The organism is Streptomyces rimosus subsp. rimosus, assembly GCF_000720725.1.
Lineage (GTDB): Bacteria > Actinomycetota > Actinomycetes > Streptomycetales > Streptomycetaceae > Streptomyces > Streptomyces rimosus_A.
Map to the genome: position 1 here is coordinate 1 of NZ_JOCQ01000030.1, position 57,671 is coordinate 57,671.

The following is a 57,671-nucleotide window of genomic DNA, read 5'->3' on the forward strand; positions in this document are numbered from 1 at the left end:
GTCCGCCGCGCTGCGCGCCCTCGCCGCCCGCGGCCACCACCGGCCCGCGCTCGCCTCCTGTTTCACCGCGCCCGGCCGCTTCGCCGCCCAGTGCGCCGCCGCGGCCCCCGGGCCCGCCGCCGCGCCGCTCGGCGACCACCCCGCGCTGGCCCGGCTGGTGCTGCACCGTTACGACCAGGCGCTCGCTGCGCGCAGCGCATACGACCACGACCCCACCAGGGCGGCTACCGTCACCGTATGACGGGCACACGAACGACGGCCGGCCGCGAAGCGGGTCACAACGGCACGGGCTACGGACCGGCCGACACCGAACGCTGGGTCCCCGAGCCCGACAAACGCCCGGGACGCACCGCCTTCCAGCGGGACCGTGCCCGGGTGCTGCACTCCGCCGCGCTGCGCCGGCTCGCGGGCAAGACCCAGGTGGTCACGCCCGGCACCACCGAACACCTGTGGGACGCCAGCCCCCGCACCCGCCTCACCCACTCCCTGGAGTGCGCCCAGGTCGGCCGGGAACTCGGCGCGGCCCTCGGCTGCGACCCCGACCTGGTCGAGACCGCGTGCCTCGCCCACGACCTGGGCCACCCGCCGTTCGGGCACAACGGCGAGCAGGCGCTGAACGAGGTCGCCGCGCCCTGCGGCGGCTTCGAGGGCAACGCGCAGTCGCTGCGCCTGCTCGCCCGCCTGGAACCAAAACGGTTCGTCCCCGACGCGGACGGTACGGCCGTCAGCGTCGGCCTCAACCTCACCCGGGCCGCCCTGGACGCCGCGACCAAGTACCCCTGGCCGCGCGGCGGCCACCCGACCGACCCCGGTTCGCCCAAGTTCGGGGTCTACGAGGACGACCTGCCGGTCTTCACCTGGTTCCGGCAGGGTGCTCCCGAGGCGGCGCGCAGCTTCGAGGCGCAGGTCATGGACTGGGCCGACGACGTGGCGTACTCGGTGCACGACGTCGAGGACGGGCTGCACGCCGGATACCTGGACCCCAACTGCCTGCTCGCCGAGCCCGAACGTGCCGAAGTGTTCGCGATCGCCGTGGAACGTTACGCGCCCGGCGCGGACCCCGCGGAACTGGGCGCCGCCCTCGACCGGCTGCTCGACCAGGAGTGGTGGCCGCACGGCTACGACGGCACGGCCGTCGCCCAGGCCCGTCTGAAGGACGCCACCAGCCAGCTCATCGGCCGCTTCTGCCTCGCGGCGGAGACCGCCACCCGGGCCGCGTACGGGGGCGGCCGGCTCACCCGGCACCGCGCGCGGCTCGTCGTACCGGCCGGAACCCGGCTGGAATGCGCCGTGTTGAAGGCCGTGGCGGAACGGTACGTCATGCGCCGCCCCGACCAGGAGGCGCTCCGCGCCGACCAGCGCGTGGTCATCGCCGAACTCGCCGAGGCGCTCATCGCCCGCGCCCCGGACGGCCTCGACCCGCAGTTCCGCGCCCTGTACGACCAGGCCGAAGCGGCCGGGGACGACACCGCGCGGATGCGGGCCCTGATCGACCAGATCGCCGCCCTGACCGACGCCACGGCACGCTCCCTGCACGCCCGGCTCACCCGGCCGCCGGGCACCCGCTGACCGGCCGCACCGGCGCCGCAGGGGCACCATGGGGGAGGCCCGTGCGACTCCCGGGTAACCGGACCCCTTCCCGCGGCACGCCCGGTGCGGGACGCTCTGGCTTGAGTGTTTCGAACCAGGGAAACAAAACAGGGGCACAACGGGGTGACCGGCCGTGGAACGCGGTATGTCCCCCAGTGCCCGGACGGCCTGGGAGGTGCACCGCCCGGCGTCGTACGACCGGGCGGGGGACACGCGGGCGGCAGCACGCCGCCCGGGCACTGCGGGGGTAGAACGGGGACACCGATCGGGGGGCGTTCACGGACGCGGACGCACCGCGCCGCAGCGAGGAGGAAGCAAGTGGTCGACGCACACCAGACGTTCGTCATCGTCGGGGGTGGCCTGGCCGGGGCAAAGGCCGCCGAGACCCTTCGTGCGGAAGGCTTCACCGGCAGGGTGATACTGATCTGTGACGAGCGCGACCACCCGTACGAGCGCCCCCCGCTCTCCAAGGGGTACCTGCTCGGCAAGGAGGAACGCGACAGCGTCTTCGTCCACGAGCCCGCCTGGTACGCCGGCGCGGACATCGAACTGCACCTCGGCCAGCCCGCCGTCCACCTCGACCGGGCGGCCCGCACCGTACGGCTCGGCGACGGCACCCTGATCGCGTACGACAAGCTGCTGCTGGCCACCGGTGCCGAGCCGCGCCGCCTGGAGATCCCCGGCACGAACCTGGTCGGCGTCCACCACCTGCGCCGCATCGCGCACGCCGAGCGGCTGCGCGGCGTCCTGCACTCCCTCGGCCGGGACAACGGCCACCTCGTGATCGCCGGCGCCGGCTGGATCGGCCTGGAGGTCGCCGCCGCCGCGCGCTCGTACGGCGCCGAGGTGACCGTCGTCGAGCCCGAGCCGACCCCGCTGCACAGCGTCGTCGGCCCCGAACTGGGCAGCCTCTTCACCGACCTGCACCGTGAGCACGGCGTCCGCTTCCACTTCGGCGCCCGCCTCACCGAGATCGCCGGACAGGACGGCGTGGTGCTCGCCGCGCGCACCGACGACGGCGAGGAGCACCCGGCCCACGACGTGCTCGCCGCGATCGGCGCGGCCCCGCGCACCGCCCTCGCCGAACAGGCCGGGCTGACCCTGGTCGACCCGGCGCACGGCGGCGGCGTCGCGGTGGACGCCGCGCTGCGCACCTCCGACCCGAACATCTTCGCGGCCGGTGACGTGGCCGCCTTCCCGTACTCCCTGCTGCCCTCGGAGGACGGCGAGCCGGCCGTCCTGCGCGTCGAGCACTGGGCCAACGCCCTGAACGGCGGGCCCGCCGCCGCCCGCGCCATGCTCGGCCAGGAGGTCGCCTACGACCGCATCCCGTACTTCTTCTCCGACCAGTACGACGTCGGGCTGGAGTACTCCGGCTACGCGCCCCCGGGCTCGTACGACCAGGTCGTGTGCCGCGGCGACGTCGGCAAGCGCGAGTTCATCGCCTTCTGGCTGTCCGAGGGGCGGCTGCTGGCGGGCATGAACGTCAACGTGTGGGACGTCACCGACCCGATCCAGAAGCTCATCCGCTCGGGACAGGTCCTCGACCCGGACACGCTGGCCGATCCGGAGGTGGCGCTGGAGTCGCTGCTCTGAGACCCGGGCGCCCGGTACGCCCGTCCGGCGGGCGGGGTGGCCGTGCCCGCCCGCCGGACGGGGTACCCGTACCGCAGCCGACGCCCAGGGAGAGAACAGCCATGCCCGCAGCCACCGTCACACCGGACGACGTCCAGGAAGCCGCCGCCCGCCTCAAGGGCGTCGTCCACCGCACCCCCGTGCTGCGTTCCCGCACCCTCGACCGCCTGGTCGGCGCCGAGGTGCACCTCAAGTGCGAGAACTTCCAGCGCGTCGGCGCGTTCAAGTTCCGCGGCGCCTATAACGCCGTCTCCCGGCTGGCGCCGGAGCAGCTGGCGCGGGGCGTCGCGGCGTTCTCCTCCGGCAACCACGCCCAGGCGGTCGCGCTGGCCGCCCGGGAGCTGGGCAGCAGCGCCGTCATCCTCATGCCCGAGGACTCGCCGCGCTCCAAGCGGGACGCGACCGAGGGGTACGGCGCGGAGATCGTCACGTACGACCGCTACACCGGCGACCGGGCCGCGCTCGGCACCCAGCTCGCCGCCGACCGCGGCCTGGCCCTGATCCCGCCGTACGACCATCCGCACGTCATCGCCGGGCAGGGCACCGCGGCGCTGGAGCTGATCGAGGACACCGGCCCGCTGGACGCCCTGCTCACACCGGTCGGCGGGGGCGGGCTGATGGCGGGCTCGGCGCTCGCCGCCACCGCGCTGTCGCCCGGCATCCGCATGATCGGCGTCGAGCCGGAGGCCGGGGACGACACCCGGCGCTCGCTGGCGGCCGGCGAGCGGGTCCGCATCCCCGTACCGCGCACCATCGCCGACGGGCAGGCGCTGCCCGAGCCCGGCGAGCTGACCTTCGCGATCAACCGGCGGCTGCTGGACTCGGTGGTGCTGGTCAGCGATGACGAGATCCGCGCCGCGATGCGGCTGGCCTTCGAACGGCTGAAGATCGTCACCGAGCCGAGCGGGGCCAGTGCGCTGGCCGCCCTGCTGGCCGGGGCCGTCGAGCCGCTGCCGCGCCGTATCGGGGTGGTGATCTCCGGCGGGAACATCGGGCTGGACCGGTTCCTGGAGCTGATGGGGTGAGCGGAGCCGACGGGCCGGGGTTGGCCCGGCGGCACCGCCCGGCCCCGCCCGCCGCACGGGTCCGGGCGGGACTGTCGTACCCCACCCGTAGAATTCAGGCGTGGCAGGCAGGATCAACGATGACGACGTGAAGGCGGTGCGGGACGCGGTCCCGATCGACGCCGTCGTGTCCGAGTACCTCCAGTTGCGCAACGCGGGTGGCGGCAACCTCAAGGGCCTGTGCCCCTTCCACGACGAGAAGTCCCCGTCCTTCCACGTCAGCCCGGCCAAGGGGCTCTACCACTGCTTCGGCTGCCAGGAGGGCGGCGACGTCGTCGACTTCATCATGAAGCTCGACCACCTCTCCTTCGCCGAGACCATCGAACGCCTCGCCTCCCAGGCCGGCATCACCCTGCGCTACGAGGAGGGCGGCTACGCCCCCGGCCGCCAGCAGGGCGAGCGCACCCGCCTGGTCGAGGCCCACAAGGCCGCCGCCCAGTTCTACGCGGAACAGCTCGACAGCCCCGAGGCCGAGATCGGCCGCAGGTTCCTCGCCGACCGCGGCTTCGACCAGGCCGCCGCCCAGCACTTCGGTGTCGGCTACAGCCCGGCCGGCTGGGACCACCTCACCCGCTTCCTGCGCGGCCGCGGCTTCAGCGACAAGGAACTGATCCTCTCCGGCCTCTCCCAGGACGGCCGCCGCGGCCCCATCGACCGCTTCCGCGGCCGCCTGATGTGGCCGATCCGCGACATCGCCGGCGAGGTCGTCGGCTTCGGCGCCCGCAAGCTGCGCGACGACGACAACGGCCCCAAGTACCTGAACACCCCCGAGACCCCCCTCTACCGCAAGTCCCAGGTTTTGTACGGCATCGACCTCGCCAAGAAGGAGATCGCCAAGACCAACCGGGCGGTCGTCGTCGAGGGCTACACCGACGTCATGGCCTGCCACCTCGCCGGCATCACCACCGCCATCGCCACCTGCGGCACCAGCTTCGGCGAGGGCCACATCAAGATCCTGCGCCGGCTGCTGATGGACAACTCCGGCTCCGAGGTCGTCTTCACCTTCGACGGCGACGCGGCCGGCCAGAAGGCCGCGCTGCGCGCCTTCGAGGACGACCAGAAGTTCGCCGCCCAGACCTCCATCGCCATCACCCCCGGCGGCATGGACCCGTGCGACCTGCGCCTGGCCAAGGGCGACGCGGCCGTCGCGGACCTGGTGGAGTCCCGTACGCCGCTGTTCGAGTTCGCGCTGCGGCAGGTCGTCGCCCGGCACAACCTGGACACCACCGTGGGCCGCGCCGCCGCCCTCGACGAGGCGGCGCCCATCGTCGCCAACATCAAGAACAGCTCCATCCAGCACGAGTCCGCCGTGCAGCTGGCCGGCATGCTCGGCATCCTCGACACCCAGTTCGTGGTCCGCCGGGTCGGCCAGCTCGCCCGCTGGGCGCGGGAGCGCGGCCGGGACGGCCAGGACCCGTCCCGTACGGGCCGCCGCGCCGCCCAGCAGGCTCCGGAAACCACCCAGCCGCCGCCCGGCCCGCGCGGCCCCGCGCTGAACCTCCGCAGCCCCGCCCACCGCGTCGAGCGCGAACTGCTCAAGCTCGCCCTCCAGCGCCCCGACCTGGTCTCGCCCGCCTTCGACGCGTACGGCGCCGACGAATTCACCGCGCCCCCGTACGCCACCGTCCGCCGGTGCATCGAGGACGCCGGCGGCGCGCTGTCGGCCGCGGGCGACAACACCTACCTCGCCCGGGTCCGCGAGGCCGCCCCCGACGACACGGTCCGCGCCATGGTCACCGAGCTGGCCGTGGAGCCCCTGCACACCCGCCGCGACCCCGACGAGGCGTACGCGGGCGTCCAGTTGGTCGCCGTCCGGCTGGCCGCCGTCAACAGCCGCGTCACGGAGATCCGCGGTGCCCTCCAGCGCCTCGGCGCGAACGCCGACCCCCAGCACCTGGCCGCCGTCCAGAACGAGCTGTGGGTCCTCCAGCAGTACGGGCAGTCGCTGCGCGAGCGGGGATACGCGGCGCTGTAGGAGCGCCGTGCGCCGCGTCGCGGCCGGTTGCCGTACGGGCCCGCCGCAACCGCGGCCGTGCCGGCCCGTCGGCTCCGCTCCGCCCGCCGCGGCCGTCCTTACCCCGCCGTAGCCGCGCGGTCACCGTGCGGACCCAAAAAGTGCCCGCACGCCCCTCGTGGCGGGCGTGTGTCGTACTCCACACTGAGGAGCGGTGCCTGAGTCCTCGGAGCGCGGCGGGTCCGGGTGTACCGAACCGGAAACCCCCGCGGAACCGCTCTTGATGTACGGGACGGACAGCGGCTCGGCCGCAGACGCTCCCGGCCTTTCCGCCGCCTCAGCAGCGTTCACACTGGAGGTCGCCCCCGTGCAGACCCGGACCCTCGCCGACGCGCCGGCCGCGCAGACGGCCACCGTGCCGCAGCAGGCCGAGCCGCCCGCGCCCGAAATCCTCGTGGAGGAGATCGCCCCGGAGCCGCCGCCGCGTCCCGAGGCGGGCGGCCCCTCCTCCGACCTGTTCCGCCAGTACCTGCGGGAGATCGGCCGGATACCGCTGCTGACCGCCGTGGAGGAGGTCGAGCTGGCCCGCCGCGTCGAGGCCGGCCTGTTCGCCGAGGAGAAGCTGCGGCTCGCCCCCGACCTGGACTCCCAGCTGGCCCTCGACCTGGACAAGCTGGTCGTCCTCGGCCGGATGGCCAAGCGCCGCCTCATCGAGGCCAACCTGCGCCTGGTCGTCTCCGTCGCCAAACGCTACGTCGGCCGCGGCCTGACCATGCTCGACCTCGTCCAGGAGGGCAACCTCGGGCTGATCCGCGCCGTGGAGAAGTTCGACTACGCCCGCGGCTACAAGTTCTCCACGTACGCCACGTGGTGGATCCGCCAGGCCATGTCCCGCGCACTGGCCGACCAGGCCCGTACGATCCGCGTCCCGGTGCACGTGGTGGAGCTGATCAACCGCGTGGTGCGGGTACAGCGCCGGATGCTCCAGGAGCGCGGCTACGAGCCCGCTCCCGAGGAGGTGGCCACCCAGCTCGACCTGCCCGCGGAACGCGTCAGCGAGGTGCTGCGGCTCGCCCAGGAGCCGGTCTCCCTGCACGCCCCCGTGGGCGAGGAGGACGATGTCGCGCTCGGCGACCTCATCGAGGACGGCGACGCCGCGTCCCCCGTCGAATCGGCCGCCTTCCTCCTGCTGCGCGAACACCTCGAAGCGGTGCTCTCCACCCTCGGCGAGCGCGAACGCAAGGTCGTCCAGCTGCGGTACGGCCTGGTCGACGGCCGCCCGCGCACGCTGGAGGAGATCGGCCGGATCTTCGGCGTCACCCGCGAGCGGATCCGCCAGATCGAGTCCAAGACGCTGAACAAGCTGCGGGACCACGCCTTCGCGGACCAACTCCGCGGATATCTGGACTAGTCGGCCGGTGCGGGAAGGCCGGCACCCCTTGTCATTTTGTCATTGACTCGACAAGAACGCCCCGGCGTAGCTCTCCTCCCGCACCGCGATGTACTGCTGGCGCACCGCCTGCCCGACCGGCAGGTCCTCGCCGGGCTCGAAGACCTGGCTGGCCGCCGCGGGCCAGCGCGGCGGCTCGTGCGGCGGCAGGGTGCCGTGCGCCGCGCCCAGCGCCCACGCCGCCTGCCGGGCCGCGCCCAGCGCCGCGTAGTCCGCCGGCTGCGGCACCACGACCTGCGCCCCGAACAGCCCCGGCGCCGCCGCCTGCACGGCGCCCAGCTCGGCCGCCGCGCCCAGCAGGAACACCCGGCGCACCTCGACACCGCGCCCGCGCAGCACGTCCAGCGCGTCCGCGAGGCCGCACAGCATGCCCTCGAAGGCCGCCCGCGCCAGGTGCTCCGGCTTCATGCTCTCGCGGCGCAGACCGTGCAGCGATCCGGCCGTGTGCGGCAGGTGCGGTGTCCGCTCGCCCTCCAGATACGGCAGCAGTACCAGTCCGTACGAGCCGGGCGTCGACTTCAGGGCCAGCTCGGACAGCCCCGTCAGATCGGTGCCCAGCATCTCGGCCGTGCCGCGCAGCACCCGTACGGCGTTGCTCGTGTGCACCACCGGCAGGTGCATGCCCGTCGCGTCGGCGAACGAGGTGATCGTGCCGTTGGAGTCCGCCAGTGCCTCGTGGTGGATGCCGAAGACCGAGCCGGAGGCGCCCAGCGACACCACCGCGTCGCCCGCGCCGACCCCCAGCCCGAAGGCGGCGGCCATCGTCTCGCCCGTACCGGCGGAGATCAGCAGCCCCTCCGGCGTGAACCCGGCGGTGCCGGACGGGCCCAGCACCTCCGGCAGCCGCACCTGGTGCCCGAGCGCCAGCTCCACCAGATCGGGCCGGTACGCGCCGGTGGCCGCCGACCAGTAGCCGGTCCCTGAGGCGCCGCCCCGGTCGGTCGTACGGCGCGCCGGCCGCCCCAGCAGCTGCCACACCAGCCAGTCGTGCGGCTGCAGGACCTCCGCGACGCGCGCCGCGTTCGCCGGCTCGTTACGGGCCAGCCAGCGCAGCTTGGTCAGCGGCTGGGCGGCGTGCGGGACGGCCCCGACGGCCTGGGTCCAGGCGACCCGTCCGCCGAGCGCGTCGGTCAGATCGGCCGCCGCGCTCTGCGCCCGCTTGTCGTTGCCGACCAGCGCGGCCCGTACGAGGGCACCGTCGGCGTCCAGCGGCAGCAGCCCGTGCTGCTGCGCGGACACCCCGATCGCCTGTACGCCCTCCAGGAGCCCGTTGCCCGCGGCCTCGCCGAGTGACATCAGCCACGCCTGCGGATCGATCTCGTTTCCCTTTTCGGCGGGGTGCGGCGCGTACCCCTGCCTGATCACGGCACCCGTGTCCGCGTCGCAGACCACGATCCGTGTGCTCTCGGACGAACTGTCCAGCCCGGCGACTATCCCCATGCCCCCAGATGATGCCCCATGTGCGGGACGGGACGGCTGTCAGGTTCACACGGCCGTGGGCGGGGGAGGCGGGCTCCGCGGGACGGGCGGCGGGCGCGGACGGCCGCTTCCCGGGGGCGGGAACCCGACGGCCGCCCGCCCCCGGTGCTCACGTACTGCCCGCGCCCCTGGTCAGGTGTTGCTCGTACCCCAGTCGTCCGCATCGCCGCCGCGCTGCTCGCGCAGCGACCGGATGCGCGCGGCCACCGGCCCCGGCATCCGGTCCCCGACCTTCTCGGACACCTTGTCGAACGCCTTCGTGGCCACCTCGCGGCCGCCGAGGGCGGCGGACTCGGCGGTGTTCCGGACGGCCGGGTTCTGCGTGATCCGCCGGGCGCTCTTGCGGAGCTGCTCGTAGCGCTCCCGGCCGGCTTTGGTGCCGAGCACGTACCCGATGGCCAGTCCCGTCATGAACGTGAGCCGGTAGCGCATCGTCGCTCCACCTTCCCTCTCGTCGGTCTCGCTCGCGCGCGCTGTGCGGTCGGTCCGCCGGTCTGTACTGCTCTGTACTGCACTGCTCTGTACTGCGCGCCTCCCGGCGGCTCCGCCGGGCCGTACGGCGCCTCTCCCCGCCGGTCCGCCGGGCTGTGCTGCCCGCCTACCCGCGGACCGGAAGATCATCCGGGACCACCCGTGGCCATACCGATTGGCGGAGCACCCCCCTGCTTGCGCTAATGTATGTGCAGCAGCGAGCGCACGCCGTCCGGAGCCCCGGATCGGAGTGCATTCGAGGCACACAGAGCAATCCCCTGTAGCTCAATTGGCAGAGCAGCCGGCTGTTAACCGGCAGGTTACTGGTTCGAGTCCAGTCGGGGGAGCTCGGTCCCCTGTAGCTCAATTGGCAGAGCATTCGGCTGTTAACCGGAGGGTTACTGGTTCGAGTCCAGTCGGGGGAGCAGGACGGAAGAGGCCCCCTCGGGGGCCTTTTTCCTGTGCGGACGGAACCGAACGCCCGGTGATCCAAGTCTTCTTGGACGAGCATGGCGGCCCAACGAGGACCCACCCGCGCAGCAGATCGTATGAGCGGCTATGCTGCGGCAGACGGCGCGCACAAATGTGCGCGGCGCGCCGTTTCGGGGCGGTAGCTCAGCCGGTTAGAGCAGCGGACTCATAATCCGTCGGCCGTGGGTTCGAGTCCCACCCGCCCCACCAGAAAAATCGATCTGACCTGCGGGAACGCGAAGATCGTGGACTGTCGTGGCTGCGATTCGCCTGCGGGCCCCGCAGCCCGAGTCCGCGGCCGGAGTCCCGCTCGCCGGGTCGCTGCTCAAGGCAGCACCGCAGGCACGACTCCCTGGATCTCTCGAACCCCGGGGCGGTGCTGTCGCCGTTGGCCTCGGATCGCCACCGGAAACGCCCTGCGCGAGATCTCGTGGTGTGCGTGGCGGGGACTCGTGCGGTGGGCCAGGATGTTCCCCCGGACCACTGCCGGGTTTGTGGCTCGCGCGAGCGTCCCGGACCGGCCTGCCCGGTCGGCGTGAGCCGGGTCGGTGGAGCCTCCCGGCCTTCACATGCCCGCCGCCGTTGCCGTCACCGCTCCAGGATCCCGGACCGGCCCATGCAGCCCCTGGCCCCCCGGAGCGCTCTTGACGCCGATCACTTTGCGGGATGCGGGCTGTGGCGGGCCCGGTTGTCGGGGCGGTGCGGACACGACGCCGGTCCCGACCGTTCGGCATGAGCGGTCGGGACCGGCTGGATGTGTCACCGCGTGTGCCGTCGTGGCGCGGTCGGCGATCCGGAGGTGCCGCTCCTCAGCGGAAGGATGCGCTAGGGAGCCTTCTTGAGGACGAACTTCTCCTCGGTGTCCGCGGACACCGAGAGGTACAGGCCTTTCTTGGCTCCTTGGCCGTAGGCGCCCACTTCGAGAGTGGTCTTCTCCGCGGGGCCTGTGCGGAGCGTAACTTTGATCATTTGGTTCGCGAGAGAGGTGTGCCTCTTGCCCATGGACCATGTGCCACTGCCGCTGGCGGTGCCGGTCACAGCACTGGCAGACCCGTCGAAACTTGAAGGCACCTTTTCTCCGGTCACCGACCCGTCCTCGCGCACGGTCAGCCGTGCTCCGCCGGGACCGGCCCAGGACCCGACGAAGTCACCGCGCTCCGCCTTGAACGGCTCCGAGTCACGGATGAGGAAGAACATCAGGACCCCGCCGACGACCAGCGCCAGCACCGAGGCCGCAATCGCCAGCTGAGTTATTTTCTTCATTTGATGATCATATCCTCTTCCCAGTGCACTTCCTGCTTCAGTGTCTTTCCTGGGAGATTGAAGTAGTCCGCGCCCCTGGTGAGCGGATCGAGAATGTAATCCTCGATCTTTTCTCTCATCATCGGCGGGTGCAGGAAAGAGGTGATGTCGGTGGAGTTTTTGAGTGTGATCGAAATCCTGGTCTTCCCGCTCTTCGCGTCTCGCGAGATGACCTTGTAGTCGTAATTGTACGAGCCGACGAAGGTCGCGGAGGAAGTGCCGAACTTTCCGTCGGTCAGTGCGACCTTCACGTTGCCACTGAGGCCGAGCGTCAGAACGTCCGAGAAGTCGCTTCCCAGGCGCATCCACCCCTCCCCCTTCTGGCCCATGAGACTGTACCCGCCGTTCTTCCCTTCATACTTCCCGCTCTGCACTTGAGCGCCGATCGCGACGCGGACATAGTCCATCGAGTGGTCATTGCGGAGCTGCTCGGTGAACTCGTCCCCGGCCTGGAAATACTCTGTCTCCCGGCCGATGCCGAGAAGCCACTGAAGCCCCAGGTTCAAGGCGGTCGGCTTCCCGTTCTTGTCATGGAGTGAGCTGGCGGAAAAAAGCTGACGCCAGAGCTGGAGAGCTGAGACCTCCTGTTCCGACAACCGTTTTTCAGCCACCCGGCACTGTTCTTCTTCTTGCCGGCGGCGCGCCTCTTCCTCCCGGATTTTGGCATCGAGGGTTGTGATGGTCCTGGTGTAGGCCTTCTCGGCGGCGGTGGCGTCCTGACCCGCGGCTATGGCCGAGGCGCGAGCCTGGCGCGCCGAGGCGTAGGCGGAGTCGGCGTCGGCATTGGCCCGCATCGCGAACGTGGAAGCCCGGGACGCTTCGTACTCGGCCTTGGCGGCGTCACGTTCGGCCTGGGCGGCCGCGGCGTCGGCCACGCTCGCCGACTTGGCTGCGGCCTTTGCCGATTCTTCGGCCTCCGTGGCGGATCTATCGGCATCCGCGGCGTACTTCTGAGCCAGCTTCTGCGAGGCGTCGGCGTTGTCCGCCGCCTCCTGGGCTTCGGTCGCCCGCCTATTGGCATTCGCCGCGATGACGGCGGCCTCGGCCGCGTTCTTCTGTGCGTTGGCGGCAGCGACGGCGGCTTCGGCGAGGAACTGCTGGATCACGGCGTTGTGGGCGGCGGTGAGCTGGTCGCTGCGGGCCATGGAGTACTGCTTGTTCTGGATGAATGCGTGCAGGGCTTCCGAGGTGCCCTCCAAGGCGACCCTGGCAGCAGCCTTTGTCTCGGCGCCGCCACTGCCCGCCAGCTTCGTGGCGGTGATGCGTTCGTCGTCCTCCTGGGCGGCGTACTGCCCTTCGCTCAGAAATGCGCGGATCTTGGCGATCGAGCCGTCCTTCAGCGCTGCCTGAGCCGCGGCCTTGAGCTGCGGCCCGCCGCTGGTCGCGAGCTGGGTGACGCGGATGCTGTAACCGGTGCGGGCTGCCTCGTCCGCGCCGGTGCGCAGGAATTCGCTGATCTGCTTCGCGTCTCCCTTGAGCGCTTCGTCCGCGGCCTTCCGGACATCTTCGTAGTTGCTGTTGACCGCGAGATTCTGCACGCGTACGCGTTCGTCCCGTTCGGCAGCCTGCTGCCAGCCGGTGCGCAGATATTCGGCGACGGCTTCGTCCGAGCCCGTCAGCGCTGCCATGGCGGCGGACCGGCTCCACGGGCTACCGGTTTTCATCGTGAGGACGGCGATCTTACGGCCCTTGGCCGCGAGTTCCGCGCCCTTGTCCCCGGGGTTCTCGGCCTCGGAGAGCAGGCGCTTGACTTCTTCCTCGACGCCGCGTGCGGTCTCGGACTGCTTGGCCTGTTCCTTCTTCGCCAGCGCCTCGTCCTGCTTCTCGACCCTGGCCTTCTGAATCGCGGTGTCCGTCCGGGCCTTCAGCTCCTCGGCTTCGAGCTTGGCCGCGATGTCGTGCACGTCCTTGGCCTTGGCGACGGCCGCGGTCGCGGTGTCCGCGGCTTCCTTGGCCGCCGCGGAGTGCGCGTCGGCTTCCTTGGCGGCCGTGGCGGCTTCGCCGGCGTGTTCCGCCGCCTTCCTGGCGGCGGCCGCGGCGTTCCTGGCGTGCCGCGCCGCCGAGCCGGCCAGCTGACGTGCCTGCCCGGCCGCGTTGGCGGCTTCGTAAGCGAGGTCCCGGGCCGCGAGGGCGGCACGGCGCGACCTCTGGGCATGGCCGCGTGCGGTCGCGGCCCACTGCTTCGCCCTGGCGGCCTGGGCATTCGCCGTACCGGCGTAACTGCCGGCCTCGTCTGCCGCACCGGCGGCGGCGTCGGCGTTCTCGCTGGCCCGGTAGGCCGCGTCCGCGGCCGCGCCGGCCGCCTTTGCGGCCACTTCCACCTGCCGGGCCGCTTCCTGGGACGTCTCCGCCGCGGCTGCCGCGGTGTCGGCGTCCTCGGCTGCCCGGCGTGCGACCGAGGCCGTGCCGGCGTTGATCGCTGCGTTGCCGGCGGCGTCACGGGCCCGTGCTGCCGCCGCCGCGGCGGCGGATGCGGCGGATGCGGCCTTCGCGGCGGCGTCCGCCGCCATGCGGGCGGCGTAATTGGCGGCCTGAGCCGCGCTGATGGCCTCCTGAGCCGCGGATGCGGCCTGCTGCGCCGCGTCCGCCGCTCGCCCCGCCCAGCCCGCAGCCAGTTTGGCGTCCTGGCCGGCCGCCTTGGTCTCCTCACGTGCCTCGTCAGCTGCCTTTTTGGCCAGCTTGGAGGCCTCCTCCGCCCGGTCGCCGGCCTCCTTGGCCGCGGCGGTCTGCTGCTCGGCGACCTTGCCGGCTTCCTTGGCCTGCTGGGCCAGCTGCGACACGGTCGCCCGTTCGTGGTCGCGGTTGCGCGCGATGGTCTGTCCCACGGCGAGGAATTCGCGGACATCGTTCATCGAGCCCCGCAGCGCGGTCTTGGCGGCTTCCTTGGTCGCCGGTCCGCCGGCATTCATGATCTGCGTGACGCGCATCCGGTCGTCCGTGTCCCTGGCCGGGTACTGCTCCTGCTCCAGGAACTTGCGGACGTCGTCGGTCGAGCCGCGCAGCGCTGCAAGTCCGGCCTCTTTGACCGTCGGACCACCTGTCGTGGTGATCTTCGTGGCGCGCATGCGGAGATCGGACTCGGCCGGGTCCTTCCAGCCGTCCTTGAGGAACTTGACGACCTCTTCCTTGGATCCGGACTGCAGCGCGGTGAGGGCTGCCGCACGGACCATCACGCCGCCCGACTGGAACATCTGAGTAGCAGTGATGTTAAGATCAGTCAGTTCGGCGAAGGAAAACCCGGTGTCGAGGAATGCGCGGACGTCTTCGTCGGAGCCGAGCAGCGCCGCTTCAGCCGCAGCCTTGACGTTCGGGCCACCGGCCGACCATAACTCCACCACGCGGGCCCGGGAAGCATTGGGTGCCTCGGCGGCAATGGCAGGAGTTGTTCCGAGCAGGCCCGCGAGAAGCGCTGAGGGCAGCAGGTTCAAGCTCAGCAATCGTATTCCGAATCTATATCTCTTTTTTGTCCGCGCCGGGCGGCGCAGGCTTTTCTTCATTTGTTGATCCTTGAATTTAGGGTGCGTTTCGGCACGGTGATCATAGCCACGTCCGGCGTCGAGACGACGAGAGAAGAGGGCTGGACGCCGTACGGGGTTGCGTCGAGAAGGTCACGGAAGTATCTCGCTGTGCGCAAGGTTGTACTGCGGCGGATCACGAAATCGTCACGCGACTCAACCATGGGTGCCGTCCCGACTCGGCGCCCCGGCGGGCCCCGGAGAATACTTCGGCAAGTCGGCGATCGGGCGCGAAATGGGGTGGTACTCTCCGGCGATCTCCCTTATCTCGCTATTACGCTCGGCTATCTGCCGGGACATGATTGCTGGAAGGAATCCTCTGGTGATACCTCGCGTGCGTGGAAAGCTGCTTTCCGCCGGTGCTGTCACAGCGGCCGTACTCGCCACGGGCCTGACGGCCTTGACGGGCGGGTACGCGGTGGCCGCGCCCGCGACGGGTGACGACGACCTTCCCCCGTACGCCGTCGAGACGTTCGACTACCCGAACGCTGCGAAAATTCTGAAGGAACAGGGCATCACCCTCCGCAAGGGCGACGGCCACATCGTCCTCGCCGACTGCCTCGACCCCGCGGGCAAGGACATCCAGGTCTCCACCTCTCTCAGGCACCCGGGACAGACGGTGCCGGGCCGCTACTGCTTCAAGGTCACCGGGACGGGAAAGACCGGTTACCTCGCACTGGAGGTCCCCCGGGTCTACAACGTCATGACGGGCGACGTCGCAGTCCAGGCCAGCCTCACCGCCGACAAGAAGACCGAGTCGGTGAACGTGGGCAAGAACGACATGAAGGGCTTCGACTCGACTGACGGCAAGCCCGACGGTTACCCGGTCCTGGTCGAGCTCCGCGTCACCGGCTGACCGCCCCTTGTCACGCCCGACCTCCGGCTACGGGCACTGCCGTGGCCCGCACTTGAACTTAGACAGGAACATGCACATGTCTGCCAGACATCCGCGCGCAGCTCTCGTCGCGGGGCTCCTCACTCTCACCGCTGCGGGCAGCCTGTTGACCGCTGCCCCGGCGGGCGCCGTAGTCGGCACCGTCACCAAGGACGGCTCCTACCCCTTCACGGCCAAGCTGGACATCGGCGGCTCCCGTAGCTGCTCCGCCGCGCTGGTCGATGAGCAGTGGCTGGTCACCGCCGCCAGCTGCTTCGCCGAGAACCCGGCCCAGAGCCTGGACGTGCCGGCCGGCGCCCCGAAGATGAAGACCACCGCCACGGTGGGCCGTACGGACCTGACCCGCACGGACGGCTTCGTCCGGGACGTGGAACGGCTCGTGCCGCGCGGTGACCGTGACCTGGTCATGGCCAAGCTCGCCAAGCCCGTCACCGGCATCGGCCCTGCCGAGATCACCAACAAGGCCCCGCTGCCGGGCGAGGACGTCTTCGTCAGCGGCTACGGCCGCACCAAGGACGAATGGGTCCCCGACCGCCTGCACTACGGACGCTTCTCCGTAGGCGCGGCGAAGGAGACCACGGTCGGCATCAAGGGCAAGGACAACGGCGCCGCCGTCTGCGAAGGCGACACCGGAGCTCCCGTATGGCGTGACATCAGTGGCCGCTACGAACTGGTCGGCATCAGCAGCCGGTCGTGGCAGGGCGGCTGCATCGGTCACGATGACCAGATCCGCACGGATGCCATCGCGTCCCGCGCGGACGACATCGCCGGCTGGATCCAGACGGTGCGGCTGTCGACGAAGTTCCAGAACGTCAGTGACGTGCTCACCTCCGCCGACTTCAACGGTGACGGCCGTACCGACGTCGCCGCTGTCATGAACGACGGCAACCTGCACGCCTTCTATGCCAAGCCGGACGGCACTCTGCAGTACGGCCGCGAGCTGTGGACCCACGACGGCACCTGGGGCGGCTACAAGCAGATCATCGGCGGTGACTTCAACGGTGATGGCCTGGGCGACATCATCGCGCGCCACGAGGACGGCCAGATGTTCCTCTACACCGGAACCGCCGGTGGCAACCTGAACCCGCGCACCCAGGCCTGGTACGACACGTCCTGGAAGACGATGCGCCAGGTCGTGCGCTTCCGTGTCGACTACAGCTCCCAACGCGACGGCCTGGCCGCCGTGTGGAGCGACGGCTCGCTGCACGCTTACACCACCAAGGCCGACGGCACGCTCAGCGGGACCCAGCGTGACCTCTGGCACGACAAGACGTGGGACGGCATGCGCCTCCTGTCCAGCGGCGACTTCAACGGCGACGGCAAGGAGGACATCACCGCCATCGCTCCCGACGGCGGCCTCCGCCTCTACACCCGTAATGTTCTGGGCAGCGTCACCCGTGCTCCCGACCTCTGGTACGACAAGTCCTGGGGTGCCGCGCTCGCCCTGCTCCCCGGCGACTTCAACGGCGACGGCAAGGCCGACATCGCCGCCCGCTGGCCCGACCGCAGCCTGCACCTCTACACCGGCAACGGTAAGGGCTCCCTCGCTGCCGGGCCCACCATGTGGCCCACTGCCCCCTGACCGACCAGCGTGTCCGCACGACTGCTGAGCGCGCCGCCTCCGCGCCGTTCTCAGCGCGTCACCGCTGACTGACCCATCAGCGGGCACAGTCACACCGCCGCTTACGCGCCCGGCTGCACATCCGGTCATGTACGCGGAGACATGCCCGCAGCCGTCTTTCCGGTGGGGCCGGCCATGCCGGTCCCACCAGAGCCTTGCAGTACGAGGAATTCCCCCATGTTCCTGATTTCCGCACCTCGCCGCAGCCTGCCCGAGCACGGCTTCTGCGCCGGCCTGCCGACCACCTGCTCGACCACGACGTCCATGGCCATATCGACCATGCCCCCGCGCCCGGTCCCGGCCCTTTCCGGAGCGAGTACAGCATGAACATTCCGCAGAGTGCGGCAGATGCCCTGGTCGATTCCGGCGCGCAGCGTGCGGTACGCGTCCGAGGGCGCATCCGGCTCACCTCGCCGGTGGAGGTCAAGAGCGGTCGTCCGCAGCGGATCGCGGCCCTGGACGGGCTGCGTCTGCTGGCCGCCTTGATGGTGGTGGCCTATCACTACATAGCCATCAGCCGGTCGTGGTCCGCCGACGGCAGCAACAGCTTCCCCAAGCTCTTCCCGTTCGCCGCCTACGGATGGCTCGGCGTCCAGCTGTTCTTCCTGATCAGCGGATTCGTGATCTGCATGAGTTGCTGGGGCCGGCCGCTGGGTGATTTCTTCGTCTCCCGCGTCATCCGTGTCTTCCCCGCCTACTGGCTCGCGATCATCGTCACCACGCTCGTGGTCGCGCTGGTCCCCGGCGGGCTTGAGCCGCGCAAATGGCACGATGTCCTGGCCAACTTGACCATGCTGCAGGAGCCCCTGCACGTCCCGCACGTCGATGGTGTCTACTGGACGCTCTTCGCCGAACTGCGCTTCTACCTGCTGCTCGCGGCCATGGCCTGGTGGGGCCTGACCTACCGTCGGCTGCTGGCCCTGTGCTGCGTGTGGATCGTGGCCAGCGCCCTGGGCGCCCGGTCCGAGAGCGTGATCCTGCGGTTGCTGATCATGCCTGACTACAGCTGGTTCTTCATCGCCGGCATCGCCTTCTACCTCATGTACCGCTTCCGGCCCAACATCCTGCTGGCCGGCATCGTCCTGGTGTGTTTCTGCGCCGCCCAGCCCTCCGTCAACCAAATCTGGCGCTCCTCGCTGAGCAACATGGACCGCACCGTTCCCTACTGGCCGACCCTGCTGGTCCTGGCCGTGTGCTTCGCCCTGATGGCCCTGATCGCCACCGGAAAGCTCTCCTGGTGCTCTTGGCGCTGGCTGCCGGTGGCAGGGGCACTGACCTACCCGCTCTACTTGCTCCATGAGTACGTCGGCTGGGAAATCATCCGGTACTTCAGCACCCGCGTCCCCCACCATGCCCTGCTCGTCGGCCTGGTCACAGCGATGCTCCTGGCCGCTCACCTCGTGCACCGATGCGTCGAACGCCCCGTCTCCCGCTGGCTCAAACCCCGCATCAAAACAGCCCTGCGCCAGGTCGACCCCTCACGGCCCGGTCCCGGCACAACATCCACCACCAAAACGTAGCCGTCCGCCGGGTGTCGAGTGGCACCGCGGCCCGCCTCTCGCCCCCTCAGCAGTCGTCGCCCGGCCGGTCACCGGGCAGCAGGGCCAAGACGCGGGCCGGGAATGCGGTGCTTCGTCGGGCGTTGCCGACGCCGATCACGATGTGTGCTCCGGTGGGCGGGAGGGTGTGCAGGTTGGTGAGTATTTCGACCTGGTAGCGGTCGTGGTCGAGGACGTACGCCTCGCAGGCGTGCAGCCGCCGTGCGCTGTCCGGCCCGGTTCCGCTGTCCGGGGGGTCGGCCGTGGTCCACATACCGGGGTCGGTGTTGATCGTCTCGTGGCCGATCGCGGTGACCGACCGGCCGACGAGGAGGTGGTGCAGCGCCTCCAGGGTCCAGCCGGGGGTGTGGGAGACGCCGTGGGCGTCATGGTTGTGCATGGCCGTGGCGTCGGGCCAGCGGCGTGACCAGTCGGTGCGCAGTGCGGCGAAGCAGCCCGCGGGGACGCGGCCGTGCCGTTGTTCCCAGGCGAGGACGTCCGAGAGGGTGAGGCAGCGGTCGGGGTCGGCGGCGACGTCCGCGGAAATGTCGAAGACGATGAGTGGTAATACGAGGTCTCCGGCCGGGATGGCGTCGATGGTACGGCCGCCGGCCACCATTTCCGCCGGGGCGTCCACATGAGTTCCCCACGCGCCCGCGATGCGGTGGTAGGCCGTGTCGAAACCATCTTGTTCGATGGTCATTCCGCAGTACCGCTGTTCGTCGTCGAATTGCGGACCGTGCGGCTGTCCGGGGGCGAAGGCATGGGTCAAGTCCACTACGTGAGACCAGGTCATGCCGGTCATCATGCCGTTCCGGGACCGTGAATCGGGTCAGCGACAATCAGGCCGGCGACAAGCAGAGCAGATCGGCGACAATCAGGCCGGCGGCAATCAGGGCTTCAGGGGGAGACCGCGGAGTTCCAGTACGCAGCATTTCACTCCGCCGCCGCCCTTGGTCAGTTCGCTCACATTCACGCCGACCGGCTGGAATCCCCGGTCCCGCAGCGTCGGGAAGAGGCCGTGGGCGGTGTGCGGCAGCAGGACGTGCAGGCCGTCGGAGACGGCATTCAGGCCGAGGGCCGCGGCGTCGGCCGCGGTCGCGTGGAGCGCGTCGGGGAAGAGCCGCCGCAGTGTCGCCCGGCTGTCCGGGGAGAAGGCGCCGGGATAGTAGATGATCTGGTCCGTGGCGGGGTCCAGGACCGTCAGGGCCGTGTCGAGATGGTAGTAACGGGGCTCGACGAGTTCGAGGCCGAGTACGGGGCGGCCGAAGAATTCCCGCGCCTCGGCATGTGCCGCCGGGGTGGTGCGGAATCCGTATCCGGCCAGCAGGTGGGACGCGGTAACCGCGTAATCGCCCTCGCCCTCGTTCGCGTGTTGCGGATCGTGGAAGGCGATTCCGTGCGAACGGAACCATGCGCGGTGGGCGTCCGTTTCCGGCGCGCGGTTGCGGTACGAGAAGCGTGCCCCCAGCACGCGGCCGTCGATCACGGTGGCGCCGTTGGCGGCGAAGACCATATCCGGTAGTCCGGGCTGAGCCGGTAGTTCCTCGACGGTATGACCGAGTGCGCGCAGGCTGTCCCGCAGATGTTCCCACTGCGAAACGGCCTGTGCGGTGTCCACCGGTTCATCGGGGTCCATCCACGGCGTTTCCGAGTCCGTGACATCGAAATGGGTCGGCCGGCACATCAGGTAGCAGCGGTGGGTGGCGCGGTGCGACACAACCTCTCCTTGCCGGCCGGGGAACTCGTGCTCTTCCATCATGGTTCGTGCGGCGGCTGCCGAAACGGCATGCGGGTGGGTGTTCCCCCATCAGGGCAGCGGGGCGGCAGGTCAGCTGGCATCAGGGCAGCAGCGGCCGGGCGTCGCGCGCGCACCCTTACGCGCGACGCTCGCCCCCCGCACGCCGTACGCCGTTCTCAGGGCCGCGGCCCACGGCATCGGCGTCGACGAGGCTGCCGAGCCCGCGTACGCGGAAGGACGTCCGGGAGCGTGCTTCTCCGAGGGATTCGACGGCCGCGCACCAGACGTCCAGATCGGAGTTCTTGGTCAGTTCGTCGGAGCGGGCCCTGGCGCGGGCGGAGGCGCGTTCCCAGTTGGCGGGGTCGCGCAGGGACATCAGGGCGTGGGTCCAGGCGTTGAGATCGTCGCGGTAGGCGAAGCTGCCCGCCTCGCCCAGGGACTCGACCAGGCCGGGGGTGGGGTGGGCGATCACCGGGATACCGGCGGCGAAGGCCTCGACCGCGCCGCGGCCCCAGGACTCGTACAGGCTGGGCATGAGCATGACGCGGGAGCGGCCGTGGACGCGGGTGCGCATCTCCTTGCCGGTGACGCCGTCGAGGACCTCGCAGTTGGGCAGGCGGGGCGGGGGCATGACCTGCGGGCCGTAGGCGCCGCGGACGCCCAGGAAGTGCCATTCGGGGGTCCAGGCGGCGAGCTGCCGGAAGAGTTCGCCGCCCTTGTCGGGGTTGAGGTTGACCAGGGTCGCGCAGCCGCCGGGTTCGGTGCGGTACTCCTCGGCGAGCACGGGCGGGCGGACGACGATGGCCTGCCGCGGCAGGAATTCGGCCGGGTAACGGGCGTAGTGGATCTCGCCGTCGCGGCGGATCCATTCGCTGTTGTAGACGACGAGGTCGGCGCCTGCCGCGTTGTGGAAGCTGGTGGTGAAGTTGTCGTGACAGATGACAACTACGGGAATCTGTCGGGTCCTGGCGCAGGCCGGTGATGAGGGGGACGTTCTCGAAGTGGGACAGCAGGACGTCCGCCCGCCGGGCCTCGGCGGCGAAGTCGGCGCCTTCCTGGAAGGGGACCATCCGTACGCCGTCGATGTCGTAGGACGTGTCGATGGCACCGGGATGGGAGAGCCAGACGGCGACATGGTGGCCGCGTTCGGCCAGGGGGCGGAGCATCGAGTGGAGCATCCACTCGGAGCCCGCGCTGTGGGCCGGTGGGTATCCGTAGACCCGGGCCGTGATCGACATGCCCCGTGACGTACGGGGTGCGGCCGGCCTGAGCGGACGGGATGCCACCGTGTCCACGTGCGAGGACTCCCTTCGGTCGGGGTGGTGCGGATGCGCGTGGACGGGTAGGCCGCCCACCGCGCGGACGCCTGAGGGGCTGCCGCAGCCGCCGTGCGGTGCCGCGGGGCACGACGCCGTACGGCGGCCCGGAACCGGCGCTCCGGCTCAGAGCGCCGTGACCCGGATCAGCGACGAGGCCGACGTGTGGTCGCCCACCTGGAAGCCCAGGCTCGTGTCGCCCAGCGGGGCCTCGGCGGACGCGGTCACCCCGACCAGGGCGCCGGATTTTGAACCCTTGCCGGCCAGGGCCGGGTCGACGCCGTCGAAGGTGAGCGTCAGACCGTCCGCCGACAGCGTCCCCTTGTAGGAGCCCACTTCCTTCCACTCGGAGCCCTGCACGACCCCTACGATCAGCCGGTCGGCGAGCCGCAGGCCCTTGCCCTGGGGGAGGGTCACGCGGACGCGCTGCGCGGGTACGCCGCCGTCCTCGACGGCCTGGAGTTCCATGCCCGCGTAGCGGGGCTCGCCGCCGCGCACCAGTGTCACCGGTCCGCCCGGCGACACCGAGAACCGGCCCTGGCCGCGGCCCGCCGTGTAGCGGTAATAGACGCTGCCGAGCTGGAACGCGTCCTCCGCCTTGGCCGGGTTCCAGCTCAGGTAGCTGGGCGAGCCGTCCGGGTCGGCGGCCTGCGGCCAGACCAGGAACCGGTAGTAGCCCGGCTTGTCGCCCAGCTGCCGCAGGTCGACCGCGGGCAGCGTCACCTTGCGGCCCGTACCGGCGTCGCGATGCCCCTCCGCCTTCTGGAGCTGCGGGGTCGGGGTGTAGTGGGACGGCGTGCCGTCCTCGTGGACGAGCTGGTAGTACACGTGGTCGCTGTTGTTGCCCGGTACGTCCTGCTCGCCCTGGCGCAGATTGACCAGGTCGATGATGAACTTGTCGCCGGGGATGCGGCCGTTGTCCGATACGTAGCCGAATCCGGCCTGACTGTTGGGCGTCCCGCCCCAGTTGAGGTCGTACGGCAGCCGGACGAACGGCCGGCCCACCTTCTCCGGGTCGGTCCGCGCCCAGGCGCCCGCGAGCACCTCGATCTCCGGGCTCGCGGTGCGCACGTCGCCGTTGTCGAGCGTGACGTCGACCCGGATCTGGTACCGGCGGCTGTAGGCCGGCCGCGGGTCGGCGTCGACGTTGAGGTCGCCGCGCAGCGTGAAGGTGATCAGGTCGGAGTCGGCGAGGAAGGTCAGGTCGATGACCTCGAACTCCTGGTCGGTACCGCTGCGGCCGCGCTTGACCTCGACGGCGTTCATGCCCGCCTGGCCGTTGCCGGTGTAGGAGTAGCGCACCGTACTGATCTTGACGCCCATCGGGACGCGGACCCGTCCGTCATGGCGGAACTCGCTGTCCCAGACGGCGAAGCGGTTCGCGTGGCCGAGGGTGCGGATGCCGGTCCATTCCGGGTCCGTGCGGTCGGCCTGGGGGGCGCCCCGTGTGCCGGCGCGCCATGCCGCGCGGTCAAGGCTGACTCGGCGTCCGGAGCGCGGGAAAGGGGCCTCCGTGTGCGGATGCCGTTCCTTGCCACCGGCATGGTCGGCCGGGCCTCGCCTCAGCGGCGACACGCGTCACATGCGTACCGCTCGGCCACCGCGCCGCCGTCCCCCGCGCCTCACGGGACCCTTCACTCCCGTACGCCTCCCGCACACCTGTCTCCCATCGGCACACAATGACCTGGACTCCATCCCCCGGCGCTCGACGGTGGCTTTCGCGCCGTCCGCCCGTTCGCGGGGGGACAGGGGGATGCGAGGGAAGGGCGGCGCCGGAACAGGACAGCGGGCCACGTGCTCGGCGGCGGGGGTGTTCGACGCTGCTTGCGACGGGCGGCCACGCGGTCGGCAGTTCAGCCCGGCCGTGACCGGATGCCGATTCGAACGCTCCGGTGTCCGGTTGCGCCGGATGTGGACCGGCGGAGGACAGCCCTAACGTGAGCCCGCCTCTTCTCAGTACCCGACCGGGAAAGGAACGGGACCCATGGCCGTCATCAACCTCATGGTCCTCGAAGGCGACGAGCAGGAGCCCGAGGGCTGGACGAAGATAAACAAGGATCTGAACGCCGGCGCCGGCGGCGAGTACCTGTACTTCGCCTACGAGACCGACAGCAACCGCGCCGCGCCCAACACGGCGTTCGGTCCGCTCACCGACATCATCTTCCTGAGCAAGGGCGAGGACCCGCCGCACGGCTACCGCAAGCTCAACAAGGACCTGAACGCGGGCGCGGGCGGCGAGTTCATCTACGCCGCCTACACCCGCAGCACCGAGCAGGGCTCGCCGGTCAACTCCCTGGATGTCGCCCTGACCGACAACCGCGACTACCAGCCCCCGAAGCCCTGGGAGCGCTACGACAAGGACCTGAACGCGGGCGCGGGCGGCAAGTACGTGTACCTGCTGCACATTTGATCCGGCAGCGAGCGGGAAGCGGGCGGGGTGGTGGGGGCCGCTCCGCCCGTCTCACCGTCGCTCCGCCCGTCTCGGCGCTGTCCGGCCCGTCTCGGCGCCGTCCCGCCCGCCCCCGTGCCCGCCGGGCTCACGCCGCGCCGTCTCCCGCCCCCACCCGGCAGAGCAGCGCCGCCCGCAGATCGAGCCGGTGGCTCAGGCGGGTGAGGTCGCGGCCGGTGAGGTGTTCTATGCGGTGGATGCGGTAGCGGACGGTGTTGACGTGGAGATGGAGGGCGGCGGCGGTGCGGGACCAGGAGGCGTCGTGGTGGAGGAAGGACTCCAGGGTGGGCAGCAGGGTGCCGGTCCGGTCGTGTTCGGGGAGGAGGGGGCGCAGGGTGCGGGCGCTGAAGACGGCGCGTACGTCGGCGGGGACGGCGGCGAGCAGCCGTTCGAGCGTGGCGGGGGCGGAGCCCTCCCCGGGTATCGGCGGGGTGGTGTGCGGCATGGGACGTGCTCCTCGTACCGTCCCGGGCGCCGGGCCCGGGGTTTGACCGTGCGCACTCGCCAGGTGAGAGCGCGGAATCGCATCGTAAATGCCAGGGGAGTGGGGGCGGTAGGTGCGCTGATGCCAGGAGCGTGGGGGTGGGGTGGTGATATGCGGGTGGCTTTCGTGCGTTGCGTCGGTCGTGTGCGGGTTGGGCTTGTTTCACTCGGTGCATGGACCTGAATACGGTGCGGGAGGTCCGGGACGCCCGGGGATGGCCGGAGTGGCGGCCGGGGGACGCCTGGCTCGGCGGCGGTACGTACCTCTTCTCCGAGCCGCAGCCCGGGGTACGGCGGCTGCTGGATCTGGGCCGGATGGGCTGGGAGCCGCTGCGGTGGCTGCCGGACGGTGCGCTGGAGATCGCGGCGACGTGCACCATCGCCGAGGTGTCCCGCTTCGGCCGGGGCCTCGGGCGGCCGGCGGGGCCGCTCTTCGAGCAGTGCTGCCGCGCTTTCCTGGCCTCGTTCAAGATCTGGAACACGGCCACTGTCGGGGGGAACGTGTGCCTTGCGCTGCCCGCCGCTCCGATGGTGTCCCTCACGGCGGCGCTGGGCGGCAGCTGCCTGCTGCTGGCCGGGGACGGGACCGCCCGGCGGCTGCCGGTCGTCGATCTCGTCACCGGGGCCGCGCGCACCGCCCTGGCGGAGGGCGAGTTGCTGCGCTCGGTCACGCTGCCGGCCCGCGCGCTGGACTGCCGTACGGCGTACCGGCAGACCTCGCTGTACGGGCTCGGGCGCTCGGCCGCGCTGCTGATCGGGACGCTGGACCCGGTGGACGGCGCGTTCGGCCTGACGGTCACCGCCGCCACCGTACGGCCGGTCCGGCTGCGCTTCCCGGCACTTCCGGACGCCCGCGCCCTGCGGGCGGCGATCGGGCGGGCGGTGCCGGACGGCGGCTGGTTCGACGATGTCCACGGGCTGCCGGAGTGGCGGCGGCACATGACGTATCGGCTGGCGGAGGAGATTCGGGGGGAGTTGGAGGCGCGGCCGGATGAGGGTGCGGTGGTCCCACAGGTGATGCCCGGCCCGTCGTCGTCCCCGCCCGCGTGCCCCCGCCCTGCCCCCTTCCGTACCGAAGTCAACGGCACCGTCACCCGCATTCCACCCCGCCCCGGCCAGTGCCTGCGCACCTATCTGCGCGAGCGCGGCTGGTCCGGCGTCAAGAAGGGGTGTGACGCGGGGGACTGCGGGGCGTGCACGGTGCAGGTGGGGGGCGAGCCGGTGCACAGTTGCGTGTATCCGGCCGTACGGGCCGATGGGCGGGCCGTCACCACTGTGGAGGGGCTGGCCGGTCCGGAGGGCGGTCAACTGCATCTCCTGCAGCGGAGGTTCCTGGAGGCGCAGGGTTTTCAGTGCGGCTTCTGTACGGCGGGCTTTCTGATGACCACCGTGTCGCTCGACGCCGAGCTGCTGGCCGATCTGCCGCGTGCGTTCAAGGGCAATCTGTGCCGCTGCACCGGCTATCGGGCCATCGAGGACGCCGTACGGGGTGTCCGGCACACCGAGGAGCCGGTGGCGGGGCGCGGGGTCGGCCGTAACGTTCCCGCGCCCGGCGCCCTGGACGTGGTCACCGGCACGGCCCGCTACACCTTCGACCTTGACCTCGGTACCGACGCCCTGCCCGGCCTGCTGCACATGAAGCTGCTGCGCTCGCCGCACGCCCACGCCCGGATCACCGCCATCGACACCCGCGCCGCGCTGCGCGTACCGGGCGTGCACGCGGTCTTCACCCACCACGACGCACCCGGCCGCCACTTCTCCACCGCCCAGCACGAGCACCCGCAGGACGACCCGTCCGACACCCGGCTCCTGGACGACACGGTCCGCCATGTGGGCCAGCGGGTCGCCGCGGTGGTCGCGGACAGTGAGGCGGCGGCGGAGGAGGGCTGCCGCCGCGTCGCGGTGACGTACGAGGTGCTGCCCGCGGTGCTGGACCCGGAGGAGGCCATGCGGCCGGGCGCGCCGGTCGTGCACGACAAGGGGGAGTGGGCGGGGATCGCGCGGCCCGGTGCCAATGTGGCGGGAGAGGTGCACGGGGAGGTCGGTGATGTGGCGAGCGGGTTCGCGGCGGCCGACGTGGTGTACGAGGAGACCTTCCGTACGCAGCGGGCGCAGCACGCGAGCCTGGAGACGCACGGCGCGCTGGCGTACTTCGAACCGGGGGACAGGGGCGCGGGGCCGGGGCGGCGGCTGGTCGTCCGCACCAGTACGCAGGTGCCGTATCTCGTGCGCCGCTCCCTCTGCGCGCTGCTGGACCTGCCGCCCGGGGCGGTACGCGTCGTCGCGGGGCGGGTCGGCGGCGCCTTCGGCGGCAAACAGGAGATGCTCGTCGAGGACGTCGTGGCGCTGGCGGCGCTGCGCACCGGGCGGCCGGTGAAGCTGGAGTTCACTCGGGAGGAGCAGTTCACCGGCGCCACTACCCGGCATCCGTTCACCGTACGGGTCAAGGCCGGGGCGCGCCGGGACGGGACGCTCACCGCGCTCCAGCTGCATGTGGTGTCCGACACCGGCGCGTACGGCAACCATGCCCGCAACGTCCTGCTGCACGGCTGCGGCGACGCCCTGGCCCTCTACCGCTGCCCGAACAAGAAGGCGGACGGTTTCGCCGCCTACACCCACACCGTCCCGGCCGGCGCCTTCCGCGGGTACGGCCTCGGGCAGGTCGTCTTCGCGCTGGAGAGCGCGCTGGACGAACTGGCGCGGCGGCTGGCCCTCGATCCGCTGGCGGTGCGGGAGCGCAATGTGGTCCGGCCCGGTGACGAGCTGGAGACGGTGGTCGGCGCGGAGCGGGACCTGCGGATCGGGAGTTACGGGCTGGGCGCATGCGTGGAGGCGGTGCGCGAGGCGGCCGCGACCGAAGGGCCTGCCGCACCGGACGGCTGGCTGGTGGGCGAGGGCAGTGCCCTGGCGATGATCGCCGCCGGCGGGCCCGGCGGGCACTTCGCCGACGCCCGGGTGACGCTGACCGCCGACGGCACGTACGAACTGGCCGTCGGCACGACCGAATCCGGCAGTGGCGCCACCACCGCGCACCGCCAGCTCGCCGCCGCGGAGCTGGGCACCACCGAGGACCGGATCACCGTACGGCAGGCCGACACCGACGCGGTCGGGCACGACACCGGGAACTTCGGCTCGGCCGGGACCGTGGTGGCGGGCGAGGCCGTTGTGCGCGCGGCCCGGTCCCTGGCCGCGCGCATCCGGGACCGGGCCGCCCACGCCGGGCCCCTCACCGCCCACGCCCGCGCCACCGGCACCCCCCGCACCGTCGCCTTCAACGCGCACTGGTTCCGTGTCGCCGTCGATCCGGACACCGGCGAGATCCGCGTCCTGCGCAGCGTGCACGTGGCGGACGCGGGCACGGTGATCAATCCCATGCAGTGCCGGGGGCAGATCGAGGGCGGGGTGGCGCAGGCGCTGGGGGCGGCGCTGTTCGAGGACGTACGGCTGGACGGGCGCGGCCGGGTGCGTACCGCCGCGTTCCGCGAGTACCGGCTGCCCGCCTTCGCCGATGTGCCCCGTACCGAGGTGCGCTTTACGCCGACCGCCGACACGATCGGCCCGGCGGGCGCGAAATCCATGAGCGAGAGCCCCTTCAATCCGGTGGCGCCGGCCTTGGCCAACGCGCTCCGGGATGCCACCGGGGTGCGCTTCACCCGGCTGCCGCTGGCCCGGGACCGGGTGTGGCGGACGCTGGCCGGCGGGGCCGCCCGGACGCCGCCGGGCGGCCCGGAAAATTCGCATGGATAGGACGGCGTTTGCTGGGCAGGGGTGCGGGACGGTCCGGCGTGCGGAATAGGTGATGCGATGAACCCGTTACCGCAGCGGGACCGAAATCAGACCGGAACCGGAAGCAGGGAAGTACGCATGAGCACGGTAGAGCTCACCAAGGACAACTTCGACGAGATCGTCTCCGGCAACGATTTCGTCCTGATCGACTTCTGGGCCGAGTGGTGCGGTCCGTGCAAGCAGTTCGGCCCGGTTTTCGAACGGTCGTCCGAGAAGAACGCCGACCTGGTCTACGCGAAGGTCGACACCGAGGCCCAGCCCGAGCTGGCCGCCGCCTTCCAGATCCAGTCGATCCCGACCGTGATGATCGTCCGCGAGAACATCGCGGTGTTCTCGCAGCCGGGCGCGCTGCCGGAGGCCGCCCTGGAGGACGTCATCGGCCAGGCCCGCAACCTGGACATGGACGAGGTGCGCGCCTCGGTCGAGGAGGCCCAGCAGCAGGAGGCCCAGAAGCAGGACGGGCAGGCCGCCGGTGAATGAACTGCTCCTGATCCGCCACGGCGAGACGGAGTGGAGCAGATCGGGACAGCACACCAGCTGGACCGATCTGCCGCTCACCGCCCGCGGTGAGGAGCAGGCCCGCTCCCTGCGGCCGGTCCTGGCGGGCCGGAAGATCGGCGCGGTGCTCAGCAGCCCGCTGCAGCGGGCCCGGCACACCGCCGAGCTGGCCGGACTGCCGGACCCGCAGGTCGACTCCGACCTGAGCGAGTGGGACTACGGCGGGTACGAAGGCATCTCCACCGGCGAGATCCACCGCACCCGCCCCGACTGGTTCCTGTTCACCGACGGCGTGACCGCCGGGCCCCCGAAGCACCCGGGGGAGTCGCCCGAGCAGGTCGGCGCCCGTGCCGACCGGGTGCTGGCGCGTATCGAGGAGCGGCTGCGGACGGTGGACGGCGATGTGGTGCTGGTCGGCCACGGGCACTTCCAGCGCGTGCTGACGGCCCGTCGGCTCGGCCTGCCGGCATCGGCGGGCGCGCTGTTCACCTTCGAGACGGGCACGGTGGGCGTGCTCGGCGAGGAGCATGGGCGGCCCGCGGTGGTGGGCTGGAACACCCGGACGCTGTGAAGGGGGCGGGTGCGCGCCCGGAGGGTGACCCCCGGGGACGCGTTCCCCGAAGGCGCGCGCCCGCTCAGGTGGCCATCGGATCGAGATGCAGCGGCTCCACCTTGCCCTCGATCATGTCGCCCAGCCCCAGCACCGCACAGGTGTCCGGCCGCTCCGCGATGTGCACCGGCATGGTCGTGGCCTGCCGGATCATCGACTGGAGGCCGGGGATCAGCGCGCTGCCGCCCGCGAGCATGATGCCGCGCTCGCCCAGGTCCGCCACCAGGTCCGGCGGGCAGCGGCGCAGCACCGCCCCGATCCCGTCCAGGATCCCGGTCAGCGGTGAGGCGATGGCGCGCCGGACCGGCTCGGTCTCCACCATGACCGAGCGGGCCAGCCCGCTCACCACGTCCCGGCCGTGCACCTCGGTCGGGCCCGGCACCAGGTCGCCGTCGCCGGAGAGCATCAGGTGCAGCGGCCGTACGGACTGGCCCGGCAGCATCAGCTTGTGATGCAGCCTCAGGTGCTGCACCACGGCGTGGTCGATGGCGTTGCCGCCCACCGGGACGGTCTCCGCCGCGACGATCGAGCCGAGCGAGAGCACCGCGATCTGCGTGGTGCCCGCGCCGCACACCACGATCATGGTGGCTTCCGGCTGCTCCACCGGCAGATCGCAGCCGACCGCCGCGGCGACCAGGGTGTCCACCATCTCCACCCGGCGGGCGCCGATCCCGTTCAGGGTCTCCACCGCGGCCCGCTGGGCCAGCGGCTCACTTCCGTACGGCAGGCAGATCGCGGCCCGCATGGTGGGTCTGCGCCGCCACGCCTTGCGCAGCTTGTCGTCCACCAGGCTGCGCAGCAGCCGCTGCGCCATGTCGATGTCCACGACGGTGCCGCCGGAGACCGGGCGCACCACGCGGATGTGGTCCGGCGTGCGGCCGTCCATCACCTCGGCGCGGTCCCCGACGGCGATCAGCGCGCCGGTGCGGACGTTGACGGCCGCGACGGTCGGCTGGTTCACCACCACGCCCTGGTTCTTGACGTACATCCGGGTGCGGGCTTCGCCCAGGTCGACGGCGACCGAGCAACGGTGCAGCTGGGCCAGGCTGGCGGTCATGGAGGGGACCTCCCCGAGAGGCGTTCATCGGTACGGGACGAGCGGCCGTGGGAGACCACCCGAAAGCCATCGTGTGCCGACGGGCCGTCAGGTGCGCGCTGGGAGGGTCCGGTTGGGGGACGGCCGGAGTCACGGGGGCGGCGGCTCCTGGCTCCGGGGCTGCGGGGTGCCGTACGAGGCGTCGACGAGGCGGGTGCCGAGATCGCGCAAGTAGGCGATCAGCTCCGGTGGTTCGTGCACCTCGAAGGGGACGCCGAGGAAGCCCAGCCGGTACGCGAGCCAGTCCAGCGCGTCACCGCCCGTCCGCAGCAGGCAGGAGCCGGGGGTGAGCGGTTCCAGGAGGCCGGTGCCGGAGGGGAGGCGGCGGGCGGCGTCCTCCAGGGTGGTGTGCAGGGTGACCAGGGCCCGGTACCGGGCGCGGTGGCTGACGATGGACTCGGCGACGAACGCGGCGGCGTCCGGGGTGGGCGGGCGGCGGTCCGGTACGCAGCGGGCGCCGGTGGGCCGGGGCGCGCCGATCCGGTCGGCCCGGAACGTACGCCAGGCCGCGCGGTCCAGGTCGTACGCGACCAGATACCACCGGTGGTCCGCGCTGACCAGGCGGTACGGCTCGGCGTGCCGCTTGCTCGGGGCGCCGTCCGCCGCGGCGTACGCGAAGCGGACCCGCTCGCGGCGGTGGCACGCGGTGGCCAGGGCGGTCAGTACGGCGGGGTCGGTGACCGGGGCGTCGCCGCCGCCGGTGAGCAGGCCGTACAGCGGGACGGTGGCCTCCTGGAGGGCGGTCACCCGGTTCCGGAGGCGGGCGGGCAGCACCTGCTCCAGCTTGGCCAGGGCCCGTACGGAGGTCTCGGCCACGTCGGCGACCGTGCCGCCCGCGGCGGCGTGCAGGCCGACCGCGATGGCGACGGCCTCCTCGTCGTCCAGGAGGAGCGGCGGCATGGCGGTGCCGGAGGCGAGGCGGTAGCCGCCGATGGCCCCGAGGGCCGCGTCCACGGGATAGCCCAGGCCGCGCAGCCGTTCGATGTCGCGGCGGACCGTGCGCGGGCTCACGCCCAGCCGCTCGGCCAGCTCGGTGCCGGTCCGCTCGCGGCCGGTCTGCAGCAGGGTGAGGAGCTTCAGGAGACGGGCCGGGGTGTCGCTCATGCGGTCCAGGGTGCCGCAGAAGGCGGCCATGTTCTGACCTAGTTCCTTCCTAGCGTGGCGCCTATGGGAGCACAGCACGCCGACTGGAGCACGAGTGCCACCGGCACCAGGAACATCAGCGCTGTCGACTGCATCACCATCACCGGTGCCCGCGAGCACAACCTCAAGGACGTGGACCTCACGATCCCCAAGGGGCGCATCACGGTCTTCACCGGGGTGTCCGGCTCGGGGAAGTCCTCGGTGGTCTTCGACACCGTGGCGGTGGAGTCGCAGCGCCAGCTGAACGAGACCTACACCTGGTACGTACGCAACCAGCTGCCCAAACACGAACGGCCCAAGGCGGACACCATCGAGCGACTCACCCCGGCGATCGTCGTGGACCAGCGGCCCGTCGGCGGCGGCGCCCGCTCCACCGTCGGCACGATGACCGACATCCACGCCGTCCTGCGGGTGCTGTTCTCGCGCTGCGGCACGCCGTCCGCCGGCGAGGCCACCGCGTACTCCTTCAACGACCCCGCCGGGATGTGCCCGGAGTGCGCCGGGCTGGGCCGTACCACCCGCATCGACCTGGACCGCTTCCTGGACACCGGCCGCTCCCTCAACGCGGGCGCGATCCGCTTCCCGCCGCTCGCCGTCGGCACCGCGGGCTGGCAGATCTACGCCACCTCGGGACTCTTCGACCCGGACGAGCCCCTGGAGCGGTACGGGCCCAAGGAGTGGGACCTGCTGCTGTACGGCAAGGGCTTCAAGGTCAAGCGCGGTGAGCGCGCCTACAACAACACGTACGAGGGACTGGTCGAGCACTTCGACCGGCGGTACCTGAAGCGGGGCCTGTCCGCGCTCCCCGAGAAGGCCCGGGAGATGGTGCGCGCCTTCGTGAAGGACGGCACCTGCCCGCGGTGCCGGGGCGGCCGGCTGACCGAGGCGGCGCTGAAATCGCAGGTCGCCGGGCGGACCATCGCCGAGATGACGGCCCTGGAGGTCACCGAACTGAGCGCGGTCCTGCGGGGCATCGACCCGGCCGACGAGCCGGTGGGCGCGGCCATCGCGGCGCGGGCCGTCACCGCGCTGGACCGGCTGACGGACATCGGCCTCGGCTACCTCAGCCTCGACCGGCCCACCGACACGCTGTCCGGCGGCGAGGGGCAGCGGCTGAAGACGGTGCGCCACCTGGGCAGCAGCCTGACGGGCATGACGTACATCTTCGACGAGCCGAGCACCGGGCTGCACCCGAGCGACGTGCGCCGGCTCAACGGCCTGCTGGTCCGGCTGCGCGACAAGGGCAACACCGTGCTCGTCGTCGAACACGACCGGGACGTGATCGCCATCGCGGACCATGTCGTGGACATGGGCCCGGGAGCCGGGACGCGGGGCGGCGAAGTGGTGTTCGCCGGGACGGTGCGCGGGCTGGCGGCGGCCGACACGCCGACGGGGCGGGGGCTGCGGCGGGTGACGCACGTCAAGGAGGAGCCCCGTACGCCCCGCGGCTGGCTGACCGTACGGGACGTGACGCTGCACAACCTGAAGGGCGTGGACTTTTCCGTACCCACCGGGGTGCTCACGGTGGTCACGGGCGTGGCGGGTTCCGGCAAGAGCACGCTGGTGTCCGAGGCTTTCGTGGGCGCGCACCCGGAGGCGGTCGTGGTGGACCAGTCCGCGATCGGGGTGTCCGCGCGGTCCGCACCGGCCACGTATCTCGGGGTGATGGACCCGATACGGACACTGTTCGCGCGGGCGAACGGTGTGCCGGCGGGCCTGTTCAGCTTCAACTCGGCCGGGGCGTGCGAGGCGTGCCGGGGGCGCGGGGAGACCCATACGGACCTGGCGTATCTGGATCCGGTGACCACCAGCTGTGCAGCATGCCGGGGGCGGCGCTTCAAGGACGAGGTGCTGGGGCTGACTCTGGACGGGCGGTCGATCGCGGACGTGCTGGAGATGACGGGGGTGGAGGCGGTGGAGTTCTTCGGGGGTGGGGGCGGTGGTTCGGATGATGCCGGGTGTGATGAAGCGGCCGGTGCCGTGCGGAAGTTGAGTTCGCTGGTCGAGGTCGGGCTCGGGTACCTGACGCTCGGGCAGTCGGTGTCGTCGCTGTCCGGTGGGGAGCGGCAGCGGCTCAAGCTGGCCACCCGGCTGCACCGTACGGGGAGCCTGTACGTGCTGGACGAGCCGACGACCGGGCTGCACATGGCCGATGTCGACGGGCTGCTGGACCTGCTGGACCGGCTGGTGGACGGCGGCAACACCGTCCTGGTGATCGAGCACGACCTGGACGTGGTGAAGCGGGCGGACTGGGTGGTCGACCTCGGGCCCGGCGGCGGCCGGCGGGGCGGCGAGATCGTGTTCGCCGGGACGCCGCGCGAGCTGGTGGCCGCGCGCGGCTCGGCCACCGCGGAGTGTCTGCGGGCCTCACTCCGTGGCGGGCTGCTCGATGGTGCGCTGTAGCAGGCCGTACGTGAACTCCGCGACGGTCGCCCGGCGTTCGCCCTGTGCGTCGGGCGCCGAGAAGGCGAGCCGCCAGCGGGTGGGGGCGGTGCCCTCCATGGGGCGGGCCGGGGCGAAGGCGCGGGCGACCTCGTCGACCGTGCAGGACCAGGGGACGAGGTCGTCGGCCGTACGCAGGGCGGGAGCGGCGGCGCCCGGCGCCCGCACGAGCCACGCGTTCCAGGCGCTGCCCTGCGGGCCGGTCAGCACCTCGAAGCGCAGGTCGGGCCAGAGCGGTACGGGCCAGGCCAGCGCTTCGCAGGTCAGGTCGCCGATGCGGCGGGTGGTGACGGACTCGGGGCGGCCGAGCAGCGAGCGGTAGCGCTGCACCGCGCCGCGCGAACGCGGCGAATGGGCCCACGCCTGCCAGCGGCGGTTGGCCTCGCGCAGGTCGGCGCGCGAGGCGCCGAGCGTGCGCAGCGCGTCCTCGACCAGGCCGGGCTGGTGGTCGGCCATCCGGCGCAGCAGGACGAGCTGGAAGGCGAGGGGGCCGCCGGGCGGCCCGCCGGAGCTGTCGCCGGGGCCGTCGGGCCGGGCACCGGAGCCGTCGGAAGATCCGTTGTCAGTGGTGGGGTTCATGATGGACATGGTCGCGGATCCGGCGGATCCGGCGGGCGCGGACGGGGCTTGTGCGGGCTTGTCAGGGGCCGTCGGGGCTCGTGGGGGGCCGTTCGTCCGGGGGGAGGCGGCGCAGGATGGCTTCGTGTTCGGTTTCGGTGACCTGTTCACCGGAGGAGGGGAGGAGCTGGGGGATGGTGTCGATGATCGGGTATCGGCGGCGCAGACGGGGGTTGTAGAGCACGTCGTCCGGCAGGAGCAGGGACAGCGGACCCTTGTCGATCGGACAGACGAGGATCTTCAGCAGCGGGTCGTCGGGTTTCACGGGTCGGCTCCTTGGGAGGGGGCGGAGGGCTCCGGCTGCGGCTCCTGTTCCGGGCCCGGTACCGGGGCGTCGGTGTCGGTGTCCTGGCGGGGCAGGGCGAGCAGGACGAGTACGGCCATCGCGGTGCCGCCCAGGCGCAGCGCGAGGCGCAGGGGGTCGGCGGGCAGCGGCTCGCCGAAGGCGACCGTGCCGCAGGCGGCGGTGAACACACAGGTGACGGTGGTGCACACGGGGACGATCAAGGAGGCACGGCAGCGCTGGAGCGCGGTCTGCGACAGCACCAGGCCGACCGCGCCGGTGAAGAGCAGCAGATACGGATACGGGGAGGTGAACAGGGCACGGACGGCGCCCGCCGGGTCGTGCGCGTCCAGCAGTCCGGAGACGCCCTTGATGGCGAGCGAGCTGACGCCGTAGAGCAGGCCGACGGCCACACCGTAGGGGACGCCCGAGGACGGCTGCCGGTGGCGGCGCTTTGCGCGCTGCTCGGCGGAGCCGTACAGCCACAGCCCCGCGGCCAGCGAGGGCAGTGCGATGGCCAGCAGGGTGCCGGTGGGGGCGGTGCGGGTGACCGTGCTTGCGCCGTTGCCCTGGAGCGACCCGACGACCATGCCGAGCGCCAGCAGGATCGCCAGGATGCTGCGCCGCTCCCGGCCGCTGGTGCGCTCGCCGAGGAAGACGGAGGACAGGAGGAGCAGCAGGACCAGACCGGAGACGAAAATGCCCTGGGCCGCGGCAATGGGAAGGGTGCGGTAGACCGCGAGCTGGGCGGCGAAGCCGGCGGCGAGGGCCAGCGAGCCGCCGAGCCACAGCGGGCTGCTCAGCAGGTGGCGGACCAACCGGGCGGGCTGCCGGGTGCTGAGCGCGGGCAGCCCGGACAGGGCGCGTTTCTCCAGCACGAAGCCGGTGCTGTACAGGACGTTGGCGAGCAGCGCGGACGCCACGCCCCACCACAGCATCGCCCTACTCCCTTCTCCGGCGGGCATGGACGAGCAGGATGGAGGCCAGCGACGGCAGGTGGCAGGCGGCGCGGTCCAGGGGCCGCAGCGGACGCGGCACGTCGTGGTACGGCGCGCCCGCGACCCGTACGACCTCGAAGCCGCAGGCCGTCAGGAAGCCGCGCAGCGCGCGGGCGGTGTAGAGGCGCAGATGGCCGACGACCTGGGTGCCGGGCCGGCCGTGGATGCCTCGCATGCTCACCTCCGAGAAGACGGGTTGGACGCCCGCGAGCAGCAGTCCGCGGTTGTACCAGGCGGCGAGGTTGGGGGTGGAGAGCATCAGGTGGCCGCCGGGGCGCAGCACTCGGCGCAGTTCGTCCAGGGCCGCGTCGGGATCGATCAGATGCTCGATGACCTCGCTGAAGAGCACGGCGTCGGCGGCGCCGTCCGCGAACGGCAGCCCGCCACCGTCCAGTTCACCGCGTACGGCGTACGGGACGCGGGCCGCTGCGCGGCGCAGCGCGTCCTGCGACCAGTCGACGCCGACGATGCGGTGGCCGGGCAGGACGGCGGACGCGGTGGCTGCGGCGCTCCCGTCGCCGCAGCCGACGTCCAGGACGGTGGCCGGGACCGCGCCGGGGCGCAGCGGCCCCAGGGCGCGGGCCAGCATCAGGGCCTGCCGCCGGCTGCGGTCGGTGCCGGAGGCGACGGGCACGGCGGGGTTCTCGTAGAACTCACGCAGTGCGTCCGGCCGGGCCGGTGCGGTGCGGTCCTCCGGGGCTGCGGCCGCCCGCCGGGTCACGGCGCGCCTCCCTCGGTCTCCGCCGACCACGACGTGGCCGCCAGCGACCGGGCGAAGAGGGCGCCCAGGCGGGCACCGGCCGCGTCGTCCAGGAGCGCGTGCGACCAGCGCAGCGCGAGCTGGATGCGCCCGCCGACGGAGACGGTGGTGACGGTCAGGCCGCGCGGCATCCGGGCCGGGGCCGAGAACCACACGGCGGTGGGCCGCCCCGCGTCGCCGAAGTCGAGGGGGTAGGGGATGCGGCCGATGTTGGAGAGCAGCGTGGTGGAGGCCAGCGGCGCGGCGGCCGTACGCATGGCCCGCGTCAGTGCCCCGCGCAGCCCGACCGGCAGCACAGGAGCGGTCAACATGGCCGCGCCGAGGCCTAGTTGAGAGCCCGGAGCGGACTTCAGGGAACGGGTACGGGCGGCGGTGCGCCACAGCAGCCGGGCGACCGCCGCCGGGTCGGGCGGCTCGGCCGTGAGCAGCTCGGCGTCCTGCCGTTCCTCCGGCCCGAAGCCGACCGAGACCAGCCGGGTGCCGTTGCCGATGGGCATGTCCGTGCCGCGCGGGCGGTCGTCCACCGGCATGGTGACGACGGTGGGCGCGCCCGGCCGCCCGTGGAGGCGGTTCCAGCGGGCCACCATCAGGCAGGTGGCGACCAGGAGCTGGTCGTTGACGGTGTAGGGGGCGACGCCGTTGGTGCGGGGCGGGCGGGCCGGGACGGGCAGTTCGGTGATGAGCATGCCGTTGCCGGTGGCGTGCCGGGCGCCGCGGCCCCGGCCGCCCGCGCGGGGCCCGCGGTCTCCCGCGATCCGTACGGGCCGGGCCGGCCGGTGCCCGCCGAGCTGCGGTGTCGTGTCCTGCGGTCCGCCCTCCGCGGCGGGCCCGGCCGCGCGTACGGGCGGCGGTGCCGGGGAATTGTCGGCGCCGCCGTAGATCTGGGCGGCGGTGGCCAGCACCCGCAGGCAGGCCGGACCGTCCAGGGCGGTGTGGTTGATGGTGATGAGCAGAACGGTTCCGCCACCGCCACCGCCACCGTCCTCCTCCGCCTCCTGTTCGATGACCTCCAGCCGCACCGGCGGCGAAGCGTCCAGCGGCGGCAAGTCCGTTAACGCCCGCCCCCTGGCCAGGTCGAGCGCGTCCGGGCCGGGCGGCGGGAAGACGACCGGGTCGCCGTCCGGGACGCCGGTCAGTTCCCACTCGTACCGCCGGTGCCACCACCGGTGCGGGGCCTGGCGCATCAGGATGCGGGGGTGCCGGCACAGTGCTTCCCGGAATGCGGCCCGCAGCCTGCCGGGGTCCGGCTTCCCGGGCAGGTGCACCTCGATGTGGACGGTTTCCGGTTCGTCGGCCGTGAGGCAGTGCCGGGTGATCTCGTCCACCACCGGGAACGGGATGCGCCGTACGGCCCGGTCCGCCGCCCCGGGCGGCCCGTTCCCGGCCGGTTCCTGCCGTGCCGGCTGGAGTGCGGTCATCGGGTGGGTTCCTCCCCGGTCCGGTCCGAAGGGTCTGACGGGTCAGGTGGCGTGGCGTCCGGTGGCGTGGTGTCCAGTGGTGGCCCGTCCGGTGGCGTGGCGTCCGGCAGGGGCCCGTCCGGTGGCGCGGTACGCCGCCGTCGGCGCGGCAGCGGCGGCAGGGGTCTCCGCTTCCGCGTACTCGCTTCGCCCTCCCGAGCCCCCGCATCCGGCTCCGACCCCAGCGGTTCCCCGCCCGCGCCCGAACCCGCCGGTGCCGTAGCCAGAGCCGGTTCCCCCTCCGGCCCAGACCCCGCCCCCGCATGCGCCCCGCGCCGCACCTTCCCGCCCGGCACCGTCACCACGGCCGCCGCCAGCGCCAACAGCGCCAGCCCCTGAGCAACAGCGCTGAACGGCCCCTCGTCGTCGGCGGGGGACTCGCCGGCACCGAGAGCCGCCGTGATCCCGGCCCCCACCATGGCCAGCAGCGCCAGCGGTACGAGCAGCCCGTGCCGGAAGCGGGCCAGCAGAGCCAGCAGCGGCACGATCACCGCGTACGGCCCGGCGGCGAGCGCCACGACCACCGTGAGGGCGGCGGCCCCCAGCACCCAGGACGGCGCGGGCGGCGCCTGCGGCTCCGGCGGGGTGCGCGGTGCGCGGCGGACCAGGGCGGAGCCGATGAGTAGCGCGATGCCGAGCGCGCCGCCGAACAGCCCGAGGTCGTACGTGGTGGACGGCTCGTACGTCAGCCGCACCATGCCGCTCTCGCCCGCCGGGATCAGGAACCCCTGCTGCCATCCGTCGAGGCGCACGGGCGACAGTTCGCGCCCGTTGAGCGTCGCGCGCCAGCCGGCGTTGGCGTTCTCGTACATCTGGAGGTACGCGGCGCCGCCCGTTCCCACCTGGACCGTACGGCGGTCGCCCGCCCAGTCCCGTGCTGTCACGGTCCGCCGCTCGGTGGCGGGCGCGGGGGCGCTGCCCCGGCTGAGGGTGACGTCGGTCAGGGCCAGCGGGCCCTGGTCGCCGGCCTCCACCCGGTGCTGCCCGGACGGCAGGTCCAGCCGCCCGTCGCGTGCCCCGCCCGCGCACAGTTCGACCTTGACCGGGCGGCGTTCGGTCAGATCACGTACGGAACCGGACGCCTTGGTGGCGTGCAGGGTGCCGTCCACGGCGAGCGGCGGGCCCTGGCCGCAGGCGAGCGAGAACCGGTCGCCCGCGGAGGGCGGCGGCATCCGCAGGTCGTCCAGGGCGGGGACGTAGACCTCGCTCAGGCCGACGGGCAGTTGCAGGGCCTCGCCCACGACCGGGTTGTGCACGGTGAGGTCCTTGACCTTGCTGATGGTGATGTCGAGGCGGTCGGTGGTGATGGGGTCGAAGCGGGCCCAGCCGTTCTCGTCCACCCCGGTGGTCGCCGCGCCGTCGGGGGAGTTGACGAGGATCTCTTCGGGGCGCGTCGAGACGCCGCCCGCGGCGGCCAGCACGATCCGGTCGATGCTGCGCTTGCCGGACCAGCGCAGGTGCAGGGTGGCCTGGTCGCCCGCGATCCAGGCGGTGGTCAGGTCGCCGTCGACCAGGTTGCGTGGGCTCAGCTGAGGTCCGGAGCCGAAGGCGGTGGAGTCGGCGGTTGCGGTGATGCGGTTCTGCTTCCCGGGGGCCGCCCGGTCCAGCAACCGGTCGAGTTCGGGCCCCGGTACGGCCACCGCCCGGCCGGATACCTGGTACGACCCGCCCGTACCGGTACGGAACTGCCGGTGCAGCCCCACCTCGGCGGAGACCGGCGACAGGCCGCCGGGGTCGCTGCCGCGGTGCAGCGAGTACGTCGCCGCCGGTGATGTCGACTTCTCGGCGTCGGCGGGTAGTTGCAGCAGCCGGGTGACCTGCACGCCCGGGATGGACACCTCGGAGAAGCCCGCGCCGGACAGCCCGGCGCGCGGCGTCTGCGATGCGGTGATGGTGATCTTCAGCCACTTCGCGGTGCCGCCCGGTGCCCAGACCCGCTGCTTCCGGCCGTTGGTCAGCAAGGGAGTCGCCACGCTGCCCCGGTCGGTCTGAACGAGTACGGAGGTCGGCGCCGCGCGCATGCCGTCGCCGGGCAGCGGCGTCAGCGAGATCGTGGACGGTACGTACGTGGGCCGGGTGAAGCCGATGCGCAGCCACTGGCCCACCGGATCGCCCGCGCTGCCCTCCGCCCAGCCGGTGTTCGGGTCCCCGTCGAAGGCGTGCACCGGGTCGTACTGCGGCAGGTGGAAGAGCCAGTTGCCGCTGCTGGAGGCGGTGACGGAGGCGGCGCCGCGCAGCACGCCGGTGGTCTGGTGCGCGATGCCCTCGGTCGGCAGGATCTGCCGGGGTTCGCGCCCGGGGTCCTGGAGGCTGTCCGGGTGATTTCGTTCGGTGGGCGTGTACGTGTAGGACGTGTTGGAGTTGACCAGCCCGAACCGGGTGTCGGCACGGCGCAGCCCGTCGCCGGTCAGCTGGAGCGGCGGGGTGCCGACGCCCGGGTGGTTGTCGCCGGTCAGCACGGCCGGGCGGTGCCGCAGCGCGGGGTCGGCGGACAGCGGGAGCAGCGCCTCCGGCCCCCCGCTCACCTGCGCCGTGTCGGCGACCGGCAGGGCGGTGACCGGGCCGGGCCGCGGGGTGTCCACCGGTTCGTAGATCTCCACGGCGCGCTGGCGCGGGTAGAGGCCCTGGATCTGCACCGGCGTGCCGGGGGCGATCTTCCCGTCCGTGGTCAGCGGCCCGAACGCGGCCACCCTCCGGTACCCGGACGCCTCCAGCGTGCGCTTGACGGTCTGCGTCGGTACGTACCCGATCTGGTCGGGGTCGAGATCGTTGCGTACGACCACGTCGTACAGCCCCGCCCGGCCCAGGAAGTCGCGCAGCCCCGGCACTTCCGAGCCGGACATCAGGGCCTGTTCGACGGCGTCCAGCGCGCGCCGCACGCCCGGTGTGCCGAACGGTACGAAGTCCCGCTGCGCCCAGCGGGAGCGGGCCAGCACGTCCAGGGGGTGGTCGATGGGGGAGCCCCAGGTGTAGATGCCGTGCGCGGTGGCGGGGACGACGAGGGCGCGGTTGTCGGGGGTGTTCTCCTTGAGCCAGTCGGCGGTCCGTTCCCAGGCGGACGGCAGCTTCTTGAAGGCGCCGGGCTGGAGGACGGTGCCGTTGAGGTACGGCAGGGCCAGGGCGGGCAGTGTCAGCAGCGCGGCCACCAAGGGCACGTACTGCCGTCCGGGCACGCGCCGGGTGCCGCGCCGTTCGGCGGCCACGCCGAGGATGTGGGCGAGGCCGAAGGCGAGGGCCAGGGCCAGGCCGGGCTGGAACTTGTAGATGTTGCGGAACGGCCGCAGCCAGCCGTCCAGCCAGTCCTGCCACAGGCCGTGGAACGGGCCGCCCAGCGAACCGGCGTACCCGGTCAGGCAGATACCGGCCACCACCAGGACGGTCAGCAGCAGCCAGCGCCGCTCCGGCACGTCCCGGCGGGCCAGCCCGGCCAGGCCCAGCGCGGCGGCCAGCGCCGTCCCGAGGACCGCGCCGGCCCCGGCCACCAGGGTCCAGCCGGCCGGCAGCCACGGTTCACCGAAGTTCAGGTAGCCGACCCAGTTGCCGGCGCCGCGCAGCAGCTCGGTCGCCGACATGGTGCCGGTCGTGGTGGTCGCCTGCTCGATGTACGGCATGAAGTTCTCGCCGTACACCCCGAGCAGCAGCAGCGGCACCGCCCACCACGCGGTCGCCAGGACGACGCCGGGAATCCACCACACCAGCAGTGACCTGCGCCGCGGCCCGGTGCGCGAGAGCACGTACAGCAGGACGGGCAGCAGCGAGGCCAGGGTCGAGGCCGCGTTGACGCCGCCCATGAACGGGATGAGCAGCGCGGAGCGGGTGGCGGCCAGGCGGGCCGGAGCGTGGTGGTTGGTGAGCGGCAGCAGGACCCACGGCAGCAGCGCGCCGGGCAGCGCCGCGGCGGACGTGGAGCCGATGAGCATGGTGAAGGTCGGCCAGAGCGCGTACGCGGCGGCGGCGAGCAGCCGGGTGGGCGGGGAGCCGACGCGCAGCCGCTCGGCCAGCCGCAGTGCGCCCCAGAACGCGGTGGTGACGATCAGCGACATCCACAGCCGCTCGGCGAGCCACACCGGCAGGTGCACCAGGTCGGCGAGGGCGTAGTACGGCAGGGACGGGAAGGCGTAGCCGACGTACTGGTCCGTGATGCCTCCGAAACCCGCCCGGTCGTGCCACAGCTGTCCCAGGTCGCTGAGGAACTTCCAGGGATCGGTGGTCACGCCCAGCTTGGTCTCGAAGGTCATCTTCCCGGAGGACGGCACCAGGAGGAGCACGAAGGTGAGGGCCCAGAACGCCAGCAGCCAGCGCCGGGAGCGCCGCGGGCCGGGCGGCGGCGCGCCCGGTGCGGACGCCGGGGTGCCCCCGGCGTCCGGCGAACCCGGTGAGCTGGACACGAGCGTCTGGGTCATGGCAACCGCCGCAGGATGAGAAGGAGGTTCCAGGTGGCTACTTCACGGACGCCCGGCAGGCGCGGGATCGTTTCGGCGAAGAACGGCGCGTACCGGGAGCGGGCCGTCACGATCCGTACGTCGTCGCGCGAGCGGATGTGCCGCAGGGTCGGGCCGACGTGCAGGGCGAAGAGGTTGTCGCCCAGGGTGTGCTTGGCGGTCCGGCCGGTGCGCCACCGGTAGAGCGCGCGGGCCCGTCCGGCGCCCAGGTAATGCCAGGGCGCCGTCTCGTGTCCACCCCACGGGGAGAGCCAGTTGGTGAACGAGAGGTAGATCAGGCCACCGGGCCGGGTGACCCGTACCAGTTCGCTCAGGAAGGTGCGCGGGTCCGCCACGTGCTCCAGGACGTTGGACGAGAAGCACACATCGGCGGCGCCGTCGGCCAGCGGGAGGAGATAGCCGTCGGCGAGCACCGCGCCCGGCGGGGTCCGGCCGCGGGCGGTCAGCTCGCGCCGGTCGGGCTCGAAGAGGTAGCCGTGCGCGCCGCGGCGCCGGAACTCCTCGGTGAAGTGCCCGCTGCCGCCGCCGATGTCCGCGACGACGCGCCCCTTCAGCGGTTCGTACCGTTCGATCTGGTCGGCGGCGTCCCGCGCGAGCAGGCCGTAACAGTGCTCGGGGTCGTGCTGTTCGCGCAGGAAGGCGCGGAAGAGGGTGAGTGATCTGCGCAGGGAAGGGTCCCGCACCTCAGCATCACCGCCCGGCGGGGAGGTCGAGGTGGGCCCGGTCGTACGACTCCGCCGCCACCGCGCGGAAGCTGCGGACCGTGGCGCTCCACCGGAACCGGGCGGCCCGGTGCGCCGCGGCGGTGCCCAGGGCGTGCCGGCGCGGGCCGCTGAGCGCGAGCGTGCACCAGTGTGCGGCGAAGGAGCTCTCGCCGCGCGCCAGCAGCCCGGTCGTCCCGTCGTCCACCGAGTCGCGCAGGCCCGGGATGTCGAAGCCGACCGTCGGGGTGTGCCGGGCGGCGGCCTCCATGACCACCAGGCCCCAGCCCTCGATCAGCGACGGGTGCAGCAACAGCCAGGCGCGGCAGAGCAGTTCGTGTTTGTCCTGTTCGCTGATCCGGCCGGTGAAATGCACATCGGGACCGGCCATGGCCGCCAGCCGCGCGCGCTCCGGACCGTCCCCGACGATCACCAGGCGGCCGCCGGTGACCGGCCGCACCCGCTCCCACAGGCGCAGCAGCAGATCGACGCGCTTGTACTCGACCAGCCGGCCCATGGCCAGGAACAGCGGCTCGGGCGACTCGGGGAGCAGCGGCCCCGGCTCTGCTACGCCGTTGTGCACCAGCCGGATGCGGTCGCGCGCCACGCCGAGCCCGCGCAGCGCGGCGGCGGTTGAGCCGGACACCGCGACCATGAGGTTGCCGCGGTGGGTGCCGGCCAGCGCCCAGTGCTCCAGGCGGCGGCCGATCCGGGCGGCGGGCGCCGGGTAGCGCAGGCCCCACAGATCCGTGTGGACGTGGTTGACCAGGCACAGCGTCGGGCCGCGATGCCACAGGGGAGCCAGGTACGGCATGCCGTTGCAGACCTCGACCAGCAGGTCGCAGGGGCCGACGTGGCGGGCGAGCCGGCGGCGGACGCGCAGGTAGTGTCCGGCGTCGCCGCCCGCGGAGACCACGCGGTAGCCGTGGTCGGACGCGGGGCCGCCGCACAGCAGGGTGACCTCGTGGCCGTGCGCGGTCAGGCCCTCGGCGATGCGGTCCACGAGCAGTTCGGAGCCGCCGGCGGCGGGGTTGCCGAGGTCACGGCGGGCGAGGAAGACGATGCGGCGGGGGAGCGCGGGGGACCGGTGTGCGGACCGGTCGGGTGGGGGCCCGGCAGCGGGGGATGCCGGTGGTACGGAGGGTGCTCGCGGTGCGGGGGGTGCTGGCGGTGCGGTACGTGCGAGCGGTGCGGCGGACGAGGACGGTCGTACGTGCTGGGGCATGTGCGCTCCAACTCGTCTCAGGGTGCGGTACCAGTGGTGTGGGGGGACGTACTGCGTACTGAGCCGTGCGGACCTGCCGGCCGGGGGCGGCGTCGTGGGGACATCGGTGCGTGAGCTGGATAGTTTTCGCCGCCCTGTTCGATGCGGCTACTCACCGGCGTGACAATTTCCGCGCCTCTTCGACCTGACGCCTCATCACTTCGCGCAGGATCAGCTGAACCGCCGCCTCCCGCGTACCACCAGCACCACACCGAAGAGCGTCAATCCGCCGCCCGCCACCGCCGCCACGACCGGCGCCGTCTCGCCGACGCGCGCCAGCTTGGTGCTGTCCGCGTCCGCCAGCGCCACCTGCCTGCGCTGCGTCGCGGGCGTGAACTCCAGGCCGTCGGCGCGCAGCAGGGTCACCGCGTCGGTCCGCGCGCCGGGCGCCCGCAGCGTCTTGTGCGGGGAGATGGACGCGTTGATGATCCGGCCGGTACGACGGTCGACGACCAGCTCGATACCGCTGTTCGCGTACCACTCCTCGGCCTGCACCTGGCCCTGCGCGGGCCGCCCCACCAGCCGCCCCGGCACCTGCCGGCTGCCCGTCCTGGTCGGCTCGACGGTCCCGGTGAAGCGATAGCCCTCGTAGCCCCGCACCCGCGCGGTGCCCGCGAAGCGGAGCGGGACCGCGGCGCCCAGCGTGTTGTCCCACCAGCGGTATGTGCGGCGCTGCACATCGAAGGGGAACTTCAGGTACGCCTCCCCCTCGAAGCGGGTCGGCGCCTCCGCGCAGCAGTGCACCGGCGCGTTGGTGCGCCGGTCGGTCACCCAGCGCTCCACCGTCCACTGGAACGCCTTGCGCGGGTCCCGCAGCTCCAGCGTCACCGGCGTGTCCACGGTCGTGGACACGTCCCACACGGCCCGCCCGCTGCGCTCGCTCTCCGCCACGTCGCCCAGCACATGCCGGGTGATGGTGATCTTCTGCTTGCTCCTGGTGCGCAGCGTTCCGGTGTCGAAGTAGCTGCCGGTGCCGGTGAAGACGGTGGTCACGTCGACGTCCACCGGGGTGCGCTGGGCGCGCGGCGCGACGTACCAGGCGAGCAGCGGCGCGAGCACCAGGAGGAAGACGCCGGCTCCGAGCAGGACCAGGGAAAAGGGCGAGGCGGTCTTACGCATACGAGCACTCCTGAGGGCGGCGGGGGCAGTGCGCGTGCGGCGTGGCGGTGGTCCGGGGGAACGGGCGGGAACCGTAGGCGACTCCTTGACATGCCGTCAATGCCCCCACACACTCGGCAGGCACCGCGGCCGTCCGCGGACCGGGCCGGACCGGTGCGCCGCGCAACCCTCGACGTATCTGCCACGAAGGGGCTCGCCGCGCCATGCACAGACTGCTCGCCGCCGTACTGACCTCGCTGGCCGCCGCCGCCCTCGCCGTGGGCGCCGCCTTCGGCATCGTCGCCGCCCTCGACGCCACGCCGGAGCAGCCGAACGTGCCCCTGGTGACCTTCGGCCGGACGCCGTAAGGAGGGCTCCGGCGTGGTGGAGACCGTCCGCTCGGCGTGGCGCGACGTACCCCCGGCGCAGGTACGGGAGTTCGCCGCCCGCGCCCTCGACGAGGTCCCGGCGCTCGCCCAGCGGATTCTGGCCGAGATCCGCCGCGAGTACCCGCAACTGCCGCTCGCGCTGGACGAGTACGGCGAGCCGCGCGCCCTGACCGGCATCCGCCAGTCCCTGGAGCACTTCGTCCAGCACATGTCCGCCGGCCTGGACCTGCCGCACGTCCACCCGCGCATCTTCCAGGAGTTCGGCCGCGGCGCGGGCATCCAGGGGCGCAGCCTGGACGCCCTCCAGGCGATCTACCGGCTGGGCGTACGGCTGGCCTGGCGGCGCCTGGCCGAGATCGGCCAGCAGGTGGCGATCCCGGCCCCCGCCATGTACGAACTGGCCGAATCCGGCTTCGAGTACCTGGACGGGCTGGTGGCCGAATCCGTACGCGGCTTCGCCGAGGCGGCGGCCCGCCAGGCGGGCGAGCGGCTGCGGCACCAACGGCGGCTCATGGAGCAGCTGTTCGCCGCCGGCCCCCGCGCGCACACGGCGACCGCGCTCACGGACCGCGCCGCCCGGATCGGCTGGACGCTGCCCGAACGGGTCGCCGTGGCCGTACTGCTGCGCCCGGCCCGCGAATCCGTCGCCCCCGCCGTCAGTACGGACGTCCTCCTGGACATGGAGTGCGAACGGCCCCGCGTGGTCGTGCCGGAACCGGACGCCGCCGGGCGCCGGGAACTGCTCCAGCGCGCCACGGCCGGGTGGTCGGGCGCGCTCGGCCCCGCCGTACCTCTGGCCGACGCGGCCAAGTCCCTGCGCTGGGCGAGCGCCGCCGTCGACCTGATGGAACGCGGCCTGCTGCCCGCCGGACAGCTGCTGCACTGCACCGAGCACACCGAGGCGCTGGTCCTGCTGCCGCCGGAGGAGCTGATCGAGGACCTGACCCGGCGGCGGCTGGAACCCCTGGCGCACTGCGGCCCCACCCACGGGCGCCGGCTGGCCGAGACCCTGCTGGCCTGGCTGGAGACGCGCGGCGGCGCGCCCGAGGTGGCCGCCCGGCTCGGCGTCCACCCGCAGACCGTGCGCTACCGGCTGCGCCAGATACGGGAACTGTGGGGCGACGAGGTGGACGACCCGGACCGCCGCTTCGAACTGGAACTGGTGCTGCGGGCCCGGCGGCTGCGCGGCGAACTCAGCGTGCCGGGCCGCCCTTCCTGCCCTCGTTGAACAGCTCGAAGCCGTCCAGCAGCCGGGCCAGGCCGAACTCGAACATCGCGTCGAGGGTCAGCATCCCCGCGTCGTCGATGTCGGTGATCCCCGCGTACATGGGGAACGCACCGGAACCGATGATCCGCTCGTACTCCGGCTCGTGCGACGCCATCCACTGCTCCTGGTCCATGCCGGTGTGCTGCTCGGCCTCCAGGTCCTCCTCCAGGGCGACCGCCGTGCCGCGTACGTGATTGACCAGCGTCAGGGCCAGCCGCAGCTTGGTCAGCGGGTCGAACTGCGTGACCGTGCCCATCGTCCACTCGATGACGACCATCGCGTGCGGCATCGGCTGCGGGCGGGTGAGCGACAGGTACTGGGCCACCCAGGGATGCCGCTGGTACAGCTTCCACTGGAGACGTGCCCCGGCCTCCATCCGCGCGCGCCAGTGCCGGGGCGCCGGGTCCGGCAGTTCGATGTCCGCGAAAGTGGCGTCGGCCATCAGCATGACCAGCTCGTCCTTGTTCGCCACATGGCGGTAGAGCGCCATCGAGGAGACGCCGAAGTCGGCGGCGATACGGCGCATCGACAGCGCGCGCAGCCCCTCGGCGTCGGCGATCCGGATGCCGGCCCGGATGATGCGGGTGCGGTTCAGGCTGGGGGGCTGGGGGGAGGGAGGAGTGGAGAGGTGGGTGGAGAGGTGGGTGGGCGAACGGTCGGAGGGGTGGTCGTGAGTGGCCGGGGGGTGCCGGCGGTCGTTGCTGGGGCCGGTGCCGGTGTGCGTCCGGGGCGCGGTCCCGTCGTCCATCCGGGGTGCGGTCCCGCCATCCATCCGGGGTGCGGTCCCGCCGTCCGTCCGTACCCCGGTGGCGGCGACCACCGTTCCCACGCCTGGCACGGCCCGCACCACCCCCTCCTGGCGCAGCGTCGTCAGCACCTTGGTCGCGGTCGCCATCGCCACACCCCACTCCTTGGTGATCCGCCGCGTCGAGGGCACGCGGTCACCCTCGGTCAGCTCCCCACGGTCGATCCGCCGCCGGATCTCCGCGACGATCCGGCGGTACGGGGGAGGGGGCTGGGTCGGGGTCGGGTGGTCCATGGCGGCTTCCTCCGTACTAGTGCACCAGGCGGTTGTGAGCGGAGCAGAGGCACTCAGGCGCAGGTGGGACTTCTCAACTGCACTAGTGTGATGCACCTCTGCTGGTCAGCTGCTCCATAGTGTTTGTGGTGTAAGCGTGCACTGTCTACCTTCCTTCTCATGACGTTTACCCCGTACGCACCGCCGCCGTCCCGCGCCGGGCGGCGCGAGTGGACCGCGCTCGTGGTGCTCCTGCTGCCCTGCCTGCTCGTCTCGATGGACGTCTCGGTGCTCTACTTCGCCGTGCCGTTCCTCTCCGCGGAACTCGCGCCCAGCGGCGTCGAGCAGCTGTGGATCCTCGATGTCTACGGTTTCGTGCTCGCCGGGCTCCTGATCACCATGGGCGCGCTCGGCGACCGTATCGGCCGCCGCAAGCTGCTGCTCTCCGGCGCCGTCCTCTTCGGTGTCTCCTCGGTACTGGCGGCGTACGCGCAGAGCGCCGGCATGCTCATCGCCGCCCGCGCGGTGCTCGGCGTCAGCGGCGCCACCCTGCTGCCGTCCACCCTCGCCCTGGTCCGCAACCTCTTCCACGACGCCAAGCAGCGGGGTCGGGCCATCGCGATCTGGTCCGGCGCCATGATGGGCGGCATCGCGGTCGGGCCGGTGCTCAGCGGCGTGCTGCTGGAGCACTTCTGGTGGGGATCGGTGTTCCTGATCAACACCCCGGCGATGCTGTTGCTGCTCGCGGCCGGACCGCTGCTCCTGCCGGAGTTCAAGTCCCCGGCGGCGGGGCGCTTCGACCTGGTGGGCGCGCTGCTCTCGCTGATCGCGATGCTGCCGATTGTCTACGGCGTCAAGGAGCTGGCCCGGCACGGCTTCGAGGTGACGCCCGTACTGGCCGTGGCGGCCGGGCTGGTGGCCGCCGCCGCCTTCGTACACCGGCAGCGCACCGCACAGCACCCGATGCTGGACCCGGAACTCTTCCGGCACCGCGGCTATTCGGTCTCCGTCCTGATGAACCTGCTGGCGATGTTCGCGCTGGTGGGCAGCGCGGTCTTCGTCACCCAGTACCTCCAGTCCGTTCGGGGCATGAGCCCGCTGGAGGCGGCGCTGTGGAATGTGGTGCCGACCCTCGCGGTGGGCGGCATCGCCCCGGTCGCCGCGGCACTCGCACAGCGCATGGACCGGGCCTTCGTCATCGCCGGCGGATTCCTGGCCGCCGCCGGGGGCTTCCTGTGGGTGTCCCGGGCGGAGGCGGACACGGCCCTGTGGACCGTGCTGCTGGGGGCCGCCGTCTACGGGGCGGGGCTGGTGATGGTGATGTCGCTCGGCACCGAACTGGCCCTGGGCGTCGCCCCGCCGGAGCGCGCGGGCTCGGCCTCCGCACTCCTGGAGTCCGGCTCGGAACTGGGCGGCGCACTGGGGCTGGCGCTGCTGGGCACCCTCGGCAACACCGTCTACCACGGCGAGATCGACGGAGCCGTGCCGGCCGGACTGCCCGCGAGCGCGGCGGACACCGTACGGGAAACCCTGGCCGGAGCAGCGGCAGTCGCGGGAGAACTGCCGGGCCGGGCGGGGGAAGCGCTGCTGACGGCGGCTCGTACGGCATTCGTCCACGGGCAGCAGGTGGCGCTGGTCGGCGCGGGGTGCGTGATGGTGCTGGGGGCGGTGCTGGCGGTGCTGCTCAAGGGCGTACGGATACAGACGGCGACGGAGGAGGGTGGGGCGGGGCATGGCGGATCGCAGCAGGGTTGCGCGGACTCCGCGGATGCCCTGGCTGCTTCGGCTGATCCTGCCAGGCCTGCCACTTCACTTGAACCGGCCAGTCCTGCCACTTCTGCCGATCCTGCCGCGTCGGCCGATCCGGCCGCCCCGTTCACCCGAAGCTGACCCGCTCCCACCAGAAGTCCAGCAGCGGCCGGTCACCGGATATCCCGATACCGGGGTGGTCGGCGGGCCGCCGCCGGTAGACGACGAGCAGCAGGTCGGTCAGCGGTCCGCACACCGTCACGGCGGCCTCCTCCCGCGGGGCGTGGCGCCAGGTGATCGCCTCGCCGGTCAGGTCGACCAGCCAGTCGGCGGTCGTCTCCGGCGCCACGCCGGTGGCCCGGAAGCGCAGCGTCCGGCCGGGGCCCAACAGCTCGCGCATTTCCGGATGGTGCGTGAACATCTCCGGCTGCGAGCCCAGTTCCAGCCACTCCGTGAAGCAGTCGGCGGCGACCCGCTCGTCGAGCGTGAATTCCGCGCCGGCGGCCAGGAACGCGTCGGCACGGTGGATCACCGTCTCGTTGGCCATCCGGCGGGCGTAGAAGGCGGCGGCCGGGGCCAGCCGGGGGAGCGGCACCCAGGCCTCCGCGCCGGGCCCGGCGGCCCGCAGCGTCTCCGCCAGCAGGGCGGCACCCTCGCCGAGCCAGCCGTCGAGCAGCGCCGGGTCCTCGTCCGCATACGGCGACAGGTCGCGGAAGCGGGCGTCGGGCGGGGGCTCGGCCGAGCCCGTGCGCACCACCTCCTCGGCCCAGCGGTGGGCGCCGCCCAGATGTCGCAGCAACTGGCCGAGGTTCCAGCCGGGACAGGAGGGCACCGGGGTTCTGAGGTGGTGCGCCTTCTTGACGAGGGAGCGCAACAGCTCGGTCTGCGCGACGATTTCGGTGCAGTGGCGGTCGTACGTCGAGGCGTTCATGCCGCCACGGTAGGTCCCGCCACTGACAACCGGCCCTCCCTCAGCTGAAGTCCAGCTCCCCGGTCCGGGTCCGCTTCAGCTCGAAGAACTTGTCGTAACCGGCGAGCAGGCGGGCGCCGTCGAAGATCCGCGCCGCTTCCTCGCCGCGCGGGATCGCCGTCAGCACCGGGCCGAAGAAGGCGACGCCGTCGATGTGGATGGTGGGCGTGCCGACGTCCTCGCCGACCGGGTCCATGCCCTCGTGGTGGCTCTTACGCAGCGCGTCGTCGTAGTCCGTGCTGTCCGCGGCGGCGGCCAGGTCATCGGGCAGCCCGGCCTCGGCGAGCGCCTCCTTGATGACGGCCTCGTAGTCGTCGCGGCCGTCGTTGTGCAGGCGGGTGCCGAGCGCGGTGTAGAGGTCGCGCAGTACGGGCTCGCCGTGCGCCTGGGCGGCGGCGATGCAGACCCGTACCGGGCCCCAGCCCTTGGCCAGCAGCTCCTTGTACTGCTCGGGCAGGCCCTCGCGGCCCTCGTTGAGGACGGACAGGCTCATCACGCGGAAGCGCAGGTCCAGGTCGCGGTGGCGCTCCACCTCCAGGATCCAGCGGGAGGTGATCCAGGCGAACGGGCAGAGGGGGTCGAAGTAGAAGTCGACCGTGTGACGGGTGGAGTTCGGGGAAGTCGCATCGTGAACAGTCATGGCGCCACGATAGTTCGATCCGGAACTTTCGGCCGGGCGGAATCCGCCACGCCGCGGCCGTCGGGCCGAAACCAACCGGTGGAACCCTCCGGTCCGCGTCCCCCGGGCGCCGGCCCGGTCACCGGCTCCTACTCCGGCGCGATGCCCAGCATCCGCTGGAGCAGCTCCTTGAGGAGCGCGCGCTCCGTGACGGACAGCTCGCCGAGCGGTTCGCGCGCGAAGTCCAGAGAATCGCGCAGCCGTTGGGCCGTCGCGCGGCCCGCTTCGGTGGGGACGGCCAGCTTGACCCGGCGGTCGGCCGGGTCCGGGCGGCGCTCGACCAGGCCCCGGGATTCCAGGCGGTCCACGATGCCGGTCACGTTCGACGGCTCGCACTTCAGGCTCGCCGCTATCCGCCGCATCGGCATCGGCTCGTGGGCGAGCAGGCGCAGCACCCGGGCCTGGGCGCCGGTGAGGCTGTGCTCGGCCGCCGCGTGCTCGTACTCCTCGTAGTAGCGGGCCACGACGGTGCCGATCAGCTCGACGACCTCGATGGTCAGAGGGTCTGCGCGAGGAGTCATGACACCAGGATAGCGAATTGCTTGACAACGTGAAATATGTAGGAGCATGGTTGTTTCAGGACCTGAAGCATTTTAGGAGGAGCAGCCCATGTCCGCACTGCCCACGTCCGGCCGCGAATGGCACCTGGTCGCCCGCCCGCACGGCTGGCCGAAGCCGGAGGACTTCGCGCTGCGCGAGGCCGCGGTCACCGAGCCCGGCGAGGGACAGCTCCTCGTCCGCAACCTGTACTTCTCCGTCGATCCGTACATGCGCGGCCGCATGAACGACGTGAAGTCCTACACCCCGCCCTTCCAGCTCGACCAGCCGATGGAGGGCGGCGCGGTCGGCGAGATCATCGCGTCGAACGCCGAGGGCTTCGCGGTCGGCGACCACGTCCTGCACTTCAACGGCTGGCGTGAGTACGCCGTCGTGGACGCCAGGAAGACCGCCAAGGTGGACGGCTCCCTGGCGCCTCTCTCCGCCTACCTGGGCGTGCTCGGCATGCCGGGTCTGACGGCCTACGCGGGCCTGCTGGAGGTCGCCTCCTTCAAGGAGGGCGACACCGTCTTCGTGTCCGGCGCGGCCGGCGCGGTGGGCAGCGAGGTCGGCCAGATCGCCAAGCTCAAGGGCGCCGCGCGCGTCATCGGCAGCGCGGGCTCCGACGAGAAGGTCGAGCTGCTGACGAAGGAGTACGGCTTCGACGCCGCCTTCAACTACAAGTCGGACGAGTCGGTCAAGGACCAGCTCCGCAAGGCCGCGCCCGACGGCATCGACGTCTACTTCGACAACGTCGGCGGCGACCACCTGGAAGCCGCCATCGACTCGCTCAACACCCACGGCCGCGTCGCCGTCTGCGGCATGATCTCGCAGTACAACGCCACCGAGCCGACCCCCGCGCCGCGCAACCTCGCGCTGATCATCGGCAAGCGGCTGCGCATCCAGGGCATGCTCGTCGCCGACCACAGCCACCTCCAGGAGCAGTTCGTGCAGGAGGTCTCGGCCTGGGTGCGCTCGGGCGAGCTGAAGTACCGCGAGACCAAGGTGCGCGGCGTCGAGAACGGCGTCGAGGCGTTCCTCGGCCTGCTGCGCGGTGACAACACCGGCAAGATGATCGTCGACCTGACGGACTGACCCGGCCCCACGGACCGGTCCGCTCTCACCGGCTGACCCGGTCTCACGGACTGATCCGGGCAACCGCCCGGCCCGGACGGGCCATTAGGCTCGCACCAAGCCGTCGCGATCGTGGGCGCGAGTCGCGGCGAACCACAGGAGGATCATTCATGTCCATCCAGCCCGTAGACGTCGTCTACACCGCCGTCGCCACCGCCGAGAACGGCCGGGACGGCCGCGTCGCCAGCGACGACGGCAAGCTGGACGTCGTGGTCAACCCGCCCAAGGAACAGGGCGGCAGCGGCGCCGGCACCAACCCCGAGCAGCTCTTCGCGGCCGGCTACAGCGCCTGCTTCCAGGGCGCGCTGAGTGTCGTCGCCCGCCGGGAGAAGGCGGACGTCTCCGGCTCCCGGGTGACCGCCGAGGTCGGCATCGGCAAGACCCCGGACGGCGGCTTCGGCCTCACCGTCGAGATCACCGCCACCATCCCGAACGTGGACGAGGCCACCGCCAAGGACCTGGTCGAAAAGGCCCACCAGGTCTGCCCGTACTCGAACGCCACCCGCGGCAACATCGACGTCAAGCTGAACGTCGCCTGACGAGCTGATGGTCGTCTGACGAGCTGACCGCCGTCTGACGCGCCGCGCCATGGTGAGGGCCGCATCCCCGCGCTGGGGGTGCGGTCCTTCGCCGTAGGGGGGCGGTCCTTGCCGGGCGCGATGGTGGCCCTTCGCCGTACGGGGCGGTCCTCGCCGTGCCCGATGGCGGCTCTTCGCCGTACCGGAAGCGGTCCTCGCCGTGCCGCCGACGGCGGTGCCTCGCCGTACCGGGGGCGGTCCTCGCCGTGCCCGGTGGTGATCCCTCGCCGTACCGGCGCAGCTCGTCACCCGCCCCCGCCGCACACCCGTACCGATGCCCCCATAGCCCACCTGTGACGCAGGCCACTCGCCCCGCATCTTGACGCCACCCCCGTGTAATCGATTTCGTAAGCCCACGCGAAATCGATTACACACCGACGTGCGATCGAGACGCCCCAAGCCTCGGCACCCCCGGCCGGCAGCGGCCCCGGCGTTCCCGACCGGCTCCATGGTGTCCTCGACCGGCTTCAGGGAAGGGCAAGGGCGCCCATGGCGAAGATCAAGGACGTGGCCGAGCGGGCCGGGGTGTCCGTGGCCACCGTCTCCCGCGTGCTCAACGGGCGCAGTCCGGTCGCCGAGACCCGTGAGCGGGTGCTCGCCGCCGTCCAGGAGCTGGGCTACCGGCCCAACAACGTCGCCCGCGCCCTGCGCACCGCCCGTACCGGCACGCTCGGCCTGGTCATCAGCGATCTGACCAACCCGTTCTTCACCGAACTCGCCGACGCCGTCGAGGACGCGGCCCGCGGCCTCGGCTACAGCCTGGTCATCGGCAACGCCGCCGAACGCCCCGGCCAGCAGGACGACTACATCCGTACGCTGCTGGACCGCCGCATCGACGGTCTGCTGGTCAGCTCGGCCGGCACCGGCTCCGCGATGCTGGGCGAGGTCGTCGCCTCCGGCACCCCGCTGGTGCTGCTCGACCGGATCGTGCCCGGCATCGACGCGCCGTGCGTACGCGCCGACGGCAGCGCGGCGCTCACCGCCCTCGCCGCGCACCTCGCGGCCCTCGGCCGGCGGCGCCCCGCGATCATCGTCGCCCCGGCCGGCACGCCGACCGGCGACGAGCGGCTGGAACTCTTCCGTACGGCCCTGGCCGCGCACGGCATAGCGCTCCCGGACGAGCGGGTCGGCTCCACGCCCGACCTCCAGCACACCGGCGGCCGCCAGGTGATGCGCGGCTTCCTGGACCTGCCCGAGCCGCCCGACGCCGTACTGGCCACCGACAACCTGATGGCGCTCGGCGCGATGGACGAGATCCGCGCACGCGGGCTGCGGGTGCCCGACGACATGGCGCTCGTCGTCTACGACGACGTGCCGTGGTTCGCGCACATCGACCCGCCGCTCACCGCCATCGCCCAGCCCACCCGCGAACTGGGCCGGGCCGCCGTACGCACCCTGCTGGAGCGGATCGAGGGGCGCCCGGCCGATTCCGTCCTGCTGCCGGCCCGGCTCGTCATCCGCCGTTCCTGCGGGGAACCGGCCACCGGCCAGGAGGAGAACAGGGCCCAGCAGGGCCACACCCGACAGGAGCAGGAGAACACCCGACAGGAGAGGGACAGCGCATGACCGACGTCAACGACGACGTACGGGACGACGCACCGGCCGGCCGCGAACTGCTGCGCGTCGAGGGGGTGACGAAGTCGTTCCCCGGCGTACGGGCGCTGGACGGTGTGGACCTGAGCCTGCGCGCGGGCGAGGTGCACGTCCTGCTCGGCGAGAACGGCGCGGGCAAGAGCACTCTGATCAAGATGCTCTCCGGCGCCCACCGGCCGGACGGCGGGCGCATCCTCGTGGACGGCGGTCCGGCGGGCGAGCCCGCCGGCAGCGCGGCTCCGGACGGCCCCCGCGACGGCACCCGCGACGGCCTCCACGAGGTGCGGATCCGCTCCGCGCAGGACGCCGAACGGCTCGGCATCGCCACCATCCACCAGGAGTTCAACCTCGTCCCCGGCCTGACCGTCGCGGAGAACATCTTCCTCGGCCGGCAGCCGCGCACCGCGCTCCGCCTCATCGACAGGAAGACGATGCGGGCGCGCGCCGCCGAACTGCTGCGCCGGGTCCGCCTCGACATCCCCCCGGACACCCCGGTCGCCGAACTGGGCATCGCCCGCCTCCAGATGGTCGAGATCGCCAAGGCGCTGAGCCTGCGCGCCCGCGTCCTGATCATGGACGAGCCGACCGCCGTACTGACCTCCGAGGAGGTCGGGACGCTCTTCGCGATCGTGCGGGAGCTGCGCGACGCCGGGGTGGGGATCATCTTCATCACCCACCACCTGGAGGAGATCGGCGCCCTCGGCGACCGCGTCACCGTCCTGCGCGACGGCCGCTCGGTGGCCGAGGTCCCGGCCGGTACGGACGAGGACGAGCTGATCCGGCTGATGGTGGGCCGCGACATCGCCGAGCAGTACCCGCGGCAGCGCCCGGATGCCCCCGGCGCGCCGCTGCTGCGCGTACGCGGCCTGACCCGCAACGGCCCCCACGGCACCCCGGTGTTCGAGGGCATCGACTTCGAGGTGCGGGCCGGCGAGGTCGTCGGCCTCGCGGGCCTGGTCGGCGCGGGCCGTACGGAGGTCGCGCGGGCGGTGTTCGGCGTGGACCGCTACGACGCCGGGACCGTCGAGATCGACGGGCAGGCGCTCGCCCCCGGCGACGTACGGGCCGCGATGCGCGCCGGGCTCGGCCTGGTCCCCGAGGACCGCAAGGGCCAGGGCCTGGTCCTGGACGCCTCCCTCCAGGACAACCTGACGCTGGCCCGGCTGCGCCGGGACACCCGCGGCGGCCTGGTGGACCGGCGCGGCCAGCGGCGCGCGGCGGCCGAGGTGGCCGGGCAGCTGAAGGTACGGATGAGCGGGCTCGGGCAGCACGCCCGCACCCTCTCCGGCGGCAACCAGCAGAAGATCGTCATCGGCAAGTGGCTGCTGGCCGACACCCGGCTGCTGATCCTCGACGAGCCGACGCGCGGCATCGACGTCGGCGCGAAGGTCGAGATCTACCAGCTGGTCAACGAGCTGACGGCGGCCGGCCGCGCGGTGCTGATGATCTCCAGCGACCTGCCCGAGGTGCTCGGTATGAGCGACCGGGTGCTGGTCATGGCGCAGGGGCGGCTCGCCGGTGAGCTGTCCGCCGACGAGGCGACGCAGGACGCGGTGATGGAGCTGGCCGTACGGTCCGCCGACGCGT

At 72.2% G+C, this 57,671-nt stretch carries 44 protein-coding genes, 3 tRNA genes and 2 pseudogenes (1 of these 49 running past the window's edge); 25 read left to right on the forward strand and 24 right to left on the reverse strand.

Annotated elements, in window-relative coordinates:
* The 6 genes and pseudogenes from IH45_RS0117300 to IH45_RS0117325 form a co-directional block, all read left to right on the forward strand.
* A pseudogene (locus tag IH45_RS0117300) lies at positions 1–241 on the forward strand (sirohydrochlorin chelatase); the annotation flags it as partial.
* Positions 238–1,569, forward strand: coding sequence for a deoxyguanosinetriphosphate triphosphohydrolase (locus IH45_RS0117305; RefSeq protein ID WP_030668410.1), 1,332 nt, complete (start codon positions 238–240; stop codon positions 1,567–1,569). The pseudogene IH45_RS0117300 and the gene IH45_RS0117305, both read left to right, overlap by 4 nt.
* Positions 1,570–1,908: 339 nt before the next feature.
* On the forward strand, positions 1,909–3,186 hold the full coding sequence (locus IH45_RS0117310; protein WP_030668414.1) for an NAD(P)/FAD-dependent oxidoreductase: 1,278 nt from the start codon (positions 1,909–1,911) through the stop codon (positions 3,184–3,186).
* Positions 3,187–3,287: 101 nt separating this feature from the next.
* Complete coding sequence (locus IH45_RS0117315) at positions 3,288–4,250, forward strand: threo-3-hydroxy-L-aspartate ammonia-lyase (RefSeq protein WP_030668417.1); 963 nt, start codon at positions 3,288–3,290, stop codon at positions 4,248–4,250.
* A gap of 100 nt (positions 4,251–4,350) precedes the next feature.
* Positions 4,351–6,264 carry a DNA primase gene (dnaG, locus tag IH45_RS0117320; RefSeq protein ID WP_030668420.1) on the forward strand — a complete coding sequence of 638 codons (1,914 nt, stop codon included), beginning with the start codon at positions 4,351–4,353 and terminating at the stop codon, positions 6,262–6,264.
* A gap of 193 nt (positions 6,265–6,457) precedes the next feature.
* Positions 6,458–7,654: an RNA polymerase sigma factor gene (locus IH45_RS0117325; protein WP_030668424.1), complete on the forward strand. Its 1,197-nt coding sequence runs from the start codon at positions 6,458–6,460 to the stop codon at positions 7,652–7,654.
* 39 nt (positions 7,655–7,693) lie between these two features.
* On the opposite strand, the gene IH45_RS0117330 is transcribed toward IH45_RS0117325, so the two are convergent.
* Both IH45_RS0117330 and IH45_RS0117335 read right to left on the reverse strand, forming a co-directional pair.
* Positions 7,694–9,133, reverse strand: a complete 1,440-nt coding sequence (locus IH45_RS0117330) for an FGGY family carbohydrate kinase (protein WP_030668427.1) — start codon at positions 9,131–9,133, stop codon at positions 7,694–7,696.
* A gap of 171 nt (positions 9,134–9,304) precedes the next feature.
* A complete protein-coding gene (locus IH45_RS0117335) occupies positions 9,305–9,604 on the reverse strand; it encodes a hypothetical protein (protein ID WP_003985195.1) in 300 nt (99 codons plus the stop codon).
* Between the two features lie 313 nt (positions 9,605–9,917).
* On the opposite strand from IH45_RS0117335, the gene IH45_RS0117340 reads away from it, so the two are divergent.
* From IH45_RS0117340 to IH45_RS0117355, 3 genes are all read left to right on the forward strand, one after another.
* Positions 9,918–9,990 (forward strand) — tRNA-Asn (locus IH45_RS0117340).
* Between the two features lie 5 nt (positions 9,991–9,995).
* Positions 9,996–10,068, forward strand: a tRNA-Asn gene (locus IH45_RS0117345).
* A gap of 179 nt (positions 10,069–10,247) precedes the next feature.
* Positions 10,248–10,324, forward strand: a tRNA-Ile gene (locus tag IH45_RS0117355).
* 615 nt (positions 10,325–10,939) lie between these two features.
* On the opposite strand, the gene IH45_RS0117360 is transcribed toward IH45_RS0117355, so the two are convergent.
* Positions 10,940–11,377 carry a hypothetical protein gene (locus IH45_RS0117360; protein WP_030668430.1) on the reverse strand — a complete coding sequence of 146 codons (438 nt, stop codon included), beginning with the start codon at positions 11,375–11,377 and terminating at the stop codon, positions 10,940–10,942.
* On the reverse strand, positions 11,374–14,913 hold the full coding sequence (locus tag IH45_RS0117365; RefSeq protein ID WP_078897618.1) for an ALF repeat-containing protein: 3,540 nt from the start codon (positions 14,911–14,913) through the stop codon (positions 11,374–11,376). Before IH45_RS0117365 ends, IH45_RS0117360 begins: the two co-directional genes overlap by 4 nt.
* Before the next feature lie 340 nt (positions 14,914–15,253).
* Between IH45_RS0117365 and IH45_RS0117370 the strand changes: the two genes are divergently transcribed.
* From IH45_RS0117370 to IH45_RS0117385, 3 genes are all read left to right on the forward strand, one after another.
* A complete protein-coding gene (locus IH45_RS0117370) occupies positions 15,254–15,787 on the forward strand; it encodes a hypothetical protein (protein ID WP_030668436.1) in 534 nt (177 codons plus the stop codon).
* 76 nt (positions 15,788–15,863) lie between these two features.
* On the forward strand, positions 15,864–17,408 hold the full coding sequence (locus IH45_RS0117375; RefSeq protein ID WP_030668439.1) for an FG-GAP-like repeat-containing protein: 1,545 nt from the start codon (positions 15,864–15,866) through the stop codon (positions 17,406–17,408).
* Positions 17,409–17,770: 362 nt separating this feature from the next.
* Positions 17,771–18,967: an acyltransferase family protein gene (locus tag IH45_RS0117385; RefSeq protein ID WP_050514928.1), complete on the forward strand. Its 1,197-nt coding sequence runs from the start codon at positions 17,771–17,773 to the stop codon at positions 18,965–18,967.
* A 46-nt stretch (positions 18,968–19,013) separates the two neighbouring features.
* On the opposite strand, the gene IH45_RS0117390 is transcribed toward IH45_RS0117385, so the two are convergent.
* The 4 genes from IH45_RS0117390 to IH45_RS01000000143725 form a co-directional block, all read right to left on the reverse strand.
* Entirely contained in the window at positions 19,014–19,781 is a 768-nt protein-coding gene (locus tag IH45_RS0117390) for a cyclase family protein (protein ID WP_050514931.1), read from the reverse strand.
* 96 nt (positions 19,782–19,877) lie between these two features.
* Positions 19,878–20,744, reverse strand: coding sequence for a dimethylargininase (ddaH, locus tag IH45_RS0117395; RefSeq protein ID WP_394298680.1), 867 nt, complete (start codon positions 20,742–20,744; stop codon positions 19,878–19,880).
* Positions 20,745–20,862: 118 nt separating this feature from the next.
* Positions 20,863–21,834, reverse strand: coding sequence for a glycosyltransferase (locus IH45_RS01000000143720; RefSeq protein WP_234440574.1), 972 nt, complete (start codon positions 21,832–21,834; stop codon positions 20,863–20,865).
* A 334-nt stretch (positions 21,835–22,168) separates the two neighbouring features.
* Complete coding sequence (locus IH45_RS01000000143725; protein WP_234440575.1) at positions 22,169–23,617, reverse strand: hypothetical protein; 1,449 nt, start codon at positions 23,615–23,617, stop codon at positions 22,169–22,171.
* A gap of 409 nt (positions 23,618–24,026) precedes the next feature.
* Between IH45_RS01000000143725 and IH45_RS0117410 the strand changes: the two genes are divergently transcribed.
* Complete coding sequence (locus IH45_RS0117410; protein WP_030668456.1) at positions 24,027–24,452, forward strand: hypothetical protein; 426 nt, start codon at positions 24,027–24,029, stop codon at positions 24,450–24,452.
* A 127-nt stretch (positions 24,453–24,579) separates the two neighbouring features.
* Here the strand turns inward: IH45_RS0117410 and IH45_RS0117415 are convergent, their stop codons facing one another.
* The gene (locus IH45_RS0117415) at positions 24,580–24,936 is read right to left on the reverse strand and encodes a PucR family transcriptional regulator (RefSeq protein ID WP_030668459.1); all 357 of its coding nucleotides are present in this window, start codon (positions 24,934–24,936) and stop codon (positions 24,580–24,582) included.
* Positions 24,937–25,148: 212 nt separating this feature from the next.
* Here IH45_RS0117415 and IH45_RS1000000149335 point away from each other — a divergent pair.
* From IH45_RS1000000149335 to IH45_RS0117430, 4 genes and pseudogenes are all read left to right on the forward strand, one after another.
* Positions 25,149–25,952: pseudogene (locus IH45_RS1000000149335) on the forward strand (FAD binding domain-containing protein); the annotation flags it as partial.
* 39 nt (positions 25,953–25,991) lie between these two features.
* Entirely contained in the window at positions 25,992–28,721 is a 2,730-nt protein-coding gene (locus IH45_RS0117420) for a molybdopterin-dependent oxidoreductase (RefSeq protein WP_050514933.1), read from the forward strand.
* A 117-nt stretch (positions 28,722–28,838) separates the two neighbouring features.
* Positions 28,839–29,240: a thioredoxin gene (gene trxA / locus IH45_RS0117425; RefSeq protein WP_030668467.1), complete on the forward strand. Its 402-nt coding sequence runs from the start codon at positions 28,839–28,841 to the stop codon at positions 29,238–29,240.
* Entirely contained in the window at positions 29,233–29,829 is a 597-nt protein-coding gene (locus IH45_RS0117430) for a histidine phosphatase family protein (RefSeq protein WP_030668470.1), read from the forward strand. Before trxA ends, IH45_RS0117430 begins: the two co-directional genes overlap by 8 nt.
* A 64-nt stretch (positions 29,830–29,893) precedes the next feature.
* Here the strand turns inward: IH45_RS0117430 and IH45_RS0117435 are convergent, their stop codons facing one another.
* Complete coding sequence (locus IH45_RS0117435) at positions 29,894–30,925, reverse strand: rod shape-determining protein (RefSeq protein ID WP_030668472.1); 1,032 nt, start codon at positions 30,923–30,925, stop codon at positions 29,894–29,896.
* Positions 30,926–31,054: 129 nt separating this feature from the next.
* A complete protein-coding gene (locus tag IH45_RS0117440; RefSeq protein ID WP_030668475.1) occupies positions 31,055–32,068 on the reverse strand; it encodes a helix-turn-helix transcriptional regulator in 1,014 nt (337 codons plus the stop codon).
* A gap of 63 nt (positions 32,069–32,131) precedes the next feature.
* Between IH45_RS0117440 and IH45_RS0117445 the strand changes: the two genes are divergently transcribed.
* Positions 32,132–34,510 carry an ATP-binding cassette domain-containing protein gene (locus IH45_RS0117445; RefSeq protein WP_234440576.1) on the forward strand — a complete coding sequence of 793 codons (2,379 nt, stop codon included), beginning with the start codon at positions 32,132–32,134 and terminating at the stop codon, positions 34,508–34,510.
* On the opposite strand, the gene IH45_RS0117450 is transcribed toward IH45_RS0117445, so the two are convergent.
* The 9 genes from IH45_RS0117450 to pgfA all read right to left on the reverse strand — a co-directional run bounded on the left by IH45_RS0117450 (position 34,475) and on the right by pgfA (position 46,191).
* Complete coding sequence (locus tag IH45_RS0117450; RefSeq protein WP_032917691.1) at positions 34,475–35,128, reverse strand: hypothetical protein; 654 nt, start codon at positions 35,126–35,128, stop codon at positions 34,475–34,477. The genes IH45_RS0117445 and IH45_RS0117450 overlap by 36 nt on opposite strands.
* Before the next feature lie 61 nt (positions 35,129–35,189).
* Positions 35,190–35,432, reverse strand: a complete 243-nt coding sequence (locus IH45_RS0117455; protein ID WP_030668484.1) for a Trm112 family protein — start codon at positions 35,430–35,432, stop codon at positions 35,190–35,192.
* A complete protein-coding gene (locus IH45_RS0117460; protein ID WP_030668486.1) occupies positions 35,429–36,388 on the reverse strand; it encodes a DMT family transporter in 960 nt (319 codons plus the stop codon). The genes IH45_RS0117455 and IH45_RS0117460 overlap by 4 nt, the downstream gene beginning before the upstream one ends.
* 4 nt (positions 36,389–36,392) lie before the next feature.
* Entirely contained in the window at positions 36,393–37,169 is a 777-nt protein-coding gene (locus IH45_RS0117465) for a class I SAM-dependent methyltransferase (protein ID WP_032917665.1), read from the reverse strand.
* On the reverse strand, positions 37,166–38,626 hold the full coding sequence (locus tag IH45_RS0117470; RefSeq protein WP_030668492.1) for a condensation domain-containing protein: 1,461 nt from the start codon (positions 38,624–38,626) through the stop codon (positions 37,166–37,168). Before IH45_RS0117470 ends, IH45_RS0117465 begins: the two co-directional genes overlap by 4 nt.
* Positions 38,623–43,068, reverse strand: coding sequence for an alpha-(1->3)-arabinofuranosyltransferase domain-containing protein (locus IH45_RS0117475; protein ID WP_030668495.1), 4,446 nt, complete (start codon positions 43,066–43,068; stop codon positions 38,623–38,625). Before IH45_RS0117475 ends, IH45_RS0117470 begins: the two co-directional genes overlap by 4 nt.
* The gene (locus IH45_RS0117480) at positions 43,065–43,790 is read right to left on the reverse strand and encodes a class I SAM-dependent methyltransferase (RefSeq protein WP_030668498.1); all 726 of its coding nucleotides are present in this window, start codon (positions 43,788–43,790) and stop codon (positions 43,065–43,067) included. The genes IH45_RS0117475 and IH45_RS0117480 overlap by 4 nt, the downstream gene beginning before the upstream one ends.
* Positions 43,791–43,797: 7 nt before the next feature.
* Positions 43,798–45,033 carry a glycosyltransferase family 4 protein gene (locus IH45_RS0117485; RefSeq protein WP_030668501.1) on the reverse strand — a complete coding sequence of 412 codons (1,236 nt, stop codon included), beginning with the start codon at positions 45,031–45,033 and terminating at the stop codon, positions 43,798–43,800.
* 210 nt (positions 45,034–45,243) lie between these two features.
* Positions 45,244–46,191 (reverse strand): cell envelope lipid trafficking protein PgfA, encoded by a 948-nt coding sequence (pgfA, locus tag IH45_RS0117490; RefSeq protein WP_030668504.1) that lies wholly within the window; start codon positions 46,189–46,191, stop codon positions 45,244–45,246.
* Between the two features lie 203 nt (positions 46,192–46,394).
* Between pgfA and IH45_RS1000000149340 the strand changes: the two genes are divergently transcribed.
* Together IH45_RS1000000149340 and IH45_RS0117500 are read left to right on the forward strand one after the other, a co-directional pair.
* Positions 46,395–46,538, forward strand: a complete 144-nt coding sequence (locus IH45_RS1000000149340; RefSeq protein ID WP_199810680.1) for a hypothetical protein — start codon at positions 46,395–46,397, stop codon at positions 46,536–46,538.
* Between the two features lie 13 nt (positions 46,539–46,551).
* Positions 46,552–47,787 carry a PucR family transcriptional regulator gene (locus IH45_RS0117500; RefSeq protein ID WP_030668507.1) on the forward strand — a complete coding sequence of 412 codons (1,236 nt, stop codon included), beginning with the start codon at positions 46,552–46,554 and terminating at the stop codon, positions 47,785–47,787.
* On the opposite strand, the gene IH45_RS0117505 is transcribed toward IH45_RS0117500, so the two are convergent.
* Positions 47,753–48,865, reverse strand: coding sequence for a GntR family transcriptional regulator (locus IH45_RS0117505; RefSeq protein ID WP_032917667.1), 1,113 nt, complete (start codon positions 48,863–48,865; stop codon positions 47,753–47,755). The two genes, IH45_RS0117500 and IH45_RS0117505, sit on opposite strands and share 35 nt — an antisense overlap.
* 159 nt (positions 48,866–49,024) lie before the next feature.
* Between IH45_RS0117505 and IH45_RS0117510 the strand changes: the two genes are divergently transcribed.
* A complete protein-coding gene (locus IH45_RS0117510) occupies positions 49,025–50,734 on the forward strand; it encodes an MFS transporter (protein ID WP_078897620.1) in 1,710 nt (569 codons plus the stop codon).
* Here IH45_RS0117510 and IH45_RS0117515 read toward each other — a convergent pair.
* The 3 genes from IH45_RS0117515 to IH45_RS0117525 form a co-directional block, all read right to left on the reverse strand.
* Positions 50,721–51,524 carry a maleylpyruvate isomerase family mycothiol-dependent enzyme gene (locus IH45_RS0117515; RefSeq protein ID WP_030668516.1) on the reverse strand — a complete coding sequence of 268 codons (804 nt, stop codon included), beginning with the start codon at positions 51,522–51,524 and terminating at the stop codon, positions 50,721–50,723. The genes IH45_RS0117510 and IH45_RS0117515 overlap by 14 nt on opposite strands.
* A 40-nt stretch (positions 51,525–51,564) precedes the next feature.
* Positions 51,565–52,203 carry a mycothiol-dependent nitroreductase Rv2466c family protein gene (locus tag IH45_RS0117520; protein ID WP_030668519.1) on the reverse strand — a complete coding sequence of 213 codons (639 nt, stop codon included), beginning with the start codon at positions 52,201–52,203 and terminating at the stop codon, positions 51,565–51,567.
* 128 nt (positions 52,204–52,331) lie between these two features.
* Positions 52,332–52,763: a MarR family winged helix-turn-helix transcriptional regulator gene (locus IH45_RS0117525; protein ID WP_030668528.1), complete on the reverse strand. Its 432-nt coding sequence runs from the start codon at positions 52,761–52,763 to the stop codon at positions 52,332–52,334.
* Positions 52,764–52,851: 88 nt separating this feature from the next.
* Between IH45_RS0117525 and IH45_RS0117530 the strand changes: the two genes are divergently transcribed.
* The 4 genes from IH45_RS0117530 to IH45_RS0117545 form a co-directional block, all read left to right on the forward strand.
* A complete protein-coding gene (locus tag IH45_RS0117530; RefSeq protein ID WP_030668530.1) occupies positions 52,852–53,874 on the forward strand; it encodes an NADP-dependent oxidoreductase in 1,023 nt (340 codons plus the stop codon).
* A gap of 149 nt (positions 53,875–54,023) precedes the next feature.
* On the forward strand, positions 54,024–54,452 hold the full coding sequence (locus tag IH45_RS0117535; protein WP_030668533.1) for an organic hydroperoxide resistance protein: 429 nt from the start codon (positions 54,024–54,026) through the stop codon (positions 54,450–54,452).
* A 528-nt stretch (positions 54,453–54,980) separates the two neighbouring features.
* Positions 54,981–56,057: a LacI family DNA-binding transcriptional regulator gene (locus tag IH45_RS0117540; protein WP_030668536.1), complete on the forward strand. Its 1,077-nt coding sequence runs from the start codon at positions 54,981–54,983 to the stop codon at positions 56,055–56,057.
* Positions 56,054–57,671, forward strand: the 5' portion of a protein-coding gene (locus tag IH45_RS0117545) for a sugar ABC transporter ATP-binding protein (RefSeq protein WP_030668538.1). 53 nt of this gene lie beyond the right edge of the window; 1,618 of the gene's 1,671 nt are visible here — the first part of the coding sequence; it begins with the start codon at positions 56,054–56,056; its stop codon lies beyond the right edge, outside the window. The genes IH45_RS0117540 and IH45_RS0117545 overlap by 4 nt, the downstream gene beginning before the upstream one ends.

Bases quoted from the DNA above. Each gene is read 5' to 3' on its own strand.
- IH45_RS0117460 (WP_030668486.1), bottom strand. From the start codon at position 36,388: ATGCTGTGGTGGGGCGTGGCGTCCGCGCTGCTCGCCAACGTCCTGTAC.
- IH45_RS0117445 (WP_234440576.1), top strand. From the start codon at position 32,132: ATGGGAGCACAGCACGCCGACTGGAGCACGAGTGCCACCGGCACCAGG.
- trxA (WP_030668467.1), top strand. From the start codon at position 28,839: ATGAGCACGGTAGAGCTCACCAAGGACAACTTCGACGAGATCGTCTCC.
- IH45_RS0117475 (WP_030668495.1), bottom strand. From the start codon at position 43,068: ATGACCCAGACGCTCGTGTCCAGCTCACCGGGTTCGCCGGACGCCGGG.
- IH45_RS0117470 (WP_030668492.1), bottom strand. From the start codon at position 38,626: ATGACCGCACTCCAGCCGGCACGGCAGGAACCGGCCGGGAACGGGCCG.
- IH45_RS0117390 (WP_050514931.1), bottom strand. From the start codon at position 19,781: ATGACCTGGTCTCACGTAGTGGACTTGACCCATGCCTTCGCCCCCGGA.
- IH45_RS0117510 (WP_078897620.1), top strand. From the start codon at position 49,025: ATGACGTTTACCCCGTACGCACCGCCGCCGTCCCGCGCCGGGCGGCGC.
- IH45_RS0117505 (WP_032917667.1), bottom strand. From the start codon at position 48,865: ATGGACCACCCGACCCCGACCCAGCCCCCTCCCCCGTACCGCCGGATC.
- IH45_RS0117440 (WP_030668475.1), bottom strand. From the start codon at position 32,068: ATGAGCGACACCCCGGCCCGTCTCCTGAAGCTCCTCACCCTGCTGCAG.
- IH45_RS0117305 (WP_030668410.1), top strand. From the start codon at position 238: ATGACGGGCACACGAACGACGGCCGGCCGCGAAGCGGGTCACAACGGC.
- IH45_RS0117515 (WP_030668516.1), bottom strand. From the start codon at position 51,524: ATGAACGCCTCGACGTACGACCGCCACTGCACCGAAATCGTCGCGCAG.
- IH45_RS1000000149340 (WP_199810680.1), top strand. From the start codon at position 46,395: ATGCACAGACTGCTCGCCGCCGTACTGACCTCGCTGGCCGCCGCCGCC.
- IH45_RS0117410 (WP_030668456.1), top strand. From the start codon at position 24,027: ATGGCCGTCATCAACCTCATGGTCCTCGAAGGCGACGAGCAGGAGCCC.
- IH45_RS0117375 (WP_030668439.1), top strand. From the start codon at position 15,864: ATGTCTGCCAGACATCCGCGCGCAGCTCTCGTCGCGGGGCTCCTCACT.
- IH45_RS0117485 (WP_030668501.1), bottom strand. From the start codon at position 45,033: ATGCCCCAGCACGTACGACCGTCCTCGTCCGCCGCACCGCTCGCACGT.
- IH45_RS0117525 (WP_030668528.1), bottom strand. From the start codon at position 52,763: ATGACTCCTCGCGCAGACCCTCTGACCATCGAGGTCGTCGAGCTGATC.
- IH45_RS0117360 (WP_030668430.1), bottom strand. From the start codon at position 11,377: ATGAAGAAAATAACTCAGCTGGCGATTGCGGCCTCGGTGCTGGCGCTG.
- IH45_RS0117535 (WP_030668533.1), top strand. From the start codon at position 54,024: ATGTCCATCCAGCCCGTAGACGTCGTCTACACCGCCGTCGCCACCGCC.
- IH45_RS0117365 (WP_078897618.1), bottom strand. From the start codon at position 14,913: ATGAAGAAAAGCCTGCGCCGCCCGGCGCGGACAAAAAAGAGATATAGA.
- pgfA (WP_030668504.1), bottom strand. From the start codon at position 46,191: ATGCGTAAGACCGCCTCGCCCTTTTCCCTGGTCCTGCTCGGAGCCGGC.
- IH45_RS0117335 (WP_003985195.1), bottom strand. From the start codon at position 9,604: ATGCGCTACCGGCTCACGTTCATGACGGGACTGGCCATCGGGTACGTG.
- IH45_RS0117530 (WP_030668530.1), top strand. From the start codon at position 52,852: ATGTCCGCACTGCCCACGTCCGGCCGCGAATGGCACCTGGTCGCCCGC.
- IH45_RS0117540 (WP_030668536.1), top strand. From the start codon at position 54,981: ATGGCGAAGATCAAGGACGTGGCCGAGCGGGCCGGGGTGTCCGTGGCC.
- IH45_RS0117385 (WP_050514928.1), top strand. From the start codon at position 17,771: ATGAACATTCCGCAGAGTGCGGCAGATGCCCTGGTCGATTCCGGCGCG.
- IH45_RS0117330 (WP_030668427.1), bottom strand. From the start codon at position 9,133: ATGGGGATAGTCGCCGGGCTGGACAGTTCGTCCGAGAGCACACGGATC.
- IH45_RS0117520 (WP_030668519.1), bottom strand. From the start codon at position 52,203: ATGACTGTTCACGATGCGACTTCCCCGAACTCCACCCGTCACACGGTC.
- IH45_RS0117435 (WP_030668472.1), bottom strand. From the start codon at position 30,925: ATGACCGCCAGCCTGGCCCAGCTGCACCGTTGCTCGGTCGCCGTCGAC.
- IH45_RS0117450 (WP_032917691.1), bottom strand. From the start codon at position 35,128: ATGAACCCCACCACTGACAACGGATCTTCCGACGGCTCCGGTGCCCGG.
- IH45_RS0117420 (WP_050514933.1), top strand. From the start codon at position 25,992: ATGCCCGGCCCGTCGTCGTCCCCGCCCGCGTGCCCCCGCCCTGCCCCC.
- IH45_RS0117415 (WP_030668459.1), bottom strand. From the start codon at position 24,936: ATGCCGCACACCACCCCGCCGATACCCGGGGAGGGCTCCGCCCCCGCC.
- ddaH (WP_394298680.1), bottom strand. From the start codon at position 20,744: ATGGAAGAGCACGAGTTCCCCGGCCGGCAAGGAGAGGTTGTGTCGCAC.
- IH45_RS0117315 (WP_030668417.1), top strand. From the start codon at position 3,288: ATGCCCGCAGCCACCGTCACACCGGACGACGTCCAGGAAGCCGCCGCC.